Below are 46,797 nucleotides of genomic sequence, written 5' to 3' on the forward strand. Positions count from 1 at the left end.
CAAATCAGGCAATTGCATTCACTCAAGGACGTACTCGCGCTGACTTGGATACCGATACTATGCTGGCACTGGCGGTTGTGCGGCTGATTGAGATTTTGGGTGAAGCAGCCAAAAATGTTTCTCAGGTAACTAAAGACAGCATACCTGATATTCCTTGACGACAAATTGCCGGAACTAGAGATCGGCTGAGCCATGCCTACTTTGATGTTAATCTTGACATTATTTGGGATATTGTGACTCACGATTTGCCGCTACTAGTTACTAAGTTGCAGGAAATTCTCTCATCAATGAATGTTGATGATTTGTAAGCATTTAATGGTATGACTTTAAGATAAATCTGTCAAAGGTTAGGTAAAATGTGATACTTAACTGATAGATTCTCATAATGCCATTAGTTTAACAACAAAATGAACCTGCTATCCCCAAGTTTGAAAGCGTTGATTCGCCAAAAAATCAAAGATGCTCAATCGTTATGGCGGGGTTATGTGTTTTACTACCCTCGAGAACAAGACTCAGAGCAATCTTCTGATTATTGCTATCAATGGAGTGAAATTAATACTGCAATTAAACAACGTTCTGGTTCTCCCCAAGTTAACGAAAACCGCCTTTGGAACATGCAACTAGCGGCAAAGGGTATTGATGGATTAATTTTGAAACCGGAGCAGATTTTTGACTTTTGGAACCGCGTACCTCGTCCAACTCTTACCAATGGTTTCCGTGAAGGTCCTACTTTGGTGGGTAATCGTTTGATGACTGATGTTGGAGGTGGATTGTGTCAAATTTCTACGACCTTATTTCAGGCTTTACTATGGGCAAACTGTGAAATTCTAGAACGTCACAATCACTCAATTGATGCTCATGGAGATACTCGTTTTTTTACTTTGGGTCAGGATGCGACGGTGGCTTATGGTTATAAAAATTTAATTGTGAGGAACAACAACCAAGTTCCTTTACGTTTGCAATTACAGGTTTTTGGTGAAAAGGCTTTGGTGGTAGCAAGTGTATGGGGAACTGAGCCAAAACCTGTAGAAGTGAAGGTTTCTTCTCATATTTTGGAAACACTTTCCGCACCCCATAATAATGGAATGCCTGGTTGGCGGGTAGAAACACTCCGTTACGTATGCCCAGTGGAAGATCCGACTACAGAATGGCAAGTTAATTACCGCACATTAGATGTTTACCAACCTCATGTCAAGCTACAACAAAATCTCTGTGAAATCCCTGCATAATTTTTTTGATGCAGTTCTCTCTCCTTACGAACTGTTACCGGAAGTTGCAGAAGCAGTGAAAACACATCTGGTGGAAGCAAATCTATGTGGAATGGATTCCCACGGTTTGCAACAAATTTTTGGTTATGTGAAAAATTTGCGAAGTGGGCGGATTAACCCAAAACCAAATTTGCGCGTTCATTCGGTACGTCCTACAATGATTCGGATTGATGGCGATCGCAGTCCCGGACAGTATGCAGGCAAAGTCGCCATGGAAAAAGCGATTGAAGTTGCTCGTCAGTTTGGGATGGGTGTAGTGGGAGTGAGTAATAGCAATCACTTTGGTATGGCGGGTTATTATACTTGCATGGCAGCAGAGGCAGGTACGATTGGCTTTGCAACTAGCGATACGAGTGCTGTAGACTTAGCTCCTTATGGAGGAACAAAGCCAAAGCTTGGTAATAATCCGATTTCTTGGGGAATTCCTACAGGTACATTGCAACCTGTGATTTTAGATATGGCAGCCGGGACGGTCAGTGGTGGTAAAGTTAAGCACTTTGCATATCAAGGTTTACCGATACCTTTGGGTTGGGGACTTACGGAAACAGGAGAACCAACGGACAATCCCAAACAAGTAGCCGTCAATATACCAGCATCTTACAAAGGTTCTGGTTTGGCATTTGTGGCAGATTTATTGTGCGGTCCATTGTTGGGTACTGCAGCAGCAATGTTTAAAAATAAAGCAATTCATGATGGTGCTAACGGTACCGGACATTTGTTCTGGGTGCTTGATGTGGAAGCATGGACAGATCGCAAAGAGTTTGAGCAACGGGTGCAAGATGCGATCGCTTCTCTCAAAGAAACTCCTCGTCTTGACCCCAACCAACCCATCTACTACCCTGGAGAATTAGAAGCAATCACCCGCCTAGAACGACTGCAAACAGGTATTCCAATCCCTCAAGCCTTAATTGAGGAGTTAACTGCTTTTTTCGGAGAAGATTGCGTTTCTCAACTCATTGATTAACTAGGAGTAATATAGCGGTTTTCAATTGGGTACAATACATAAAAAAGTTATGGAACCGCAGCCTGTAGCAGCCCGTAGCGGATAAATCTGTACTTGATTCAAGTGAAAACAGCTATAATTCCACCCCCAACCAACTATTCAGCCCAGTTTTCTAACGTCAAATCTGAAATATTCTCAAAATGCTTGGTGTTGGCTGTAACAAGAAGATAGCCATATTCAATAGATGAAGCAGCAATCAAGATATCTATAGGAGGAATGAGTAGTCCTTTTGTTCTCAACTCTACATAAATCTTGCTAGCAATGTTCATAGTCTTTACTGTCAAGGGAAGAATTTCGCTTTCATTAGCAAGCTCTTCAAATTTAGATAGAAGATTTTTTGCGTCCTTATACAATAAGCCACTTTTAATTTCGTAGTAGCTTAGAATTGAAAATGTAAGATATTCATAGAATTGACTGTATTCGTTAAGTTTAGTAACAACCTCAATCTTACCTCTAAGGAAATACGAAAGAATATTAGTGTCTAACAATGCTTTTTTCACTGTTCTAAAAGCCTCTGCAAATCGAGTTGTCTATTTGCAGCAATATCTTTCTCCAAGTCTTCGAGAGTAGCAGTCATGTCAGATGCAATTCCTGCAAATCTCATAAAATTTTGCTTTGTGCAAGAATTTCGAGTAGCTTCCTGGTTTACCAGAGAAATCGTAATCTCTACCTCTTTGCCTTTCAATTCGGATAAGCCACTAAGTTCTAGTAAATCACTAGTAATCTTTTTTTTAATCTTCAAAACGTCCATATAGGTTTACCTGTTAAATTTTTGTATGATGAGGATTTTTTTCCTCAGCATATTCTAATAATAAAGGAACTTTCAGGAAAAAGGGCTTTGAGAGTTGACGTGGATAATCAAGTTGTCTCCAAATTCAGAGGGGATTTCGATAATATCTCCTGGGTGACCCAGGCGCTGGCGTGCCGCAAAGAAGGCTGATTCCATACCTTGAGTGAATTTAATTAGACATACGAGCAATCAGGGCCTCTATAGCCCTCTCTTTTTGCGGCTCTTTGCCCTCTGCATATTCCAATGAAAACGGAACGCTAATATCTGGTGTGACGCCTTTACCTTCTAGTCTTTGATTTTCATCAATAAAGACATTGGAAACAGCTAAATAGAGGAAACTACCATCATCCATTAGAAAAAGACGACCTGCAACGACTGCACCCGTTGTTTTAGAACCAACAACAGGTCCTATTTTATGTTGCTGAAATGCATATGCCAGAATTTCCTTACTACTTCTGCTGCCTTCATTGATTATCATGACAGCAGGCTTTTTCCATTGAGGAATAAATGTATATTTTTTCCCATCACGAGCAATATTGGTAACACTCGGTCCGGCTTTTGCAGTGAATATGTTGAGATAGCTAATGTCTCCTCCACCCCAGCCATCTCGTAAATCTAAGACTAAACCATCTGCTTCTCGCAGACGACCATAAATAAGGTCTTCCCGTAGTTGTTCTTGATCGGGATCGGCTGCATTTGACCAGATGTGGACGTAACCAATTTTTTTACCGTTCCGCTCGAACGTTTGGGTACTTGCTTGCTGCGCTGACTTAAACATTGTGGTCGCGTCTAGCAGTGTGGGAATTACAGTAATCTTTTGGCGACTGTTCGCATTACTGGTTCTTTGAATTAACAATGTAACGTTTTGACCCGCCTTACCAGCAAAAGATTCAATGGGTTTGTAAGGGCGATCGCTTACACTTAGCAATTGGTCGCCTACTTTTAACCCAGCTTTAGCAGCAGGGCTACCATCAAGTATAGTACTAATAAAGGTTTTACCATTAATGTCTTTAGTAGTCACACCAATACCACTATATTCAATTTTACCTTTTGGAAAAAACTTTCTTAACTGCTTTTGAAAATCGGGATTTCCTGCTTGAAAAATACCCAAAAGCTGGTAATAAGCAGGTTCATCTTTTGTATAGAAACGAGTGTGAGATGTTTGTAACTCAGAAAGCATTTGATTGATAACCACAGCAAGTTCTTGACTAGACTTGGTACTGGCTGCAGATGGTTCATACTTTTTCCGCATTGCCTTCCAGTCCACCCCATTAAAGTTGGGGTCGTAAAAGTTCTCGTTTACAGTTTGCCAAACTTTTTCAAAAATCTTTACCTGTGGTTGTGCGAGCATTTTGGGTAAGGGAGAAGCACACCATAAGAGGAGTAAAGCTGCAACACTCATTAACATTGCTACAGCTAATCTTTTTAGCTGAATCAGTCTTAGTCTTGCGATCGCGTTGGTTCTCAAGTTTTCCATCTAAATTAAAAGTAGATGCGTAGCAACTTGTAGCACGACTATTTCGAGCGCTAACTGGTTCCATATAGGACTTACGCAAAGCCCCCTTTTTTAAGGGGGGTTGGGGGGATCTATATGCCATTGAGGTTGCGTAAGTCCTGCCATATTGAGGTGGCGGTTCAATGTTGGGTTTCGTTATTGAGTTGGGTTGCGGTTCAATGTTGGGTTTCGTTCCTCAACCCAACCTACCTATTTATTGCGTTTCTTTCTCAAACGATTCACTAACAACTCAACCTCTGATAGTTTGATTAAACTCACTAAAGCTGCAAAAACTCCTAATCCAATACCACTAGCAAGACTTAATTGCAACAATTGTCTCAGTATTCCTTCGCTGCCCCAAAGAACTTCAACACCCCAACTTACAAGCCAACAGGCAAACCCTGCTATCCCGCTTATACCAATCAAACTGAGTACGGGTAGACTCCATTCTCGCAAAGCTAAACCGTTGAGTCGGCGATGCAAGCACCACAGTAACATTATTGTTGCTGTTAAATTTACTCCCATAGAAGCAAGAACTAAACCAGGTGCGCCAAAGGCTTTAACTAGAAAATAATCGAGTACTATATTCAGTGCAATATTTATTAAAGTTATGCGACAAGGTGTTTGCCCATCCTCCAAAGCATAGAAAACTCGCACGAGTACGCTGACAACAACACTGGTAAACGCTCCCAAACCATAAGCCATGACAAGAGTTGCAACCAGTTTGGATGCATTGGAGTCAAATGCTTGGCGCTCGTATACTATTCTCACAATTGGCACAGCTAAAGTTATCATCAAAGCTCCTAAAGGTAACATGGTGAGGGCTGTGATGATGATGCTTTGACGAATCCGAAGCTTTAATGCAAACCAATCTTCTGGTTTTGTTAACTGAGAAAATACGGTTATAAATGGTACTAGTAAGGCACTGGTAAGAATGCCTTTGGGAGTTTGAGCAAGTAGCCCAGCATAATTTAACGCTGCTGCAGCATGGGGAATGTAAGAAGCGAAGAATAAATCTACGTAAATGTTAATTTGAGTCATGCTGGAAGATAAAATGGCAGGAGTCATGACTGCGATCGCCTGTTTCACTCCAGGAGAATAAAAGTCAAAGCGCAGGCGTAGTGTCCCCATACCCTCCCGCCACTGCACGATCGCTTGAACTAGCCATTGCAAAACAGCACCAGCAAGGGTTCCTCCTGCTAATACCAAGCCTCCTAGTAGGAAATAGTCAGATGTATTAGCTTGGGTTCCCTGTTTTAGGGCTAAAAAACCCAAGCCAATGATGACAGTGACACTTGAGAGCATTGGACTAATGGAAGGAAGCCAGTAATGTTGTGCTGCATTCAGAGTACCAAAGCCAATACCGATAAACCCCGATAAAAGAGCAATGGGAGCCATTATCTGCAATTGCTGTACAGCTAGGGTTCTAACTTGTGGTTCCAAACCAGGGGCGATTAAATGAATGAAAAAATCTGCAAAAACAATCAAACCAATTGTGACCAAAAATAAGACGCAGCCAACAAGGGTAGCGATGGTTTCTACTAAAGGTGCAGCCGTTGATTTTTCTCGCTTTGCTAAAACACTTACTAGAGTACTATGCAAAGGACCATTGATACCGCCAAGCAAAACTAACAAAAAGCCGGGGATAATATAGGCGTAATTGTATGCATCAGCAACCGAACCAACTCCAAAAACTGCTGCAACACAAGTCGATCGCAGTAACCCAAAGAGTTTGCTGATGAGAGTGGCGATGGTAACAATTCCTGCAATTCCAGCTAATGAGCGCTTCATGTATTTTGCTTAAAGTTTTTTCAACCACTTTTTTATTACTTTTTGCTTTTACCAGTGTAGGTGTTCATCCGATCGCTTTATCAATAAGCCTTTTTTCTAATTTATGTAATTTCACTGTTGTTTACAATTTGAAATATAGCTAGTATAGAATTTAAAATGACTCTTAAATAATCAATTAAAACAGTCTTAGTTCTAATATATCTAGAGTTTTTCCTATAAAGAAAAAACTCTAGATATAAGAATCATAAATGATTTGTGAAAATTTTTAAGTGCTGTAGGGTTGGTAATGCCCACCAAAACTCTATTGGTAGGCATTGCCCACCCTACTACGTATATTTCAAAAATCAAATACGAGACCTCTCTTATAGCAATAGATATCTATATTTTTATTATTACTACTAAAATTTAGAAAAAATAACCTACTATTTTTTATTCTCAATAACTTTTTAAAACAATATGTTTTAGTTAATAAGCAAGCCATGATTTTATCAAAGGAAAACATGATTCTTGTTGTTGATGATAGCCCAACCAGTACAACATCTTTGTTGACGATGTTGCAACAAGTCGGTTTTAAAGTTGTTATTGCTAATAGTGGTGAAAGTGCTTTAGAACAATTAGTTAATATCTCGCCAAGTTTAATTCTATTAGATGTTGTTCTACCAAAAATGAATGGTTTTGAACTTTGTTGCCGTTTGAAAGCATCAGAAGTAACACGTGATATACCAATCATTTTTATGACTTCACTATCTAAGATCGAAGATAAGGTGAGGGGGCTTAATTTAGGGGCAGTAGATTATATTACTAAACCTTTACAAAAGGAAGAAGTTCTAGCGAGAATTAATGTTCATATCAAATTGAAACATTTGAACAAGCAACTAGAAGAGAAAACACAACAATTAACACTCACTTTACAACAGTTGCAAGAATCTCAACTTCAATTAATCCAAAAAGAAAAAATGACAACGTTGGGACAGTTAGTTGCAGGTGTTGCTCATGAAATTAATAATCCTGTTGGGTCTATTAGTGCTAATACTATTTATGTATCTACTTATGTTCGAGAACTTGTTCAACACATCCGACTTTATCAACAAAAAGTACCAGATAATGAGATTCTCAGCCACGCAGAAGAAATTGATTTGGAATATATAGTTGAAGATTTACCCAATATTTTAACATCAATTCAAAGTTGTACAACTCGAATTAAAGATATTAGTGAATCCTTGAGAAACTTTTCTCGAAATGATACTGAGGTTATGGTTACTTTCAACTTACATGATGGATTGGAAAGTACTCTATTAATCCTCAAACATCGGCTACAAGCTTATAACAAATATCCCAAAATTGATGTCGTAAAGGATTATGGAGATTTACCAAAAATAAATTGCTTTCCAGGGCAATTAAATCAAGTATTTATGAATTTGTTAGCAAATGCAATTGATGCTTTGAGAGAACACACTCAGGAACAGGGCTTGACTAACACAAAAAATCCACAAATTTGGATTCAAACTACCATAAGCGAAGAGCGCCTGTATGCTGTTGTTCGTATTAAAGATAACGGAATCGGTATTTCAAAAGAGATTCAGCAAAAGCTTTTTGAATATGCTTTCACAACAAAGCCTGTTGGCAAAGGAACGGGATTGGGGTTAGCAATTGCCCATCAAATCATTGTTGAAAGACACAGAGGCTCTATTGAAGTTAATTCTACTCTTGGTGAGGGTGCAGAGTTCATTATTAAAATACCACTATAGCAAGTTAGATCCCCCCTCCGCCCCCCTTAGTAAGCTATGGTGTACACACAAATTGGGTTTACCCCCCTTAATCCCCCCTTATAAAGGGGGAAAACAAGAGAAATCCGGTTCCCTCCCCTTTATAAGGGGAGGTTTAGGGTGGGGTAAAAAATATTTAATACATTAATCATAACTTTTCAAACATCCTCTCAAAAATTTGAGACAAGCAAAAAATTTAACAAAATTTTCTGTAATTCTGTTACTAAAAACAAATTTATGGGAATCATAGAACTATTCAGATAGTGTTGATGAAAAAATTTCATCGCCGAGCGTGAAAATCTCTCTTCCCTACTCCCTACTCCCTACTCCCTAACCCCTATAATGCTACCTTCACTAGATTCTGTTTTAAAAACCACTAATTTAACTAAATCAATTTTTCATGTAACTGCTAATGACAATCGACAGCGCTTACTAAGCTTTCCTGTTGGAACATACAGAACAAGTTTGATTCCTCTTGAACAAATCACAGAAATTCTACGGCTCAATTTAGATGATATTTTAAGTGTTCCAGAGACTCCAGGTAGCATTTTGGGAGTCTATAATTGGCGAGGCGAAATGCTGTGGCTTGTTGATTTGGAGCAATTAATTGGTGGTACATCTTTATTTGAGCAAGTCCCACTGTCCAAACCGCCAATCGCTATTGTTCTTCAAGTTGCTAGCTATTACTTTGGATTAGTTGTAAAATCAGTAAACGAAATTGAACTACACGATCTCAACAAATTGTTACCTGCAAAACCCGGTTCACTTCCTCCACAATTACTTCCATTTGTCATAGGATATCTTCCTAATAGTTCAACAGTTTTGAATCCAACAGCAATTGCTCAATTTTTTCTCCAAGGATAAATCAAGTTTTTGCTTTATCCAATTTTTGTTTCTGAATTTATAAACTTTGAAAGTTGCAGAATAATTATGACATCAGAGCTAAATCCAACTAAAAATGGCAATGGCAGAACAAATAACAGAACGCGGAAAGTTTCTATCCCTTCCACGACTACTGAGAACAAAGAACTATCGTCTTTTCCTACAGACAAAGCTATCGAACTGAACGATTCTACCTCTATGTATACAGAGATGACTGAGCTTGTTTCAGAGAATACCCTTAGCTATTTAAGACAGCAAGTTACGGCGACAGCGAGACAAATGGAGCAAGCATCTGATATAGATGACTTGTACAAAACTACAGTTACATCTATACGTTCTCTACTAGCAGCCGATCGAGTAGTGATTTACCAATTTGATAGTGCAGAAGAAGGTTTTGTCGTCAAAGAGTCTGTTGGACGGGGCTTTACGCCAGGAATGCGAGACTCAATGCCATTAGTCATTTTTGGATTCGATCGCGCTACCGACTACGAACAACAATCTGTTATTAGCTTTGAGAACATTGAAACGGCAGAGTTAACCCCAGATCAAAGAAAGCTATGGGGACAATTTCAGATTAAAGCTAGCTTAAATTTACCGCTACAACTCAATGGTAAAGCTTGGGGAGTGTTAGCCGTACAACAATGCTCCAAACCGCGAGTTTGGAAGGAAACAGAAATTATTACACTGTCTCAACTCGCACAGAAATTCTTGATTTGTTTTCAACCAGCTCAATTTCAAACATTACTGGAACGAGCAAAAGAGCAAGAACAACTCGTGGCTCGGATTACTCAGAAAATTAATCAATCACTGAATTTTGATAGCCTTTTCCGCCTTGCTACAGTAGAACTTCGTAGCTGTTTGAAGTGCGATCGCGTAGGTGTTTACCGCTTCAATGAAGATTGGAGTGGAGAGTTTATAGCCGAGTCTGTCAGTGCAGGCTGGGTATCAATAGTAGATGAGCAAAACCGCGATGATGATTTAAGAAAAAAATTGACAGAGTACTCGTACTGTAATGTGAAAAATCTTTCTCCTGTCACAGTAACCAATCCAGATACTTATTTAAAAGATACCAAAGGAGGTAAATATGCTCGTGGAGAACGATTTACGCAAGTCAATGACATTTACGCAATGGGCTATCCCCCTTGCTACCTTGAAGTGCTGGAGAAATACCAATGTCGCGCCTATGTCATTGTGCCGCTTTTTGTCAATAGTAGACTTTGGGGATTGCTAGCTGCATATCAAAACTCGGGTACTCGCACTTGGCAAGAGTTAGAAGTTAATTTTATGATGCAACTGAGTTTACCTCTAAGTATGGCTGTCCAGCAGATGGAAGCTCAGGTGAAAATTGAAGAATCTTCCCAACAAATTGCAAAATCAGCAGCACGCGAACAAGCTTTAGCTCGTATCACCACTCGTCTGTCTCGTACAATGGATTTAGAAGCTATTTTCCGGCTATCGGGACAGGGAAGGGAAAATCTAGCGGGGGAGCGCATCGAAACAATTTTCAAGATTGCTACTCAAGAAACCAGACAAATGCTCAATTGTAGCCGAGTCGCACTGTATCAGTTTCATCCAAATTGGAGCGGGCAATTTATTGCGGAATCAACCGCTAGTGGTTGGAATCGTTTGTTAGATATTATTCCTATTATAGAAGATACTTTCTTACAAGAAACCCAAGGTGGTCGGTATAAAGATAATGACACCCTTGTCGTCAATGATATTTACACCACAGGGCATGCTTCTTGTCATGTTGAACTTTTGGAACAGATGGAAGCTAGAGCATACATGATTGTGCCAGTCTTTGCAGGAGACATACTCTGGGGCTTGCTCGGTGCATATCAAAACGACAGAGCACGTATGTGGGAAAAAGGAGAATTGAGTTCTCTGGTTCAGGTTGGTATTCAAGTCGGGATTGCCTTAAAGCAGGTAAAATACTTAGAAGAGGTAGGGCAACAGTCCGAGCGGCTCGCTAAACTAGCAGAGCGGGAAACCAATTTCGTTCAATTTATCTTCAAAATAGGGCAACGCATTGTTGAACGCTTGCAGCAGAAAAATTTCAACCCAGACTCGCTTTTCCGTTCCATTACTCAGGAATTGCGGCAATTACTGAATGTCGATCGCGTCGCCATTTACCGCTTTAACCCTGACTGGAGTGGCGAATTCATTGTTGAAGATGTCGGTAGTGGATACCTCAAGCTAGCTGGAACGGATATGGCAGTGATTGTTGACCCCGTTCTGCAAGAAAGTTCTGGTGGTCGCTATCGGAAAAATGAGCCAAGTGCGATCGACAATATCAATCTATCCGCCGACCTTACTTTTGGAAGGGAAACGTTAGAGCAGTGGGGGGCAAAAGCTTACATTGCAGCGCCACTGTTTAAAGGCGAACAACAACTCTGGGGCTTGCTGTTAACTTATCAAAATAATGCACCTCGCCATTGGGAAGAAGGTGAAGTGAATTTACTGATTCAAGTAGCAACACAGTTAGGTATTGTGTTGCAGCAGTCAGAATACTTAGAGCAACTAGAAATTCAGTCTCAACAACTGAGTGAAGCAGCCCAAAGAGAGAAGCAAGCCAATGAAGCATTGCAACAAGAAGTGGCACAACTGCTATCTGCCGTACAACCAGCCCTTCAAGGCGATTTAACTGTTCGCGCTCCGGTTGCGGGTGATGAAGTGGGCAAAATTGCTGATACTTACAACAACACTTTGGAAAATTTACGAAAGTTAGTGACGCAAGTACAGCAAGCGTCTCAAGCAGTGGCAAGTACCTCACAAAACAGTGAATCATCGATTGTTGAACTTGCCAATCAAGCACAACAACAGTTTCAAGCGCTCTCACAAGCAGCTACACAAATTCAAGAAATGGTGGCTTCTACGGAAGCAGTTGCAACTAGTGCAAGACAAGTTGAAGAGGCAGTTCAAAAGACAAATCAAACTGTGAAAGAGGGTGAAACTGCCATGAATAAGACTGTAGACGGTATCACAGCAATTCGGGAAACAGTAGCAGAAACAAGCAAACGTATCAGGCGTTTAAGTGAATCCGGTCAAAAAGTTTCTCGCGTTGTTAGTTTAATCAGTAGTTTTACTACCCAAACGCAAATATTGGCACTGAATGCTGCGATCGAAGCTACTAAAGCAGGGGAACACGGGCGAGGGTTTGCAGTGGTGGCTGATGAAGTTCGTTCGCTGGCTGGGCAATCTGCAGAAGCGACTGCTGAAATTGAGGAACTAGTACAAGAAATTCAAGCAGGTACTGCTGAAGTTGCTGCTGCAATGGATACAGGTATTCAGCAAGTTGTTGAAGGAACAAAGTTAGTTACAGAAGTTAGACAGCAGTTGAACGCGATTGTTGGCGCAACAACCCAGATTAGCGAACTGGTAGAACGCATTACTCAAACGACTCAAGTACAAAACCAACAGTCGCAATCAATTACTCAAGCCATGACTGATGTAGCCGCGATCGCTAACAAGACTTCTGCCGATTCCATTAAACTCTCTGCTTGTTTTAAGGAACTCCTAGCAATGGCACAAGATTTGCAACGCAGTGCCAGTCAATTTAAAGTAGCTCGTACTTCTCTAACCGAACAGATTGTGACTAATGGTTAATGGTTATACGTTTTCAGATGAAGATGCATAGAAAGAACCTCCACCACCACCTCTCCTTACCCCCCTTAATCCCCCCGATGTATTGGGGGGAAACCAAAAATTTATTTTCCTTCCCTTTGTATGCCTCAACTGGGTATGTATGTTCCTAGGCTTCCACAGCTGAAACCAAAAATTTATTTTCCTCCCCAATGTATCGGGGAGGTTAGGAGGGGTAAAAATAATGTGCAGCTTCACAGAAAATTGGTATTCATAGTTAATTGTTAATAGAAAACTGGTAACTAACTACTAACTACTAACTACTAACTACCAACTATTAACAACTATAGCGCTTTTCAATTGGGTGCAATACATAAAAAAGTTTGGAACCGCAGATGCACGCGGACGAACGCAGATAAATTTGTACTTCATTCAAATGAGAATCGCTATAACTACTAACTACTAACTACTAACAATTAGTATTAAATCTATGATTGGTGACCCTAACTACCAGGCTCAACTTTATCACCACTTTTCTCTAGAAGCTCCGGAATTGCTGAAGACGATGGAGCAAGCATTACTGAACTTGCAACAAGAAGAAAGCAACCTCGAACAAGTTCGCGTTTTAATGCGGGCAACACATACTTTGAAGAGCATTGCTGCAACACTTGAATTAGAAACTATAAAAAACATTGCTCACGCGCTTGAAGATATTTTCCGAGCTATCTGCCAACCGAATGTGGTTATAGAACCGGAGATGAAAGCGTTGTTTTTTGAGGGTTATGAGTGCCTGCGCGATCCATTGATGGCAGAACTCAGTGGTTCTGTAGTTGATACTCAAACGGTAGAAGAACGCTCATCAATTGTGCTATCTCGTTTACAGGAAAAGCTGGGACATTTTTTGCCAGATGAACGAGAACCTTTCTTAGACATGAGTTTTGAGTGTATTCAAATAGTTTTACAGGGCAATATTGTTCCTGAGTTAGAAAAGACTGCAACTGCAATTGTAAATGCTCAGCTTGAAGAAATTGCTGCTATCCTTTACAACCAAACAGAGCGATTTCTTGGATATGCAGAGGCTCTGGGACTTTCTGGGTTTTTAGCTATTGCTCGAGCGACAATTGCTGCACTCAATAATTATCCAGAACAAACTGCTTCTATTGCCCGCCTTGCAATAGAGGATTTTCAGCAAGCATATATTCAAATCATATCCAACACAGACCCCATAGCTGGCTCTCCAAGTGCCGCTTTACAAAAGTTTGCGGAGATAAAAGAGGAGGAAGTCCTTACATCCCCTACTCCCCTACTCTCCTCTTCTACTCCTCCACAGCCTCCAACTCCAAAGGAGACCCCAAGCCCCTACTCCTCGGCTCCCCTACCAATCCCTCTAGGAGTGGAAGCAGCAACAATACCTGTTCCCAAAATTGTGCGAGTTAATGTCGATCATCTCGAACAATTGAATTACTTAAATGCAGAACTATTAACAAACCAGAACCATCAATTTTTACAAGATGGCAAAATGCGAAATTCCTTACGGAAGTTACTGAGCCGTTTGCGTCAGTTACAGCAATGCTTAAGCGATCTACAGGATTGGGCAAATCCTTTGCTGTTGCATAATGGCTCGCAGCAATGCAATCCTTTGATTTCTATTTATGATGCTTTAATTTCTAATAACTCTGATGGTTTTGATACGCTAGAACTAGATTCTTATAGTAAATTTCATGTCTTTATTCAAACTCTTTTAGAAGAAGCCTCTTATTTAGAGCAGGAAATAGACGCTCAAGAACAACTCAATCGTAAAACAACACAGTTGTTGAAGAAACAGCAAAAATTGCTCACTAACTCCCGTGATGTTCTTTTGGATGCCAGAATGCTTCCCTTGGGAAGTATTTTAAATCGATTGTATCCGGTTTTACAACAGCTACAAACCTTACATAAAAAGCCCATTGTTTTGATAATTAAAGGCGATGAAGTGCTAATTGATAAAGCGATCGCAGAACGTCTTTATGAACCGCTTTTACACTTGGTTCGCAATGCGTTCGACCATGGAATTGAGTCGCCTGAAATTCGGCAGCAACGTGGCAAAGTTGCTCGAGGTCAGATTGAAATTCGCGCTTATTATCAAGGTAATCAACTCATTGTTGATGTGCAGGATGATGGTCAAGGGCTTAATTTTGATGCTATCCGTCAACAAGCAATCCAAAGAGGAACGATCGCAGCTGAAGCAGCAAGCAATCTTAATGAATCTCAATTAGCTGAACTGCTTTTTGAACCAGGTTTCTCTACAACTAAAAAGGTTAACGATCTTTCTGGACGGGGTGTGGGGCTTGATGTAGTCCGGGTACAACTTCAAGGCATTCAAGGTACAGTTGCGGTTCACACAGAAGTGCAAAGAGGCACAACTTTCTCTCTACAAATTCCTCTTAGTATCAGTATCAATAAACTTTTAGTTTGCCAAGCAGGTAAAAAGGTTTATGCGTTGGCTGCTGATACAATTAACCAAATTCTATTACCTAAATCCAACCAAATAGAATACTCCGAGCATGGTAGGGTTTTGCGTTTAGCGACTACCTCTAGTACAAATCAATCAGAGCAAGGCGAACTAATCCCCATTTATCGGCTTTCAGAAATTCTTGACTATTCCAGCCGACAGCCTGCACAAATAACCTCAGACTCTCAACTTAATGAGGGAGATACTGTTTTACCGTTACTGATTCTTCGTTGTGACGAACAGCTTTTAGCTTTAGAAGTCGATCGAATTATTTGGGAACAGGAATTGGTCATTCGTCCCTTTAGTAAATTAGTGTCTAGTCCCGGATATGTTTACGGTGGAACAATTCTAGCTGATGGACGCCTCACGCTCGTCATTAATGGTGCGGCTTTACTTCAACACGTTCACAATCAGCAAGTGCAAACCATCCAATATTCCTGGAAACAAAAATCTCCAACCGCACGTTCTGGATTACTTGCGCCATCTCGCATACAACCATTCATAACACCTAAATTTGAAAATAGCAAATGTACGGTGATGATTGTTGATGATTCTATAACTCTGCGTCAGGCTCTGGTTTTTACCCTGCAAAAAGCAGGTTATCAAACCTTATCAGCTCGTGATGGGTATGAAGCGCTCGCGCATTTCAAGGCTCATACCAAGATCGATTTGATTATCTGCGACATTGAAATGCCGCACATGAACGGTTTTGAGTTTCTCGCTCACTGTATATCTAATGAGAATTTAGCCAAAACTCCAATTCTGATTCTGAGTTCTCGCACTGCATTGAAGCATCGTCAGCTAGCACTGAAACTTGGTGCAACTGCTTACATAACTAAGCCCTACTCCGAACAGCAGTTACTTTCAATAGTGGCTCAAGTTCTTAAGGGACAGAGAGCAAATTTAGTTTATTCCTAGAAAGGAGGAAGTTTTTTATGGGGGAATCCTTAACGGAAGGAAAGTACATTACCTTTAAAATCTCTACGTATCTCTTAGCTTTACCTATTGATAGTGTTTTTAAAGTTATTGCCTGTCCACCTGATTTAAGCCATACTCTTCGGGAAGCAAAGCTGGCTCAGTTGGGTCAATCCACGGTGATGATTCTTAAGCTTCATCAAAGTCTCGATCCTCTTTACAGCCAACAACAAGACAGTAACCAAATTGGGCGTTTTCTCATCATTATGCAAGGCAAGGAGGGAGAACTGTACGGTATTTTAGTTGGTACTCCCCCAAACCTCATGACAATTCCTGAAACTTGCATTCAGCAAGTGCCTCAATCTTTTCATCATACTGGGCTTCCAACTTGGGTCAGTCAGATTGCTATTCTCAACCATAAAGATGAACGTACTACCATTTTGATGCTGGATATTCAACGAAGTTCGCTGGTTGATAATCGAGCGCTGTCAATTGACGGTGGTCAGATCCCCGACTTATTAAAGAAGTCGGGGATCTAAGGAACTTCCAAGTAAAAAATCTCCAACTTTTTCTCGTGGTGCGGGCGTCCTCGCCCGCCACATATATTTCAACTTTTTCTTGTGGTGCGGGCGTCCTCGCCCGCCATTCACATTAAGACCGGCGAGGACGCCCGTCCCACAAGATGGATAATTTATTTCTTGGACATCCCTAATACGCTGGTACATTGGCAAGATACCAGTTACTTCTCAATAGATGCAAATCAAATTAACTTATGTACTTTGAATTCCCACACCAACCTTTTCCCACCTTGCCAAAGAAGTCTTCAAAATAACCTCTATCAATTGTTGATAAGATAGACCAGCCGCACGAGCAATTTGAGCAAAAGAACGCTGTGGATGCAAAGTTGCATCTGCATTAATATCCAATAGATATGCTTGTCCATCTGATGCTATACGAAAATCAAAAGTCGCATAATCTAGAGGTCTAAAAAACTTCATCAATTCCAACGTGACATCTCGCAACCCCTGTAGCTTTGAATCGGCAAGATCGACTCCAATCTTCTTAAACTTTCCCTGACGCTTAGCTTGCAAGTCTAAAACTTGCTCTTGCAAAGATTCACCTGTGGCATTCACTATTTCTACTGCACCAAATAACAAAGGAGAAGAATTACTAACAATACCTACTGTAATCTCGCGACCTGCAATAAATTCTTCACACAGTACTGGTGCGTGAAATAACTTACCTATTTCCTCCACTTGTTGACGGAGTACAGCCAATCCCTCTTGGTTATCGAATTTTCGTAACCCCAACGAATAACCTTCACAACTAGGTTTTAAAATAGAGCTTGACCAAGGAGGTAAAGATTGTATATCCTCTCCTGTTTCATATCGATACCAAGGAGGTGTCAAAATTCCACACCACTGCAACACGGGTTTGAGTAAATCTTTATTCAATGTCAGACTTTTAACCGTAGCATCACCTCCAGTGTAAGGAATACCTAGTTGCTCTAAGATTGCTGGTGCTAGAGCTGTACGATTGCGGGAAAGGGTTCTGACTGAAAGATTCCAAACAAAATCTGGGAGTCGATTAAAACGCCACCTTTCTAACAAATTATTTAAAGTACCGATTTTATCTACTTTGTAACCTAAAGCTGTTAAACTTTCCGCCACAGCTTCCACTTCTTCTGGTTCTCGCCAGTGATAGTGCGTTTGTTCCTTTGCTGTTAAGTCTGACATAATGTCAGCCTCAAGCTCAAATAATAGTCCTATGTTATTGGTCATTTGTCATTTGTCACTGGTCATTGGTCACTGGTCACTGATTACTGATTAAGCCAACAAGTTTGCTCATCAATTGGCAATAGCATAACTCCAGAGTTATCTAATCCCCGTCGCACTTGCTGCAATTTAGCAACTAACTGTATGGGCGAACCAGGAAGAATACCTACGAGTTCTAGTTTGCCATTTTCATGAGTCAAAATATAGCGAAAACGTTTGACAGGTCCACTACACTGTTGGCGAACTTTTTCTATTAAGCGCATTCCTTCTACAATTGGCAGTTGAAAGTGAGTTGCATGCTTAACGGGGCGTGGATGAAAGATATATTGAGGAATCACTCCATGACGATGGAGTTGTTTAAAAAGTTTAGTTAAAGTCTCTGGAGAGTCGTTAATACCTTTCATCAAAGCAATTTGAGAAGTTAGCAAACAACCAGCTTTTTGTAGGTTTTCTAACGCGCAAATTGTCGTTGTGGAGATTTCACGGGGATGGTCAAAATGACATTGAATGATGATTTGAAATCGAGATTTATATCGATCCAAAACATCTAGTAGTTCTGGATCGGTAGTGAAACGATTGGGTAAGAAAGCGGGAAGTTTGGTACTGATACGAATTTGCCAAATATGGGGTATCCGTGCGATCGCACCTAAAAGATTGGCTAGGCGGCGAGTGCTGGAAATCATGGGGTCGCCACCTGAGAGAAGCACGTTATCTATTTCTGGATGTTCGGCGATATAAGCTAGTGCTTCTTGTAAATCTTCTATTGTCTCTTTTGTCAATACATCGCGACTCATCAATCGCCGTCGAAAACAGTACCGGCAATGTCCCGCACAAGCTTGTGTTACAATTAACACGGCTGTTTGGTCGTACTTGTGCTGCAAACCTTGTATAATTGTGGAAAGTTCTTCCCCACTCGTATCAAAGCTTCCAGACTCATCCTTCTCACCTTCCGAAGGTAACAGCAGCAACCGCAGAGGATCTTCGGGGTTTTGCCAATTTATCAGATCTGCATAACCTTGAGGAACCATCATAGGAAAGCTCTGCTTTGCCTCAGTCACGCGATCGCGTTCCTTTGGGGATAGGGGTAACCAAGCTTCTGCACGCTCGGATAGTTTTAAACTTTCGATTAATTCTTCTTTCCAATCTCTGACTGTAGGAAAGTCTTTCGGTACTTCATTGATACTTGTGTTTGTCATTTCCCACACTACTACTTGGATTTTTTCAATTATCTCAAAATTTAAACCTTTAATCTTGACATTGCCTGTTTAAGCTAATGAGCAAGTGCAAAAATGAGGAGATAAATTTCCTTTATTTATATAATTTCAAAATTTAAAGATTTATTAAATTTGAACTTTATATTCAAGAGACTATAGCAATGCTAAATCATACATAAAAATCAATCCGAATTTTTCGGGAAACTTTTCGCGATCGTAGTCCTTTAATATAAAAATAGTGTAACTTAGCTCGGTAATTCCTGATATAAGATAGATTATTGCCACTAGCCAGATTTCGATTGAACGATCGCTCATTGTCAAAACAAATTAATTGTTGTTGATTTCAGAGGATGGTTGTAAAGTCACCGTTGGGATCGCGATCCCCCCTAGCCCCCCTTCAAAAGGGGGGAAAATACTCTTAAAAGTCCCCGCTACCAAGAATCCCGGTTTCACAGAAGTTACCGGGTTTCTAGATTTTGAGTGAATTCACAGCCAGATTGTTTGCGATCGCTCTTGCAAGACTCTTTTGTAAACATCCTCTGTTTGTTTTGCTAACTTAGCCCAACAGAAACGACACTCTAAGTCTTCATAAGCATTATCAGTCAACCATTGGCGGTAACCCGGATTCTTTAAAACTTCTAAAATTCCCCAAGCCAAGGAATCTGGGTCGTTGGTATAAGTCACAATCCCTGTTTTGGTATGTTGCACCACTTCTGGAAAACCACCTGTATCGGAAACAACAACTGGAACGCGAGAGGCAAAACTTTCTAGAGCCACAATTCCAAAGGGTTCGTAGAGACTTGGGAAAACAGCACAATCAGCAACAGTTTGGAATTTATCTAAATAATCATCAGAGATAAAGCCAGTGAAATAGCATTTATGCCAAATCCCCATATCCCAAGCTTGCTTTTTAAGATGATCTGTATTGCCACCACCAATAATTACAAACTTAACATATCCTCCCATTTCCCACAGGACTTTAGAAGCAGCACTAAGAAGCACGGATACACCTTTTTCATAAGTCATGCGACCTACGTAGTAAACAATTTTCTCACCTTCTTCAGCAAATTGTCGGCGGAAATCCAGAGCGTGAAAATCTTGGTGGTGCTTTTTCTTTTCTGGTCTAATACCATTATAAATAACGTCAATTTTATTCCAAGGACAGTGTAAAGTTCGTTCTACCTCTCGCCGCATATAGTCGGTACAAACGATGACTCGCCAAGCGTTGTAGGCTAGCAATTCTTCTTTACCACTAATATAAGCCTGAGTTTCCGTATGAATACCGTTATAACGTCCGTACTCGGTAGCGTGGATTGTAGCGATGAGGGGAATTTTAAAGTTATGCTTGAGAGCGATCGCCGCATCTCCAACCAGCCAATCATGAGCATGGATGATATCGAAGGGACCTTCTTCTAGTAAGAGCTTACCACCGTAATGCCCCATGCTCTGGTTTAAATTAACAACCCAATGAAAAAAGTCATGACTGGGTGCAATCGGTATGCGATGTACTCGAACTCCTTCCACCTCCTCATACAACGGAGCATTTCCAAATTCCGGTGTAATTAAGTGGATTTCACGTCCTAACATTACTAGTTCCGGGTATAACTCTGCTACGTGACGAGAAATTCCCCCAACTATGCGAGGCGGAAACTCCCAACTCAGCACTAGTATTTTCATCTCCTACACCTTACTTATTAGACATCTCTAACTTTTTACATCGATCCCAAAAGCCAAATTTGGCTACTGCTGCGGTATACACTAATTTTTCTTTTGTTGTAGCATTTCCCTGCAAAAAGTAGTGGAAGTAACATTGAAATATTAAATAGCCTTCATGAAATGCAAATAAAAATTTCTTACCCTTACTCCTACCCTCTAATACTTGTCGTTTAAGCCATTCTTTCCTCCCCTGCACCCCTTGCTTGTCTCGGTAAAAAATCTTATTAACCCTTGCAGTATTCCTCCACCCCCTACTCTTCACTCCCTAATTTCTGGCGGAAAGATAACCAAGCTTCTGTTGCTTGTGCCTCAGATGCAGTGGCTCTCTTAAGTAAAATAACGCCATCTTTAAAACCAATAATCCCATATTGCCGATTGCTAGTGAGTTGGTCAATCAGCACGACAAGTTCTTGCAGGAGACCGCGATCGCCCTTAAATGCTGGTTGATACTGTTGCAACTGCCAAAGGTCAGCGATCGCATAATCTACTTGTATCACCTGACGCTCATCATTTCGCAATTTTAAAGCAGGTAAGCGGATAATTTCACGGCGACTGGAAAGATGAGGGACGAGGTAGGTAGTAGCAGACACGCTTGCAGATAGTGGAATCTGTGCCAATAATGGACGTATCTGTGCCACATGCTGCCATTGTTGAGGTAAAGATACATACACCCAAGGTTGAAACGAATCTGGTAGTAAAAAATAAAACGCTCTGTTTAAAGCAGAACTACTTGAAGTGAAAGAAAACACTAGAGAAAGACAAATACAGCCAATCCAGAAACGGCGAAATGATGGTTTAAATGCTTTTGGATGTTGAGACCACCAAAGAATTGCCCCGTAAAATAGCCCAGGAACTACAGTTAAAGCATAGCGAACGTTAATCGCAAGGACTGTATCGCCTTGACCTAAAAAGAGTTTCAGCAGAGGAAAACTTGCGATCGCCCAAGCAGCAGGAGCAACAGAAGGGATAAATGCCAAAGGCAACCAGTGACCCAGTAAATACTTGATAGTACGGTCTATAGGTGTAACCAATTCTACTAATAACCGCCAAGGGTTACTAATCATTCCCCCAATAATTTCTAGAGTGGAAGCTTCATTACCATCTGCATATTGCCCGAACCGTTCCAGCATAAAACGTTGAGAAATATCCTTGGAAAACAGAGGCATGATTGCATTCGTCAGAACTAAAATATAACTGAAACTGAGAGTACATACAGCAAGCCCAGCACGGGGAAAGCGTTTGCTCAAAATCATGTAAACACCAACGCCAAACAAACCGATCCCAGCATCTTCCCGAACCGCCAAAATTAAAACAGCGAGTACCCAAAATAAACGCCACCAGCGCTTTTCCATTGCTAGAAGCAATCCGAAGACAAACAATGGAATTTGACTGATATCGTGAAAGTTACTTAAAGTGGGACCGATAACAGCATTAGCTCCATAGAAACTAGCAGTTATCATTCCTGCCAAAGGTGGTTCTAGATAATGTCGCGCCAATAAGTACAATACTAGACCAGCAAGCGTAATAAATATGACTTGAAAAACAACTAAAGTTGCAGCCGAGGGAAATAAAGCATATATGGGTAGCCAAAGTAACAGCGCTGGGGTAAAGTGTTGACCTAGACGATGATAATAAACAGTAGCAACTTCTCCAGCATGAACAACATTCGTTGACAGACTTGAGGAAAGGGAACTTTGAAAGAAGCGCCCGTGAAGATTATTCCAGAAAACTTGGTTAAAAATACCTTGGTCAAAAGAAGCGTAAAAACTATAGTAACGATTTAGGGTAACTAAGAGACACAGAACAAAGAAGATTCCCACCAAGGGAAGTATTTTTTTTACATCAACTGGGACTTCTTTCTTCAATTTTGAAGCTACGTGCAACTTTTTTCGCAATCTTGAGAGCATCACTTACCCTGACTGTAAGAAATGGGGCAATCAACTATTGTAAAGCGCGATCGCGCTTTTTTCTTTTGATGCACTTAGAGATTTCCAAATTAACAAATTTCCTAAAATTTCTTGTGGTGCGGGCTTCTAGCCCGCTATTCCTAAAATTTCTTGTGGTGCGGGCTTCTAGCCCGCTATTAATACAGGACGGGCGAGGACGCCCGTCCCACAAGATGAAGAATTTCCCACAAATTTCTCAATCAACCGGATCCGGATCGATGCACAATAAATTAAGTTGGTTATTGTTCTCCATAAATGCAGACCTTACTCGCTGACGCTCAAAATTTGCTGGCTGACCTCATCGCCCGCTACTCATCTAGCGTAGATTATTTGATGATTCGCCTTGAAGAAGCTGAAGGAACTGACATCATGTTGCGTGGAGACAAAGTAGAAACTCTGAGCGAAGGCATTTCAGTTGGCGGACAAATTCGTGCTTGTTATAAAGGAGGATGGGGTTTTACCAGCTTTAACCAGCTTTCAACAATTCGCGATCGCATAGAAGAAGCCATTGCTGCGGCTAGAATCGTTGGCGATGAGGAGACTGTATTAGCTCCTATTGACATAGTTCAAGATATATGCTGCCTACCCCTAACGGGAACCAATCCTCGGCAAATTCCGCTAAAACAGAAAAAAGAATTGTGCGATCGCTACACAGACTTGCTTAAAGGGTTCGATCGACGCATTACCACCACCTCAGTCCGTTATGCAGACAGTACTCAAAGAGTCATCATTGCCACCAGTGAAAAAACCTATATTGAGCAATCCTGGGTAGATATGGAAATCCGTTTTGCTGCAACAGCCAGAAATGGCGAGACAGTGCAAACAGGAAGGGAAACCTCTGGTTCGCGCAAAGCTTTTGAAGATTTCATGAATTTAGATGAGCAAGTAAAACTAGCAGCACAAAGAGCAGTTGCAGCCTTATCTTTACCAGAAGTTAAAGGCAATACTTACACTGTGGTAATTGACCCCATTCTCACTGGGTTGTTTGTCCATGAAGCCTTTGGGCATCTTTCAGAAGCAGACATGGCTTACGAAAACCCAGATCTACTAGAAGTGATGACCATTGGGCGGCGGTTCGGTTCAAAAGAGTTGCAAATTTTTGATGGTGCTGCGCCAAGCGGACATCGCGGTAGCTATTTTTACGACGATGAAGGCACACCAGCAACCACAACACAACTGATTCAAGATGGAGTATTGGTAGGACGCTTGCATTCTCGCGAAACAGCAGGCAAATTAGATGAAGAACCGACAGGTAATGCGCGGTGTCTCAACTATCACTTTCCTCCCATTGTACGGATGACCAATACCTGGATTGAAAGGGGTAAGACGCCTGTAGAGGATTTATTTAGCGAGATAAAAGAAGGGGTTTACGCTCGTAACTGGTTGGGTGGGATGACGAATGGAGAGATGTTTACCTTTAGTGCGGGGGAAGCATGGATGATTAGAAATGGTAAAATTGCTGAACCTGTGAAAGATGTGACGCTTTCAGGGAATGTTTTCCAAACTCTGGCAGATATTGAAGCGATCGGCGATGATTTTTACTGGGATGAATCCGGTGGTTGTGGCAAAGGCGGGCAAAATGGTTTAGCTGTAGGTTGTGGGGGTCCAAGTTTGCGGATTCGTGATGTGGTTGTTGGTGGTGAAGTTGCATGATTTAAGTTGATTTACGCTCGCACTGTATTGGTGCTTACACAAAAACTGAATAATATATCTGTCTAATGGTTGTACTGATGGGTTTGAGATAACATAAAAGAGAAGTTTACTTCTTGTGATGTGATGCCCAAGACATCAGAGTTTGACGTGATTTACCAGCAATTAAATGCCCTTTCTTTGCAGGAATTGCAAGCTGTTAGGGCAAAAGTTGACGTATTGATTGCAGAAAAATTATTACAAGATGAGAAAGACAATTGGGAAAACATCCAAAGAAGTGCTCACCTTCCGATGGAAAATATAGAGATTTTAAGAGCACTTGCTGATGAAAGGCAAAAAAGTATAGGGATTTTAAGAGCACTTGCTGATAAAGGGTTTGCTTCACGACAGCCATACCCTCCTAAATTGCTGAAAGCTGTTAGGGAGTATACAGTTGTTGCTAGACAACGAATAAATTTGCAGGATAAAGAAGCTCAGCTTTTAAAAACCTTGTCTGAACAGATATTAGACGAAGAAAAGTCCTCTTTGGAGGAAGATGATTCTTTGGAAAAGATTATAGAGCTTGTTGACGAATGGATATCTGATGACTCTGGGTACGATGAAACAGTACTTCCTGAGATCAAAGCAGGGCTTAACCAGAATCGGTTGGTTGAAAAATAGATGAAAAAAGCCGTACTACTGGATTCGCACCCGTTAAGTGAAGTGACACACCCAAAAGGAGATCCGAGAGTTAAACCATGGTTACATTCCTTGCAAGAATCTGGCGTTGTTATACGAGTACCAGAAATAGTTGACTACGAACTTAGGCGTGAACTGATTAGGGGAAAGAAACAGAAAAGTATTGAGCGCCTTGATAAACTTAGTCAATTCCTTATTCCATTGACCAATGAAACGATGCGACAAGCAGCAGAACTATGGGCAGAAGTGCGAAACCAAGGGAAACCAACAGCAAGTAAAGATAGTTTGGATATAGATGTAATTCTTGCGTCTCAAGCCACTCTTCAATTGCCAAATTTTGATGAAGTTACGATTATAACAACCAACGTTAAGCATATATCACGTTTTGAGAAACCAAGGTTGTTTGTAGTAGATTGGGAGCAAACTTTAAACAGTATCGTGTCTTAAAAAAAACGGGCTAATAATTAGCTCAGCCAAATAGTAAAAAAGCTGGATGATGCAGCGATCGCATATCAAATCAAAACCTGTTACAGGTTTAATGTTTAACACAATTTAGCGATGTATCCCACAGTGGTTTTTTCTCTAACAGTCCATCAATCAAGCGACGAATTTCAGAAGCGCTTTTTTCTCCTAGCCCCTTTACTTCTGTTAAACAATGCTTAAATTCAATTAGCCCCTGCACTGTATTTATCTGATTCCTTTTCAAGCTCATATAAGCACGGTTTTTTAACCCCAGTGCGAGAATGCCGTCCTCAAGATTAATACTTGTTACAGGTTTAGAGTCATTGTTGGAACTAATACTTGTAACAGGTTTGGCGTGAAATGCATCTATTAGCGATCGCACTTCATCATAAATCGGCTCTGGAACCCGAACAACTAGAGTTTTATAATCTGCTTTTTTGCCCTGTCCACCTTTGTTAGTAATGCTTATATTTGTTACAAGTTTATTCTTTAATGCTAACATAAACTTGTAACAGGTTTTCAATTTGACTTAATTGCCTGAAACCACCGCTTGCTTTGCTTCTCCCCTTTCTCAACTCTGCATTCAAGCCCGAACTTGCAACTGTTCTATGGTGTATACGTTTGTGCAGACAGAATGGCTGTATATGCTTTTCCAACTATCGGTAGACCGGAAATCATCTAAACCTAATTCGCTTTCAATCAACCAAAGTTACCACAGTGTTGGAACAAAAGAACAAGGGTCTTACTACAGATTAAGAATATTGCACTGTACCTGATATCGGTGATGTCACTGCTATTATAAGCCTAACTTATAGGAAAGTGCTGAAACGGGCGTTTTTGCGTGGTCGGGGACAATAGCGAGTGATAAGGGCAGTTTATTGGGCGCGATGGCGAAGTGCTTGGGAACGAAAGCATGGTAGTTTGAGTCATGTATTCCACCAAATACAGGTTTCGTGTAATTTCATCTAGAAACAAAAAATGAAGGTCAACGGCAACGGGCAAGGGGCAATTTTGACAAGCGAAGAATTACGACTACTTTTTACAGAGGGCTTTACAAACCCGAGAGATCGTGCTTTGTTTGGCATCTGTTTATTTACTGGTTGCCGCGTGTCGGAAGCGTTGGCACTCCAAACCACTGATATAAAAGGTGGAACCATTACTTTTAGAAAGTCTACCACCAAAGGCAAACTGAAAACTCGCGTTGTGGACATTCAGCCTGGGTTAGCAGCAATCTTGACTGAGTACCAACCAAAACCAGGTGCATTATTCCCTGGTATGCGTGGCGTAACCGAACATCTGACCCGGTTCGCAGCTGACAAGATTCTCAAAGATGCCTGTAACCGCGTTGGCTTAACTGGTGTCAGTACCCATAGTTTTAGGCGTACTGCCCTAACTCAAATGTCGAGCGCTGGTGTTCCGTTGCGGCATATTCAAGAAATATCAGGACATAACGACTTGGGTACGTTGCAACGGTATCTTGAAGTGACACCAGAACAACGGAAGAAAGCTGTTTCTGTTATTGGGTTTTGATGCGATCGCTATGCGTAATGACTTTGACCCAATAGTAATTCCAAAATTAAAATTCTATGAAAAAGATTTTGATTTTATCAGCTAATCCTATAAATACAAATAGACTGCGCCTAAGTGAGGAGGTAAGAGAAATTCGGCAGGCGTTAAAATTATCTGATAATAGAGAAGCGTTTGAATTAATCCAAATAGAAGCAGTTCGTATTGATGACTTACGTCGTACAATGTTGGAGAAAAAACCTTCTATTGTGCATTTTTCTGGTCACGGTACTGGAACTGATGGCTTAGTTTTAGAGAATACTTCGGGAGAGCTTCAAATAGTAAGTACTGAATCGCTCTCGCATTTATTTGAGTTATTTAAAGAGCAAGTTGAGTGTGTATTGCTCAACGCTTGCTATTCCGAAATTCAGGCAGAAGCCATCTTCCAACATATTGATTGTGTCATCGGGATGACACAGCCAATTCAAGATGATGTAGCTATTCATTTCTCTAAAGGATTTTATGATGCCCTTTTTGCGGGAAGAAACTATGTAGATGCTTTTAAATTTGGTCAGAATAATATTAACTTAAATAACATTTCCCCGTCTAATATTCCACTCATCAAAATCAGACCTAACTCCAAGAATTCATTTCAGAACAATAAAATAACTACTCAATCATCCATAGCTAAACTAGGTATTAGTACTGCTGTGGTATTGGTATTGAGTGCTGGTTTAGTAGGATTTTTTATATCACTAGGCGATACTGAACTTGTAACTAAAGTTACTCTCTGTTTGTATTATCTTTTTATGGTTGCTTTGCGCCTACCTCTACTGGTATTGGAAACCACTCACATCAAATCCAATTTTAGTAGGCGTCACTTCTGCCAAACCCTCTAAACAATATAGAAGATTACGCCGTTTAGCCCTTGCAGGCATGGTTACCATTCCTATCTTAACAGCTATTGGGGGTTATGTATGGCATAATCTCCCAACTAAAGACATTATTGTTCTCCTCGCTGATTTTGAAAGTTTAGGCTCTGAACAGAAAAACTACCGCGTTACTCACAATATCTTTGAGGCGCTTGATAATGTTACTAAGAAATATCCCGATGTCAAGATACAACGTTTAAACAAAGCTATCACTGAACCAAAGATTGCTCTTAAGGAAGGGAAAGAGCACAAGGCAACTATTGTCATCTGGGGTAACTATGGGGAGACAGATCGGGCGGTACAGTTAAGCGCATACTTTGAGGTGTTGCGTATTTCAAAAGAAGAACGACCTGAGATAGGACCTTTAGGGCGGATAGCATCTATATCCGAACTAAAAAGTTTTAAATTGCAAACCCGCCTCTCAGAAGAAATGCTTTACTTGAGCCTTTTTACTGTAGGATTAACTCGTTACAAGACAGGTGATTGGGATGGAGCGAGCGTCAGATTCAGTGATGCTTTGGAACAAGTTAAAGAACCCGTCACAGCATTAAATCAAATAGTAGTCTACTTTCACCGTGCTGATGCTTACTATCAGAAAAAAGACTACGACGGAGCAATTAAAGACTTTAATCAAGTTATCAAATTTGACCCTACCTTTGCTGAAGCTTACAGTAATCGAGCAAATACTTACTATAAAAAGGGGGAGTACGATCTCGCTCTTGCTGACTGCAACGTTGCCCTTAAATTAAACCCTAACTACGCCGATGCTTACAATAACCGAGGGAATGCTTACCATGGCAAGAAAGACTACGACAGCGCAATTAATAATTATAACCAAGCTATCAAACTTGATCCCGATTTTACCTTAGTCTACAACAACCGTGGGAATTCCTACTTAAATAAGGGTGAGTACGCTCTTGCTATTAAAGACTTTAACCAAGCTATCAAAGTTAACCCTAACGACAGTAATGCTTACAACAGTCGAGGAAATTTCTACTTAAACAAGGGTGAGTACGCTCTTGCCATTAAAGACTTTAACCTTGCCCTCAAATTTGACTCTAACTACGCCAACGCTTACAACAGTCGAGGATCTGCTTACGAAAAACAAAGAAACTACAACCTTGCTATTAAAGACTTTAACCAAGCTATCAAACTTGACCCTACCTTTGCTGAAGCTTACAGTAATCGAGCAACTACTTACTATAAAAAGGGGGAGTACGATCTCGCTCTTGCTGACTGCAACGTTGCTCTTAAATTAAACCCTAACTACGCCAATGCTTACAATAACCGAGGGAATGCTTACCATGGCAAGAAAGACTACGACAGCGCAATTGATGATTATAACCAAGCTATCAAACTTGATCCTAACAACAGTAATGCTTACAACAACCGAGGTAATTCTTATTACAGAAAGGGTGAGTACGCTCTTGCCATTAAAGACTATAACCAAGCTATTAAACTTGACCTTAACGACAGTAATGTTTACAACAGTCGAGGAAATTTCTACTTAAACAAGGGTGAGTACACTCTTGCCATTAAAGACTTTAACCAAGCTATCAAACTTGACCCTAACGACAGTAATGCTTACAACGGACGAGGAAATGTTTACTTGAACAAGGGTGAGTACGCTCTCGCCATTAAAGACTTTAACCAAGCTATCAAACTTGACTCTAGCTACGCTAATGCTTACAGTAATCGAGCAAATGCCTACTATAAAAAAGGTGAGCACGATCTCGCTATTGCTGACTGCAACGTTGCCCTTGAATTAAACCCCAACGATGCCACCAATTATAACTGCCGAGGGATTGCTTTTTACGCCAAGGGAGACTACGACAACGCAATTAAAGACTATAACCAAGCTATCAAACTTGACCCTAGTTTTGCTGGAACTTACAACAGTCGAGGGGCTGTTTACGAAAAAAAAAGAAACTACAACCTTGCCATTAAAGACTTTAACCAAGCTATCAAACTTGACTCTAACTACGCTAATGCTTACAGTAATCGAGCAAATACCTACTATAAGAAAGGTGAGCACGATCTCGCTATTGCTGACTGCAACGTTGCCCTTAAATTAAACCCTAACGATGCCACCAATTATAACTGCCGAGGAAATGCTTTTTACGGCAAGGGAGACTATGACAACGCAATTAAAGACTACAACCTTGCCCTCAAACTTGACCCTAGCTTTGCTGGAACTTACAACAACCGAGGGAATTCTTACTACAGGAAGAGTGACTTCGCTCTTGCTATTAAAGACTATAACCAAGCTATCAAACTTGACCCTAATTTGGTCGAAGTTTACAACAGTCGAGGATCTGCTTACGAAAAACAAAAAAACTACAACCTTGCTATTAAAGACTATAACCAAGCTATCAAACTTGACTCTAATTTCTCCACCGCTTACAGTAATCGAGCAAATGCTTACTATAAAAAGGGGGAGTACGATCTCGCTCTTGCTGACTGCAACGTTGCCCTTAAATTAAACCCTAACTACGCCGATGCTTACAATAACCGAGGGAATGCTTACCATGGCAAGAAAGACTACGACAGCGCAATTAATAATTATAGCCAAGCCATCAAACTAAAACCTAGCTACGTCCATATTTACAATAACCGAGGGAATTCTTACAGAGAGAAGGGAGACTACGACAGCGCAATTAATGATTATAACCAAGCTATCAAACTCAACCCTAACGATGCTAAAGCTCATTTTGACCGAGGGCTTGCTTACAGAAAGAAGGGCAGTAAAGACAAGGTTGTAGAAAACTTTAAGAAAGTATTGGAATTAAACAATGATAAAGAGTACCGTCAAAAAGCTGAAAAAGAACTTCAAGAACTTGGCTCGAAATAGCTAACAGGTATCTGCTTAAAGCAAAGTACTATGAGGAATTTTGCATCACACTTGGTTTACCGCCGGAACCATCTAAGTAGACTACCGGAGGAGCAAGCGCCCCTCTCCCCTCTCCCATCCCCTAATAATCGGGCATTGCAACGCCCAGAGCACGCAACCCAAAACCCCTCAGCACTCGCCACTGAGGGTTTTTGCTTTGGTTGCGCCTTGTCCACACGTTTTTTTGACTTGAGATAACATCACGCTTGTTATGTTGAGTCAAGCAGCCCTGTCAAGCCCGTTATGGAAACTTTTCCGGAGCGGGCGCTTTGGCGTCGCTCACTACTCAAGCGCGAGCGCCCTGCCAATTGCGCCACCTACGCCCACAGCAGTTCCGGCTACGGCTTGCCTTGCCTGAGATGCCGCGTCACCAATTGCGCCACCTACGCCCACAGCAGTTCCGGCTACGGCTTGCCTTGCCTGAGATGCCGCGTTACCAATTGTGCCACCTACGCCCACAGCAGTTCCGGCTACGGTATGCCCTGCCTGAGATGCCGCGTTACCAATTGCGCCACCTACGCCCACAGCAGTTCCGGCTACGGCTTGTCCTGCTTGAGATGCCGCGTTACCAATTGCGCCACCTACGCCCACAGCAGTTCCGGCTACGGCTTGCCCTGCCTGAGATGCCGCATTACCGATATTTTCACCTACCTTAGCTGCTGTTTCCGTAGCAGATTGAATTGCTTGTTGGGCAAATTTAAAAAAATCTGTCATAACCAGTGAAATAGAAATTCGAGAAAGTAATTTTCTTGTTTGAGGACATCTACAGTACCATTGCTAGGAATAGATATCACTTTAGAGAGAAAAAATGAAGATAGCGCGTAGAGTAGAAATTTATTGGATTAAAGATTTACATTTTCTCCAATAAACTCTTTAAGTCATCTCTATCCCATAGCTGAACCTTGTTAGGTGCTGCTAATTCACGGGCAGCCGTAGTAAATTTGCTATTAGTAATCACCATTGATTTGTCAGCTTTGTAATAACCCAGCGCACCTACCACTTGATAAACAGCATCAACACCAACGTTCCCTTTGTACCTTTTAGCTTGAACTACAGTTTTTACAGAATTTTTCTGAACAACTAAATCTGCCCCGAAATCGCCTTTTTCTTGAGTTAAAAGCACCTTGTATCCAAGCAATTTGAATACCTTAGCTAAAAATTCTTCAAATTCTCTACCAGATATCTTATCTATTTCTGCTAAAGCTTTATCAACATCCTTAGCTTTTTTAAGTTCAACACCTAATAGCTTGGTAATAATTAATATAATTTTTTTGATAAAAAGTTCTTCTACCTGTGTTATAGCTTGACCGAGCAGTGAATTTGTAATTTCTTTTTCGAGAGTTTTAGGGATTTTATTTATATCTTTGATGATACCTTTGGTTACTTCTTTAGCTACACCCTTAACTAATTTGTCTATCATACAACTTGAAGATAATTATTTTCATAAAAAAGCTAACATACCTTATTCTGTTAATGTTTTAGTAGTGTTACTTAAATAAGTATGATTTTTATGTAAAGCAGTATTGCTAGCAACTGTAACTCGGTGAGGTCCTTTAGTGCTGAGTCAGTGGATATACGGTCACAGCGCATATTTTTAGTTATTCATGTAATACGAAAACACACGGCGGGAGTGCTTAACGATGTGCCATTTGAAAGCTCTCGCTCTCCCATCTATTTTTCTCTAGCGAGAGATTTTTTCTGGATATTCAGAAAAAAGTCAGTTCATTGACAAAAAAGGAAATTTTATCAGGCTCTAAGCAGAGCCAAAGGTGCTGCGTATAGCGCGATCGCTATCCTATGACTACTACTTACCCCATACTGCAAGCATAACAGCATTCACAGTTCCCGCCGCTCCATTGGCAATTCCAATGATTGTGGCTTTAGTACGATAGCTTCGCGCTTCGCCGTTAGTAGACTTACTACTTGGAAATAAACTTAGTACTACTCATGTAGCAAACTACTAGATTCATTTAACTATTGGTACTTTAGACTACCATCGTCATTGTACTCAAGCTCATGATACTTACCGCCTAGCCCTAAATCATACAAACAGCGTTGATAATTTTTACAACCCATATCAAATGAGTTAACTCTATTCAATTATGCCCAATCAGCTATTCTTAATTGATTGGTTAATCCAGAATAATCGCTCACTAATTTTACAAGGTTATCAAACATTTTCTTACTCCTTCCCGAACATAGACACAAGGCGAAGCGTGCTTTCCGCTCTACTCTTGTCCAATTAGTCTGTTTAAAATATGTTGAGCACGGTCTCGAACATCTTCTACACCATTAGCCAATCGGTAAAGCACTTCCCATTCTTCAGAAGTCATTTTTAAGTACGATTTATAACTATCTACCGATGCTCTTAAGTGGTTCCCATTTTCTGATGAAAGTTTTAGATAACGTCCACGTGTTTTTGTAGAACGAAATTTTAGTTTCCACCTACAATTTTTTTTGTCATATATAACAACTTCATCCAAATATTGCTTAGGTTTGTGCCGCGTATCTTCAGCTATTTTACAAACGAGATTGTAAACATCCAAAACATTTATCATTTTTCTCTGCCAAAAAGTTACAAATTATCCAAAAACCGATTTTTTCACACCATATGCAGCTAAACCAACCACTGCACCAGTTCCGGCAAACGCCACTAAACCAACACCATAAGCAGTTCCGCCAATTGCTAAACCCGCTCCCCCAACACTGTGATAGACCGTCACACCCACAACAGCACCTACTGCTGCAAATGTAGCTGCTTCATTAATATTCGCAATAATTTCCATTTTTTCAATTCAAAAAACTATTCTCAGTCTATTGAGCTTTTTTCGGTAGCTCCTAGCGAAGAAATTCGTATTTTTATATAAAGTTTTATCTTTACCTTCTACGTAGAGGGTAAGGAATTTTTTAAGGTAGCTGAATTACTTCTCCAGTTTCTTCCACTTCCATAGCTGTCAAATTCCCATTGTCATTCCTAAGTGGCAAGTAATTAAGCCCTTTTCTACCTTCTTTATTACATACTTTGTCAATATTGTCATCTAAGCAAGGAATAGAGCTAACCGAAGCTGAACAATTGCTAGCTCATTATTTTTGAGTTCTTGATGGCAGAATTCTCTAGCTACTCCCTTCGATGCTAAAACATTACCTATAATGTAGGAACAAGGAATAAGTGAGAGCAAGAAGTAGCATGCTACATTTAAGCTAACGCCTTGCTCCCACGAGAAACCCATACATGACACCTTCTGTAAATGTCATGATTAACTAGGGCAAGGTAGTTGAGATAAATCTTCCAAAATTTTTGGGTCAAAATGAGTAGTAAGTCCAAGAAGGTAATGCCAATGCAAATTACCATCGTCCTTCCCGACGACATTGCCAATCAACTGAATCTTCAACCAGAAGTGATATCACGCCGAGTGTTAGAACTGATAGCAGCTGACCACTATCGCCAAGGTCGTATTGGAGCTGCTGAAGTCCGCCGAATGCTTAACTTTGTCTCTCGATGGGAAACCTACGAATTCCTTAAGCGTGAAAAAGCTTACCTACCGTACACAGAAGAAGACTTAGAGCAAGATGTCCAAGCTATTCGCACTGTCTTAGTCTCAGAATGATTATTGTTTCCAATACATCGCCCATCAACTACCTCGTTTTGATTGGGCAGATTAATTTACTGCCCGAACTGTTTGAGCAAATCATCATTCCTCAAGCTGTTCACAGTGAGTTATCGGATATAGCTGCTCCTCAAGCGGTTCAAGCTTGGATATCCACTCCACCTGACTGGCTTAAAATTCAACCCGTCAGCCAATCTGGAGATGCAATTGTTGATGTACTCGATCCTGGGGAACGCGCAGCTATTCTTTTAGCCCAAGAGATCGATGCAGATTTACTTTTGCTAGATGATATGAAGGCACGTCGCGCTGCAATAAATAAAGGCTTTACCATCACAGGCATTCTTGGGATTCTGGATCAAGCAGCAACAATGAAGCTTATCGATTTGCCCACGGCTATTGACAAGCTACGCAACACATCCTTCTGGGCATTCGATAGTCTGTTGCAAAAGTTATTAGATAAGCACGCCTAAGCGATTCATGACAAATTCAGATTTTTTAGGTTTTGTCAAGAACCTTTCCGAAAACATAGCAATTCTAAATTTGCCCATAACTATTTCACTTGAAATTCGGCTTCGCTAAGTTGGCGATCGTGGAGAACGATTTGCACCTTCGATTTACCTGGAGGGTTTAGCTGTGGTTTATGGGGGACCGAGTTTGCGAATTCGTGATGTGGTTGTTGGTGGTGAAGTTGCGTGATTTAAGGAATGTCCAAGTAATGGAAATAACTCCTTTCGCGCCAGAAAATTATCTAGGGACTTCCAAATAAAAAAATCTCCCAAAATTTCTTGTGGTGCGGGCTTCTAGCCCGCTACTCATACAGGACAAGCGGGGAAGCCCGTTCCAAAGATGGCGAATTTATTTCTTGGAAATCTCTTGTAGGTGTAGGGCTAGCAATACCAACCCTACAAAAGTCCGGTCATTTTAGAGCGAAAAAGGAGTAATATTTCTATTGGATTTGAGAGTATACTTGACTATCCTCAATAGCTTATCTAACGTTTCGTACAGTTTTCTTAATCACCAAATAGGTTGGAAATTTAACAATGTATTTTCCACCCTTTTTTTCCAAAAAGGTCATTCCTATATCAAAAATAACCTTGTACGTTTCACCATCTTGACGATGGATTTCTAAGATCCGACTGTGTGGAATGCTATAGCGTTCATAGGACGGCTTAACATTCACTTTTAGATTATTCTTGTTAGGTTGAAGTTGTGTAAAAAGTGGGAGTAATTTTTGTTTCATCTGGTCAGAATTTTTATCCTTTTCATCCTCAGAAGTTAAAATTTCTACCTGAACGTGGGAGTCTAATTCGCTACCATTAAAAAGAGCAGCCAAAATTTCGGCTCCTGGTACTCTTAGGTAGCGATCGCTGTATCTCACCTTTGTTATCTTGCTTCCTAACAAAACACGTTCCATTTCTAGTTTTTTTCGGAGTTCTGACAGACTGAGGTCACCACGCCATTCATTTTCCTTGGGATCTGGGCAAACTACGATAGTATTTGGGTCTTCTAGTTCTGAAGCTTTCACAATTCTTGCCTGAGAACGCAAGTTTTCTAACCGATGAACAACTGTCTCAACACCCTCACGACTTCTGGTTTGAAACCACACGAGTGAATCATTTTGCAAGGATTGGTGCAGTGATAATGCGAGTCGGCTGTTGTGTTTGCTATTGAAACAAAAGATGGGTGAAGTTTCAATCAATGCATGATGATAAAGCTTAACTAAACCTTGGTCTATCCACTGCTGTAAACGTTTTCGCCATACCCTAAGATGGTCTTTCTTGCCTACTTCTGTATCGGACACTACATTGGGATCTGGCAACTGACCAACAATTAATTCTAATGGCTGACCGCTTTGTTTAAGTGAGTAAATCGCATCCGCAATCAAATTTAACCAAGAAAAAGCTGAACCCTTATTCAAGTTCAACTCATCTCTTAGTTGAGGTAAATAAATTAGGGTATCTGGTGCAGCCATTCGGCAAAGTGCAGGTAGAGAATCTGCCATTATAGACAAATTGACTCGGTTAGCGTTGGGGGCAAAGTTTTGTAAGTCGTTATCTGGACTCACTTGTTCAACTATGGGTTTGAGAAAATCTGCAACTAAACGACGGTTTAACTGATTGTGAAATGGCTGGTTAGAGTAAGTTTGTAAACAATCATAGCAACTGGTTTCACAGGTACACAAAGAAACAATTTTTTCGGCTATTTTCAAAACTCGATCGAAGCGTTCAGCAATGCGGCGACTGTAACCTGCTCCTCCTGGGACATTATCATAGATAATAATGTCAGCGCGTCTGTCTGAACGAGGTGCAAATAATCCATCTAACTCTGAGCGAGGTACATCAATGACTTGGGCTGCTGCTGATAACAGTGCAGAGGTAAGCGATCGCCAAAACTCCAAACCCCGGTTGCAATTGTTACTATCAGAAACCATTTCGCCATCATCTTCATATTCCACGTCTGAACCAAACAAAGGTACGGGATTTGTTCCAGTATCAAAGATAATTTTAAGCAAATCACTACGGAATTCATGTCCTAAATGAATAGAAGGACGGCAGTTTCCTGGGCATTCTTTTCCTGAAATTGGATGATGATGAGGGAATTGCCATGATTGAGAACTGTCCGCAGAATTTTTCCCACGTCCTTTTTTGGTTTTACTTCTTTTTTCCAATTCTTGTCGAACCAAATCGCTAAGATCGCGTCCGCAGAGGTTGCAAATTGCAAAGCCCTGTCTATCGAAACCTTTACCATAGCCTAATGGACCTTGATTAGCTAGAAAGAACTTTCCGCGTTGGCTGACAATTAGAGTGTATAAACTTTTTTCTGAAAATAGAGTTTGTGCGGTATCCCCATGGTCTATTAAGAAAATTTGTGATACCAGTTGACGTTGTGGTTTAAAGTAAGGAGTAACTTGTGGTTCTTTTGTCCAATCAGTTATAAAAGCTTTGGGAACCTTATAAAGCTTCATTTTTTTTGCTAAGTTTGAGGAGGACGGTTCCTTTCCACAAACGGGGCACTCTTCCACCAAGTCATCCCCTTTGTTAGAAGCAATGAATTTACTACAGTTTTGACAAACCCAATAGTACTTCTTTTCTAGTTGTGCTGGCTTGAGAATGCCAACACTTTTATAAACCCGGTCATCTACAACTATTTCTTGATCTGGAGCGTATTCACCGAGAGCAAGACGACGATCTCGCTCTAGTCGATGTCTTCCTTGTGCCGAATGATACTCATTGCTTTCCCCTGTTAGAAGGCGAACTACATCAATTGGAAAACCATATATGGGCAAGATGTTCCCCTGAACTAATTGCTCGTGCAGCTGGCGACTTGCAATTTTGTCAAGTTCAGCTTCTACAGCATCACGTCGCCTTTCTTGAGCCGCTCGTTTTTTGCGGTCTGTTTGTTGGTTACGAATATTTTCGTTAATCTCCTTTAGTATGGACACTAACCCATTCCAATCTTCTAGTTGATCGTTTTCAAAACTTGACAAATCTGTCACAAATTCATTTAGGAGAATATGAGAATTCTCAGAACTGTTAATTCGGTTTAACCACCAATCGGCTTTAGATTTAGCAGCATCACTATGCAACCACTGTTTAAGCTGGGACACCATTGCATTTGCTGGTGATGTGAAATCCAATATAGCTGTATAATCCCCCTGAGGTAACTTAAAAAAATCTACAATTTTTACTTCTTCAGCACCAACATTGTAAGTCTTAAGAAATTCAGCTAATAATTCAGCGCGAATATGGCGCTGCTGAATCTGTACATTACCGAAATCTAGTTTAGGAATTTGATTGCTACCAGCAATAAGCTGTTCTGGTTGCTCAAAATAAAAGCGATCGTGAGGACGACGCTGCCCATACATTAAAGTCACTGCTACTCCATCAGTTCGGCGTCCTGCACGTCCAGCTCTTTGTTGATAATTACTGACATGGGGAGGAAAGTTACGCAGTACCACTGCTTGCAGTTCACCAATATCTATACCCATTTCTAAGGTTGTCGAACAGCTAAGTAAATTGATACGACCACGGCGAAAATGGTTTTCGCGTTTTTCTAGTTCGTTGACACCAAGTTGTGCGGTATGTTCTTGAGAACGCAAGGCTAGAGAAGAGCGTTGTTTGATGAGAAACTGCTGGTAATGTTCGTAAGCTGCTCGTTCAATTTTTTCAGGTGTGTAAGGCTTGAGTTCACCAAAGCATTTATAAGCCAAACATTTTTCAATATTAAGTTTTGGCTGAGTAATTGCTGATAACCCAGGAACATGAAAAATTTGCTGGCAACAATTACATTGATACCAATCTCGCTGTGTCTCAAGGAGATTCAACCTTTCCCAATTTAGTTGGCATCCCCTTTTTGCTGAAAGAAGTATGCGAAACTCTTGCGCTTGAAGTCGATCGAAAAGCCATATAAAATCTTTCTTGGGAGGCAATGAACTGCCAAAGATTTGTAAGAAATACCAACCCAGCCGATTTTGTGCTTGACTAATTTCCCCATTCTGTTTCCACTTTGGTAAGAATGAGGGAGAGTATCGATATTCCTGCGTACTGTCAGCACCTCTTTCTAAGAGCAGATAATTTTTTGATTTGCCCTGAGAGTCTATCATTTCAGGACGACCCCCATCTACACCTCCAGTTTCTGGAAAATAATTAGACGCACCTTCAATACTAACAGGTCCGATACGTCGAATGATATCTGTAATAACTGTTAAGAAAATTCTAGCTTCTTCAATCGGCATACTAAATTTATCAGCAACCGATTTAATTAAGGGTTCATTTAAGGTTATATGGCAAGTTAATAGTGCAAAAGCTTCCATGGTTAACCGACGGTTAAAAGGGAGAGCGAATTCACGAAGTAGTATTTCTTTAGCGCGTTTCTGGGCATAATTTTGGCAATCTTTCGGATTTTCTAGACCGTCTAGGTCTTCTGGGCAGTAACTGCGATAATTAAATTTAGATTCTCGATCGGGATGAGGAATGGGAATTTCTAGGAATAAATTTTTCAGTTGGCTTGTTACCTCATTAACTGAGGCGATCCCATGAGCATCCTTTGCATCTTGGAATGCTTGCCAAAGCATTTGGCGATAAACCATTTCCGTATGATTGCGTTGATAATCTGAGGCAAAAAATGCAGCATCTTGACGACTATCAGAAAAAGTCAATAGTTTTCGTTTAGAAGAATGGTTCTCAGCCGTTTCTGGTTCTGGTAGTAGTTCAAAAAGACTATCAATCATCGCCTCCAAAGGAGCATCAGTATAAGTGATAAACCGATTGATAGCTTGGGCATGAATCGGTCTGACACCACAAGCAGCACATTTAGGTAAATAACATCCATTCTGATTTTGCTCCTTTTTACTACTGTACCATGCTAAGTTAAATTCATTTTTTACAGTTGTCGTAAGTGTGAAGGGTTTATCTGAACGAATACCAATCCAACCATCACGCTGAAATAAAATTGTAAAAGTTTTTGCCTCAGTTGATTGTTGTTCTTCTTGTTCCTCACCGACCTCCTCTTCTTCTGTTACGCTATCTAATTTGCCAGAAGTTAGGGTGTAAATTCTATTATTATCTTTTATAGATTGAAAACCTCAACGTAAGAACTTGCGGATTGTCAGATGCATCACCCAAGCTAGCACTAGTGGCGATGCAACGAATCTTCCCTTTTTGTGCGACTCCTACAGACGCCTTGAAACGTTCGAGTAGCATCGCAACTTCAGTACCCTTAGCACCATTGTAGGTGTGGGCTTCGTCTAATACCAACATTTTGAAGGTATCTATAGAAGTTTCAAAGATTTTTCCCCGTTCTATGGGACGAATCAACATATGCTCCAACATGGAGTAATTGGTAATCAGAATATGAGGAGGTGTTTGCCACATTTCCTCGCGAGAGAGCAATTGCACTTGGCTAGTTTTTTCAATAGCTTGCTGAATTAATTCCTCGTCATTTATAGATTTTTTTTCTTTCTCAGAAAACAGTTGGTGCAGTTCATCGGGTTCATAAGCTTCAAACTCTGCTCTTAAAGACTCCAATGCCTCGTTTTTCTCTTTGTGAGTTCGACTAGTGTAAAATCCAAATTTAATTTTGGCTGTTTGCTGACGGCAGAGTAACTGCCGCAAGCGTTTAACCTGGTCGTTTACCAAGGCGTTCATGGGATATAGAATGACTACTCTCACTCCTGCTAATGATAAGCGATCGCCTTCTTTTAGCAGCATATCTAGCATTGGTATCAAAAAACACTCGGTTTTCCCTGAACCAGTACCTGTAGCAACAATTATATTTTGCTGGTGCTCAATGACTGCTCGGATTGCTTTTTCTTGGTGTTCATAAAGTGAACGACTACTGGGTGTAACCAGAGTCGCCATATGTGGATGCAAAACCCCTTGAGTAACTAACTTATCAACACTAAGACTTGAGCAGTAGGGTTGCGAACCGTCAAGGTAAGGATGCTGCCAAAGGTTCCCCGATTGCTCAAGTAGCTGCCTAAAACCGTAACGTAGGTGAGGATCGCGCAACGGATAAGCTGTGAGCAAATAACGAATAAAGTCTGCACGGGGTTGTTCAACTGCTGCAATTGGATCGAGATAATTTTTTTTCATACTAAAGTACACCCTAAACGCTTAAATGCTGCTTCTACTAAGTGACAGGAGATCAATGGAAAATAACGAATTTTGTAAGAGTTACTATCAGGTTTAGACAAAGCCCAAAGCCAGCGTACATATGTAGTTGGCAGCATAATTCCCTGTAAATTTAGTTGACCCTGGGCTTTATCCCAATTGATTGTTAGAGGAGAGTTCATCTCTTTGTCTTTGTTGAACATTGCCAAAACTGCTATTTCTGGCTCTAATTCATAAAAATTTTGCTCTTCAAACCAGAGATATTCACCACTAGGGAGCAACAATAAATCCTGATTTTTCAGATTTTGATGCTGACAATTTTGCCATCGTTGTTTCTGAGGTGCATTTATAGGAATGTATTACCGCACGCTCTTGCCTTTACCCCAATTAATGAAGAATGGATTGGTTGACCAAGATGAACTGCGTTCACCTTTCGGCTTACAAGGATATGATAAATGCTCAACGCTTTCATCTGCCGTCAGTAGACGAATACCTACTTTTCTCAAAGCCTCTTTACTCCCAGACAGATTCTGTAAGTCAACATTGATTTGTAAAGGATTTTGGCTATCATATTGGCTCTGAAGGATGTCGTGAGCAAGTTGAAGATAAGTACGATCTCCACGGAATAGTAAACAGTTTTCTTGCTTTGCTAAAACAACACTTGGAGGTGCAATACAGTAACGATTGCGAGTTCCTGCCAAAATCTCTCCCTGTGCTTGCAATTCATTTAAACTTTCCTGCACTCTAGTTTCAAAATCTTGTGAGTTCTCATTTGGAGAAAGACTCGCAAGTAGTAAATAAACTATTTGATGTTTAGTCAAATCCAATGGCATTCCTTTGTTGCTATCATGTCGATGCATACTTAGCAAATATGTTATTTCTTTTATCAACATTCTGAATTGACTTATTTTTTAAGAGAGTTTTACGTTGTATCTAAGTTAAAGATTTTAGTTCTCGTTCAGCATCTTCTGAATTAATTAATTTTATTTTTACAAAATATTCATAATATTCAAGTTTATTAAAATCGAATGTTTTTTGTAATATTTCAAGATTTTTATCTGTTCTATCGTTATTTTTTGCCATTTTTACTAAAATAGAATAGCAGTAATTACTATCTCTAAATTTAGTTTCAAGAGGTACGATTTCTAAAATCAAATTCTTGATTTTACCAAACTTCAGATTGGTTTCTTGGTTGTTTAATAACAAAGAGTATACAAAGTCACGAATTGTTACACCATTTAAAGAGAGCTTAGAAAAAAATAACTCAATCTTATACCAATCTGAAATAATGTGCGTTGATGGTTTTAGTAAAGCTTGTAATTTTTCTAAAAGAGAATTGGAATTAAGCCATAAAGGAAAATAACATGAATTATGTTGCAAGCTATCTATCATAATTTCTACCCATTGAGAATCAAATTTATAATTTAAAGAATGAACTATACTTAAAAAATCAGTTACAGATTCACTATCTAGTATGTTGTACCAGTATCTTAACAATAATTCATCGTCTATTTCATTCGTGATATATTTACTAGAGGTACACCAAAAACCTAAATTTTGCGGAGATTGCTGGAAACCTTTCAACTGAATATGATAAATTACCATTGGTAAGTTTAAAGGAATAGTAATAGACTTTTTAGCTTCTTTAGTTAATAGTATTTGGATTTCTAAGGGATTTTCTTCAGGTAATAGAAAATTCCAGCAAGATAACACATAAATAGAGTTAACCTGTAAATTAGAAATAATAATTTCTTGCTCTTTCCATATCCATTTTATAGATTTTTTCTCAACTAATACCTGTTTTGATAACCCTAAACGTTGATAAGATAATGTGTAATTTTCTGATTTAGGTAATAAGCCGTATAAAACAGATAAACTTATATTTAATTCTCCTAGTACATCTGCTTGTACTCTATGCAATTTTTCTTCATTTGTATTTGATAAGAATAATTGAACTTCTTCTAAAGGCCATAATCCCTCAATCTTTACTTCCTCTGCCCAAAAATCATCATAAGAATTGTACTTAATTGGCAATTGATTTATTAAACCCTGAATATTACTGTGTTTCACTGGTGAAGGTAACAGTTCAACAGGTAGTTTCACAGGCTGAACTTCTGGTAGAATATCAAACTTATCGACCCATTACTGTTGTTGAGTGTAGAAACGTAGTTCATAAGAACAGGGTTGAGTAATCCATTGATTTAATTGGATAGCTTGCCATTTATAACTTGTTTGTAATTCTTGATTATTTATCTGTATAATTTGCCGAGAAGAGAGGTTATGAATAGATATTTTTAAATTTGTTTTTTCATTGACCGGAGGATACCACAAAGTAGGAGTTCCTAAATAGGTATTGTTTTTACCTTTCAGCTTAATTCCCGTTAAAATTGGTTTTTTATCTAAAAAAAACTGCCAAGTTACTAGGTGAGATATATTTTTGTTAGTAGAGGGCAGTACAATAGTAGAATTATTAGTAATTAATCTCAGGTGTTTACCTAACCAGCCTCTAAGACTTGAAGGTACACAACTATCTATAATTTCAATACCATCAGATAAGTTTAGTTGAATTTCTTTCGGAGTAAAGCAAATAACTTCTTCAGTTCGAGTAATGCTAGGTTTAGCAGGATCTAGGGTCAAATGCTCTCCTGTCCAAGCATCAAATATCAAACAGGGAAAATCACTAGTGACACCATCATACTTCCAGGAAATCAAGCTTTTACAATTACTATCTAATAATTTTTAAAAAGCTCAGGCAGCTAAAGCCCTGCACGGTCGAGGTTGGAGCTTTAGGATACCCGCCAGGATTCAAGCCTGATTTTATAAAAGGTAATTAGGCGTTAGCATATCCAGCGAAAGGGTGTTGGAATCACTTTTGGTGTATCTAAATTGCATATTAGCAACAGTATTTTTTGTAATCCAGAAATTGACAGTATTTATTGAACTCGCTTAATATAGCCGAAAAGCCATATTTATAAAGCTTTCAGATATTAATCTCAGTCTGTAATGAATATTTTCTTTTGATTGACATATCCAAATGCCCAAGAAGATTATTACTCATGCTTATGCTGACCTCGCGACCTTTGAGCGATTAATGGTATTGATTGCCACGTTTGTGCGCTATCCAGGAGTAGGCAGCAATCTTTCAACTGATTCACTAAATACTCCATCTGGAGAGCATCATGATGCATTGCTTGAAGTATCGGTTCGTTTGCAGGAAGTTGCCCGTGACTGTGGAATTGACCTACCTCCTTATTCAGTACATACACTTCGCAAAGATTTAGGTATACTTCGTCGCTACAATATCTTAGACAAACGTATTTATCGGTGGGGATATTATTTAGGTACAGGGGCAATGAGTCTGTCAGAGCTAAAGGTTGCATTGAATGCTCTGCAATCGCAAGCTAAATATCAACAAGATCCACAAGTCAACCGAATTTACCAGGCATTGATAAAACGGTTAAGAGGATTAGATGTAGGTGGAGAATTAGTTTACCCTGTGCGAGCGCAAATTAATCGAGCAATTATTTATACAGAGCCTGAAGAAATGATGGCTAACAGAAAGTATCGTGGTACTCTCTTTGAAAGACTAGAACAGCTAGAAACAGCCATTATTTGTGGACAGGCAATTGAAATTTATCGCAGTCGCAATCCTTATCAATCAGGAGTTACTAAATATCTCACTATTTATCCTTTACAACTCATCTACTCAGATATTGCGTGGTATCTCTTGCATGAAGATTATCATAATGGACATTTAGTTGTATCTAGGTTGGATCGCTTCAGCGAACACTTTAAACTAGTAGATGCTACAGGTCGTGGTACAACAACACAATAGCAGAGCCTTCAGGTAGGACACCAACTTTTAGAAGCAGGTTGGGGGCTTTTTTTAGGTGAAGTAGAAGAGCAACAGCGAGAACGGTTAGGACAGTTAGAATTTGTGAACGTAACCGTGCGTTTTTTTCGTGAAGTCATGACATTTATTAAGGAAGGAGAAAAACGTCACCTAAGTCAAGAAATTGATGAGGGATCAAAAACTGAGGATGGCAAACCAACCTACTTGGACTATAGCGTTAAACTACCACCACGCTCACTGAATGAATTTAGCCGTTGGGTTTACCGTTTTATGGGTAGTGCTCAATTCCGCACACCAAAAGAACTGGCAGACAAGCATAAACACGAAGCTGAAAAATTGCTAGCTCGTTATTTTTGAGTTCTTGACGCTAGAATTCTCTAGCTACTCCCTTCGGTGCTAGGAGATTACCTATAATGTAGGAACAAGGATGACATAAGTGTGACGAGGAGAGCATTGTAGGCGAAAAGGTAGACAACAGCGTTGGCAATCTCTTCAGGTGTACCCAAGCGCCCTAAAGGTGCTGTTTTAGTGACATACTCGACGAACAATTCTAATTCTTCTTTGGGAATTTCCATCTTACTAGCTAAAGGTGTGAGTACAAGACCGGGGCTGACTGTATTGACTCGGATTTTGCGCGAACCAAGTTCGGCTGCAAGTGAACGAGCGAAAGACCTGACGTCTGCTTTAGTCGCATAATATATGCTACCTGTGGGACGGTAAAATTGCTGAACCTGTCAAAGATGTGACGCTTTCAGGGAATGTGTTCCAAACACTGGCAGATATTGAAGCGATCGGCGATGATTTTTACTGGGATGAATCTGGTGGTTGTGGCAAAGGCGGGCAAAATGGATTAGCTGTAGGTTGCGGGGGTCCCAGTTTGCGAATTCGCGATCTGGTAGTTGGTGGTGAAGTTGCGTGATTTAGGGTAGCCCTGTCAACCCCGTTATGGAAACTTTTCTGGAACGGGCGCTTTGGCGTCACAAGATTGAATGGCAGTTTAAGGTAACGCGAGGGTCGCGAGGCACAAATTAAGTTTGTTGTCGGAATGTCCTAACTGTGGAGCAAGGTTTAAGATTCCGGCTTTATGGGTAGACGGTTGGTGTCAAAGATGCTTTGTGACATTCGCTGAAATGGTAAAGTGGCAAAAGGTTATTCAGCCAAATGCAACAAGTCCATGAGATGCGAACAACATATGAGATTTTTATCAAATATTATGTGGGTCACATCAATCCCATTTTATAGTACAATTATACTGTACAATGTGAGCAAGTAAGCTAACTGACATCTTGCACCTTCTCAATAAGGCGAACTGAAGCATAGCCTTACCTACGAAATAATAAGCTTTTTAGGCTTTATTTTTCTCAATAAGCTGATGGTGCAAGATGTGAGCTAACAAATAGTCAAGGATTCGGCAAACAACTATAATTAAGCGATGTAAACTTAGGAAACCTCTCTAGAAATTTTTAAATAAAAATGATTATGAATAATTATACACATCTGTGTTGATTAACTTGGACTACTTTACTACTAGCAAAGAGAAGGATTATGTTAGATAAACTCATAAAATATTTTGTCTACGCGACAAAAGGGTATATTACAAAAACACAGTTAATTAAATTTTTGTATTTAGCCGATCTTTACTCTGTTAAATGGACGGGAAACCAACTGACCGATCTAGATTGGTGTTATTATCAATTTGGTCCTTGGAATGAGGGTATAGATGCTGCTTTAAATCAAATGAATGGGAAAGAGATTATTCAAGAGTCTCAGTATAATGCAACATATATTAGACCTGTGAATCAAGCTGCTCAGGCAGATGATTTGGAAATACCTCTCAGTATTAAGTTTGTGCTGGATAATATTCGGAGAGAGTGGGCTGGCTCAGATAAACTGAATCAGTTACTAGAGTATGTATATAGCACTGCTCCAATGGTGGAAGCAAAAAATACCCATAAACCAGAAGAGAAAGTTAA

At 40.2% G+C, this 46,797-nt stretch carries 40 protein-coding genes and 2 pseudogenes (1 of these 42 cut by a window edge); 21 read left to right on the top strand and 21 right to left on the bottom strand.

Features of this window, described 5'->3' with window-relative positions; translation table 11 throughout:
• The 3 genes and pseudogenes from ACKTT2_RS33005 to ACKTT2_RS33015 form a co-directional block, all read left to right on the top strand.
• A pseudogene (locus ACKTT2_RS33005) lies at positions 1–308 on the top strand (HepT-like ribonuclease domain-containing protein); it begins 46 nt to the left of the window's first position.
• A gap of 99 nt (positions 309–407) precedes the next feature.
• Entirely contained in the window at positions 408–1,229 is an 822-nt protein-coding gene (locus tag ACKTT2_RS33010; protein WP_407894723.1) for a VanW family protein, read from the top strand.
• Positions 1,213–2,232 (top strand): Ldh family oxidoreductase, encoded by a 1,020-nt coding sequence (locus tag ACKTT2_RS33015; RefSeq protein ID WP_407894725.1) that lies wholly within the window; start codon positions 1,213–1,215, stop codon positions 2,230–2,232. Before ACKTT2_RS33010 ends, ACKTT2_RS33015 begins: the two co-directional genes overlap by 17 nt.
• Before the next feature lie 134 nt (positions 2,233–2,366).
• Here the strand turns inward: ACKTT2_RS33015 and ACKTT2_RS33020 are convergent, their stop codons facing one another.
• The 4 genes from ACKTT2_RS33020 to murJ all read right to left on the bottom strand — a co-directional run bounded on the left by ACKTT2_RS33020 (position 2,367) and on the right by murJ (position 6,347).
• Positions 2,367–2,771: a type II toxin-antitoxin system VapC family toxin gene (locus ACKTT2_RS33020; RefSeq protein WP_407894727.1), complete on the bottom strand. Its 405-nt coding sequence runs from the start codon at positions 2,769–2,771 to the stop codon at positions 2,367–2,369.
• Positions 2,768–3,022, bottom strand: a complete 255-nt coding sequence (locus ACKTT2_RS33025; RefSeq protein WP_407894729.1) for a hypothetical protein — start codon at positions 3,020–3,022, stop codon at positions 2,768–2,770. The genes ACKTT2_RS33020 and ACKTT2_RS33025 overlap by 4 nt, the downstream gene beginning before the upstream one ends.
• Before the next feature lie 208 nt (positions 3,023–3,230).
• Entirely contained in the window at positions 3,231–4,463 is a 1,233-nt protein-coding gene (locus ACKTT2_RS33030; protein WP_407894806.1) for a S41 family peptidase, read from the bottom strand.
• A gap of 303 nt (positions 4,464–4,766) precedes the next feature.
• The gene (gene murJ, locus ACKTT2_RS33035; RefSeq protein ID WP_407894731.1) at positions 4,767–6,347 is read right to left on the bottom strand and encodes a murein biosynthesis integral membrane protein MurJ; all 1,581 of its coding nucleotides are present in this window, start codon (positions 6,345–6,347) and stop codon (positions 4,767–4,769) included.
• Between the two features lie 479 nt (positions 6,348–6,826).
• Between murJ and ACKTT2_RS33040 the strand changes: the two genes are divergently transcribed.
• The 5 genes from ACKTT2_RS33040 to ACKTT2_RS33060 all read left to right on the top strand — a co-directional run bounded on the left by ACKTT2_RS33040 (position 6,827) and on the right by ACKTT2_RS33060 (position 16,522).
• On the top strand, positions 6,827–8,095 hold the full coding sequence (locus ACKTT2_RS33040; protein WP_407894733.1) for a response regulator: 1,269 nt from the start codon (positions 6,827–6,829) through the stop codon (positions 8,093–8,095).
• A gap of 360 nt (positions 8,096–8,455) precedes the next feature.
• Complete coding sequence (locus ACKTT2_RS33045; RefSeq protein WP_407894735.1) at positions 8,456–8,977, top strand: chemotaxis protein CheW; 522 nt, start codon at positions 8,456–8,458, stop codon at positions 8,975–8,977.
• Positions 8,978–9,043: 66 nt separating this feature from the next.
• Entirely contained in the window at positions 9,044–12,601 is a 3,558-nt protein-coding gene (locus ACKTT2_RS33050) for a GAF domain-containing protein (protein WP_407894737.1), read from the top strand.
• Between the two features lie 466 nt (positions 12,602–13,067).
• Positions 13,068–15,986, top strand: coding sequence for a hybrid sensor histidine kinase/response regulator (locus tag ACKTT2_RS33055; RefSeq protein ID WP_407894739.1), 2,919 nt, complete (start codon positions 13,068–13,070; stop codon positions 15,984–15,986).
• 17 nt (positions 15,987–16,003) lie between these two features.
• Entirely contained in the window at positions 16,004–16,522 is a 519-nt protein-coding gene (locus ACKTT2_RS33060; RefSeq protein ID WP_407894741.1) for a chemotaxis protein CheW, read from the top strand.
• 231 nt (positions 16,523–16,753) lie between these two features.
• Here the strand turns inward: ACKTT2_RS33060 and ACKTT2_RS33065 are convergent, their stop codons facing one another.
• From ACKTT2_RS33065 to ACKTT2_RS33085, 5 genes are all read right to left on the bottom strand, one after another.
• On the bottom strand, positions 16,754–17,764 hold the full coding sequence (locus ACKTT2_RS33065) for a D-alanine--D-alanine ligase family protein (protein WP_407894743.1): 1,011 nt from the start codon (positions 17,762–17,764) through the stop codon (positions 16,754–16,756).
• A gap of 38 nt (positions 17,765–17,802) precedes the next feature.
• The gene (locus ACKTT2_RS33070; protein WP_407894745.1) at positions 17,803–18,954 is read right to left on the bottom strand and encodes a KamA family radical SAM protein; all 1,152 of its coding nucleotides are present in this window, start codon (positions 18,952–18,954) and stop codon (positions 17,803–17,805) included.
• 171 nt (positions 18,955–19,125) lie between these two features.
• Positions 19,126–19,287, bottom strand: a complete 162-nt coding sequence (locus tag ACKTT2_RS33075) for a hypothetical protein (RefSeq protein WP_407894747.1) — start codon at positions 19,285–19,287, stop codon at positions 19,126–19,128.
• 171 nt (positions 19,288–19,458) lie between these two features.
• Complete coding sequence (locus ACKTT2_RS33080; protein ID WP_407894749.1) at positions 19,459–20,649, bottom strand: glycosyltransferase family 4 protein; 1,191 nt, start codon at positions 20,647–20,649, stop codon at positions 19,459–19,461.
• A 290-nt stretch (positions 20,650–20,939) separates the two neighbouring features.
• On the bottom strand, positions 20,940–22,595 hold the full coding sequence (locus ACKTT2_RS33085; RefSeq protein WP_407894751.1) for a DUF2079 domain-containing protein: 1,656 nt from the start codon (positions 22,593–22,595) through the stop codon (positions 20,940–20,942).
• Between the two features lie 294 nt (positions 22,596–22,889).
• Here ACKTT2_RS33085 and ACKTT2_RS33090 point away from each other — a divergent pair, with 294 nt between their 5' ends.
• The 3 genes from ACKTT2_RS33090 to ACKTT2_RS33100 all read left to right on the top strand — a co-directional run bounded on the left by ACKTT2_RS33090 (position 22,890) and on the right by ACKTT2_RS33100 (position 25,409).
• Positions 22,890–24,287, top strand: coding sequence for a TldD/PmbA family protein (locus ACKTT2_RS33090; protein WP_407894753.1), 1,398 nt, complete (start codon positions 22,890–22,892; stop codon positions 24,285–24,287).
• 147 nt (positions 24,288–24,434) lie between these two features.
• A complete protein-coding gene (locus ACKTT2_RS33095) occupies positions 24,435–24,944 on the top strand; it encodes a hypothetical protein (protein WP_407894755.1) in 510 nt (169 codons plus the stop codon).
• Positions 24,945–25,409, top strand: coding sequence for a type II toxin-antitoxin system VapC family toxin (locus ACKTT2_RS33100; RefSeq protein ID WP_407894757.1), 465 nt, complete (start codon positions 24,945–24,947; stop codon positions 25,407–25,409).
• Positions 25,410–25,497: 88 nt separating this feature from the next.
• Here ACKTT2_RS33100 and ACKTT2_RS33105 read toward each other — a convergent pair whose 3' ends face one another.
• The gene (locus tag ACKTT2_RS33105; RefSeq protein WP_407894759.1) at positions 25,498–25,926 is read right to left on the bottom strand and encodes a DNA-directed RNA polymerase subunit alpha C-terminal domain-containing protein; all 429 of its coding nucleotides are present in this window, start codon (positions 25,924–25,926) and stop codon (positions 25,498–25,500) included.
• 476 nt (positions 25,927–26,402) lie between these two features.
• Here ACKTT2_RS33105 and ACKTT2_RS33110 point away from each other — a divergent pair, with 476 nt between their 5' ends.
• Genes ACKTT2_RS33110 through ACKTT2_RS33120 form a run of 3 tightly spaced genes read left to right on the top strand, consistent with a single transcriptional unit; the run spans position 26,403 to position 30,713 of the window.
• On the top strand, positions 26,403–26,954 hold the full coding sequence (locus ACKTT2_RS33110) for a tyrosine-type recombinase/integrase (protein ID WP_407894761.1): 552 nt from the start codon (positions 26,403–26,405) through the stop codon (positions 26,952–26,954).
• Between the two features lie 56 nt (positions 26,955–27,010).
• On the top strand, positions 27,011–27,829 hold the full coding sequence (locus ACKTT2_RS33115) for a CHAT domain-containing protein (RefSeq protein ID WP_407894763.1): 819 nt from the start codon (positions 27,011–27,013) through the stop codon (positions 27,827–27,829).
• A gap of 37 nt (positions 27,830–27,866) precedes the next feature.
• Complete coding sequence (locus ACKTT2_RS33120) at positions 27,867–30,713, top strand: tetratricopeptide repeat protein (RefSeq protein ID WP_407894766.1); 2,847 nt, start codon at positions 27,867–27,869, stop codon at positions 30,711–30,713.
• 321 nt (positions 30,714–31,034) lie between these two features.
• Here the strand turns inward: ACKTT2_RS33120 and ACKTT2_RS33125 are convergent, their stop codons facing one another.
• Positions 31,035–31,466, bottom strand: a complete 432-nt coding sequence (locus ACKTT2_RS33125) for a hypothetical protein (RefSeq protein WP_407894768.1) — start codon at positions 31,464–31,466, stop codon at positions 31,035–31,037.
• Positions 31,467–31,602: 136 nt separating this feature from the next.
• The gene (locus tag ACKTT2_RS33130; RefSeq protein ID WP_407894769.1) at positions 31,603–32,172 is read right to left on the bottom strand and encodes a restriction endonuclease; all 570 of its coding nucleotides are present in this window, start codon (positions 32,170–32,172) and stop codon (positions 31,603–31,605) included.
• 349 nt (positions 32,173–32,521) lie between these two features.
• On the opposite strand from ACKTT2_RS33130, the gene ACKTT2_RS33135 reads away from it, so the two are divergent.
• The gene (locus ACKTT2_RS33135; RefSeq protein WP_407894771.1) at positions 32,522–32,644 is read left to right on the top strand and encodes a hypothetical protein; all 123 of its coding nucleotides are present in this window, start codon (positions 32,522–32,524) and stop codon (positions 32,642–32,644) included.
• 690 nt (positions 32,645–33,334) lie between these two features.
• On the opposite strand, the gene ACKTT2_RS33140 is transcribed toward ACKTT2_RS33135, so the two are convergent.
• Both ACKTT2_RS33140 and ACKTT2_RS33145 read right to left on the bottom strand, forming a co-directional pair.
• On the bottom strand, positions 33,335–33,538 hold the full coding sequence (locus ACKTT2_RS33140; RefSeq protein WP_407894773.1) for a hypothetical protein: 204 nt from the start codon (positions 33,536–33,538) through the stop codon (positions 33,335–33,337).
• Positions 33,539–33,790: 252 nt separating this feature from the next.
• Positions 33,791–33,982: a hypothetical protein gene (locus tag ACKTT2_RS33145; RefSeq protein WP_407894775.1), complete on the bottom strand. Its 192-nt coding sequence runs from the start codon at positions 33,980–33,982 to the stop codon at positions 33,791–33,793.
• Positions 33,983–34,090: 108 nt separating this feature from the next.
• Between ACKTT2_RS33145 and ACKTT2_RS33150 the strand changes: the two genes are divergently transcribed.
• Positions 34,091–34,360: a UPF0175 family protein gene (locus tag ACKTT2_RS33150; RefSeq protein WP_407894777.1), complete on the top strand. Its 270-nt coding sequence runs from the start codon at positions 34,091–34,093 to the stop codon at positions 34,358–34,360.
• Entirely contained in the window at positions 34,357–34,830 is a 474-nt protein-coding gene (locus ACKTT2_RS33155) for a PIN domain-containing protein (protein ID WP_407894779.1), read from the top strand. The genes ACKTT2_RS33150 and ACKTT2_RS33155 overlap by 4 nt, the downstream gene beginning before the upstream one ends.
• Positions 34,831–35,345: 515 nt before the next feature.
• Here the strand turns inward: ACKTT2_RS33155 and ACKTT2_RS33160 are convergent.
• From ACKTT2_RS33160 to ACKTT2_RS33185, 6 genes are all read right to left on the bottom strand, one after another.
• Positions 35,346–39,590, bottom strand: coding sequence for a DUF1998 domain-containing protein (locus tag ACKTT2_RS33160; protein WP_407894781.1), 4,245 nt, complete (start codon positions 39,588–39,590; stop codon positions 35,346–35,348).
• A 331-nt stretch (positions 39,591–39,921) separates the two neighbouring features.
• A complete protein-coding gene (locus ACKTT2_RS33165; RefSeq protein WP_407894783.1) occupies positions 39,922–40,953 on the bottom strand; it encodes a DEAD/DEAH box helicase in 1,032 nt (343 codons plus the stop codon).
• Positions 40,950–41,252: a hypothetical protein gene (locus ACKTT2_RS33170; protein WP_407894785.1), complete on the bottom strand. Its 303-nt coding sequence runs from the start codon at positions 41,250–41,252 to the stop codon at positions 40,950–40,952. The genes ACKTT2_RS33165 and ACKTT2_RS33170 overlap by 4 nt, the downstream gene beginning before the upstream one ends.
• Positions 41,253–41,330: 78 nt before the next feature.
• Positions 41,331–41,831 carry a hypothetical protein gene (locus ACKTT2_RS33175; RefSeq protein WP_407894787.1) on the bottom strand — a complete coding sequence of 167 codons (501 nt, stop codon included), beginning with the start codon at positions 41,829–41,831 and terminating at the stop codon, positions 41,331–41,333.
• A 73-nt stretch (positions 41,832–41,904) separates the two neighbouring features.
• Positions 41,905–43,074, bottom strand: a complete 1,170-nt coding sequence (locus tag ACKTT2_RS33180) for a hypothetical protein (RefSeq protein WP_407894789.1) — start codon at positions 43,072–43,074, stop codon at positions 41,905–41,907.
• Positions 43,075–43,113: 39 nt separating this feature from the next.
• A complete protein-coding gene (locus ACKTT2_RS33185; RefSeq protein WP_407894791.1) occupies positions 43,114–43,683 on the bottom strand; it encodes a hypothetical protein in 570 nt (189 codons plus the stop codon).
• 322 nt (positions 43,684–44,005) lie between these two features.
• Here ACKTT2_RS33185 and ACKTT2_RS52410 point away from each other — a divergent pair, with 322 nt between their 5' ends.
• Positions 44,006–44,806, top strand: a complete 801-nt coding sequence (locus ACKTT2_RS52410; protein ID WP_500691407.1) for a WYL domain-containing protein — start codon at positions 44,006–44,008, stop codon at positions 44,804–44,806.
• A gap of 102 nt (positions 44,807–44,908) precedes the next feature.
• Positions 44,909–45,181, top strand: a complete 273-nt coding sequence (locus ACKTT2_RS52415) for a WCX domain-containing protein (RefSeq protein ID WP_500691408.1) — start codon at positions 44,909–44,911, stop codon at positions 45,179–45,181.
• Positions 45,182–45,228: 47 nt separating this feature from the next.
• Here ACKTT2_RS52415 and ACKTT2_RS33195 read toward each other — a convergent pair whose 3' ends face one another.
• Positions 45,229–45,525, bottom strand: coding sequence for an SDR family oxidoreductase (locus ACKTT2_RS33195; protein ID WP_407894808.1), 297 nt, complete (start codon positions 45,523–45,525; stop codon positions 45,229–45,231).
• Positions 45,526–45,536: 11 nt separating this feature from the next.
• Here ACKTT2_RS33195 and ACKTT2_RS33200 point away from each other — a divergent pair.
• Together ACKTT2_RS33200 and ACKTT2_RS33205 are read left to right on the top strand one after the other, a co-directional pair.
• Positions 45,537–45,743: pseudogene (locus ACKTT2_RS33200) on the top strand (metallopeptidase TldD-related protein); the annotation flags it as partial.
• Between the two features lie 626 nt (positions 45,744–46,369).
• Positions 46,370–46,797, top strand: a 428-nt coding sequence (locus tag ACKTT2_RS33205; RefSeq protein ID WP_407894793.1) for a type II toxin-antitoxin system antitoxin SocA domain-containing protein, incomplete at its 3' end; no start/stop codon positions are given.

Origin of the sequence: Scytonema hankhaensis NUACC26, assembly GCF_045865695.1 — a bacterium.
Taxonomy (GTDB): Bacteria; Cyanobacteriota; Cyanobacteriia; order Cyanobacteriales; family Nostocaceae; genus Scytonema.

What these genes read in the sequence shown, in the direction of transcription:
- ACKTT2_RS33010 (WP_407894723.1), top strand. Translation starts at nt 408, where the DNA reads ATGAACCTGCTATCCCCAAGTTTGAAAGCGTTGATTCGCCAAAAAATC.
- ACKTT2_RS33025 (WP_407894729.1), bottom strand. Translation starts at nt 3,022, where the DNA reads ATGGACGTTTTGAAGATTAAAAAAAAGATTACTAGTGATTTACTAGAA.
- ACKTT2_RS33030 (WP_407894806.1), bottom strand. Translation starts at nt 4,463, where the DNA reads ATGAGTGTTGCAGCTTTACTCCTCTTATGGTGTGCTTCTCCCTTACCC.
- murJ (WP_407894731.1), bottom strand. Translation starts at nt 6,347, where the DNA reads ATGAAGCGCTCATTAGCTGGAATTGCAGGAATTGTTACCATCGCCACT.
- ACKTT2_RS33040 (WP_407894733.1), top strand. Translation starts at nt 6,827, where the DNA reads ATGATTTTATCAAAGGAAAACATGATTCTTGTTGTTGATGATAGCCCA.
- ACKTT2_RS33045 (WP_407894735.1), top strand. Translation starts at nt 8,456, where the DNA reads ATGCTACCTTCACTAGATTCTGTTTTAAAAACCACTAATTTAACTAAA.
- ACKTT2_RS33050 (WP_407894737.1), top strand. Translation starts at nt 9,044, where the DNA reads ATGACATCAGAGCTAAATCCAACTAAAAATGGCAATGGCAGAACAAAT.
- ACKTT2_RS33055 (WP_407894739.1), top strand. Translation starts at nt 13,068, where the DNA reads ATGATTGGTGACCCTAACTACCAGGCTCAACTTTATCACCACTTTTCT.
- ACKTT2_RS33060 (WP_407894741.1), top strand. Translation starts at nt 16,004, where the DNA reads ATGGGGGAATCCTTAACGGAAGGAAAGTACATTACCTTTAAAATCTCT.
- ACKTT2_RS33065 (WP_407894743.1), bottom strand. Translation starts at nt 17,764, where the DNA reads ATGACCAATAACATAGGACTATTATTTGAGCTTGAGGCTGACATTATG.
- ACKTT2_RS33070 (WP_407894745.1), bottom strand. Translation starts at nt 18,954, where the DNA reads ATGACAAACACAAGTATCAATGAAGTACCGAAAGACTTTCCTACAGTC.
- ACKTT2_RS33075 (WP_407894747.1), bottom strand. Translation starts at nt 19,287, where the DNA reads ATGAGCGATCGTTCAATCGAAATCTGGCTAGTGGCAATAATCTATCTT.
- ACKTT2_RS33080 (WP_407894749.1), bottom strand. Translation starts at nt 20,649, where the DNA reads ATGAAAATACTAGTGCTGAGTTGGGAGTTTCCGCCTCGCATAGTTGGG.
- ACKTT2_RS33085 (WP_407894751.1), bottom strand. Translation starts at nt 22,595, where the DNA reads ATGCTCTCAAGATTGCGAAAAAAGTTGCACGTAGCTTCAAAATTGAAG.
- ACKTT2_RS33090 (WP_407894753.1), top strand. Translation starts at nt 22,890, where the DNA reads ATGCAGACCTTACTCGCTGACGCTCAAAATTTGCTGGCTGACCTCATC.
- ACKTT2_RS33100 (WP_407894757.1), top strand. Translation starts at nt 24,945, where the DNA reads ATGAAAAAAGCCGTACTACTGGATTCGCACCCGTTAAGTGAAGTGACA.
- ACKTT2_RS33105 (WP_407894759.1), bottom strand. Translation starts at nt 25,926, where the DNA reads ATGTTAGCATTAAAGAATAAACTTGTAACAAATATAAGCATTACTAAC.
- ACKTT2_RS33110 (WP_407894761.1), top strand. Translation starts at nt 26,403, where the DNA reads ATGAAGGTCAACGGCAACGGGCAAGGGGCAATTTTGACAAGCGAAGAA.
- ACKTT2_RS33115 (WP_407894763.1), top strand. Translation starts at nt 27,011, where the DNA reads ATGAAAAAGATTTTGATTTTATCAGCTAATCCTATAAATACAAATAGA.
- ACKTT2_RS33120 (WP_407894766.1), top strand. Translation starts at nt 27,867, where the DNA reads ATGGTTACCATTCCTATCTTAACAGCTATTGGGGGTTATGTATGGCAT.
- ACKTT2_RS33125 (WP_407894768.1), bottom strand. Translation starts at nt 31,466, where the DNA reads ATGACAGATTTTTTTAAATTTGCCCAACAAGCAATTCAATCTGCTACG.
- ACKTT2_RS33130 (WP_407894769.1), bottom strand. Translation starts at nt 32,172, where the DNA reads ATGATAGACAAATTAGTTAAGGGTGTAGCTAAAGAAGTAACCAAAGGT.
- ACKTT2_RS33140 (WP_407894773.1), bottom strand. Translation starts at nt 33,538, where the DNA reads ATGGAAATTATTGCGAATATTAATGAAGCAGCTACATTTGCAGCAGTA.
- ACKTT2_RS33145 (WP_407894775.1), bottom strand. Translation starts at nt 33,982, where the DNA reads ATGGGTTTCTCGTGGGAGCAAGGCGTTAGCTTAAATGTAGCATGCTAC.
- ACKTT2_RS33150 (WP_407894777.1), top strand. Translation starts at nt 34,091, where the DNA reads ATGCAAATTACCATCGTCCTTCCCGACGACATTGCCAATCAACTGAAT.
- ACKTT2_RS33155 (WP_407894779.1), top strand. Translation starts at nt 34,357, where the DNA reads ATGATTATTGTTTCCAATACATCGCCCATCAACTACCTCGTTTTGATT.
- ACKTT2_RS33160 (WP_407894781.1), bottom strand. Translation starts at nt 39,590, where the DNA reads ATGATTGATAGTCTTTTTGAACTACTACCAGAACCAGAAACGGCTGAG.
- ACKTT2_RS33165 (WP_407894783.1), bottom strand. Translation starts at nt 40,953, where the DNA reads ATGAAAAAAAATTATCTCGATCCAATTGCAGCAGTTGAACAACCCCGT.
- ACKTT2_RS33175 (WP_407894787.1), bottom strand. Translation starts at nt 41,831, where the DNA reads ATGCATCGACATGATAGCAACAAAGGAATGCCATTGGATTTGACTAAA.
- ACKTT2_RS52410 (WP_500691407.1), top strand. Translation starts at nt 44,006, where the DNA reads ATGCCCAAGAAGATTATTACTCATGCTTATGCTGACCTCGCGACCTTT.